This is a genomic window from Haematobacter massiliensis, assembly GCF_000740795.1.
Classification (GTDB): Bacteria; Pseudomonadota; Alphaproteobacteria; order Rhodobacterales; family Rhodobacteraceae; genus Haematobacter; species Haematobacter massiliensis.
This window is the reverse complement of sequence record NZ_JGYG01000003.1, coordinates 1-54750: the sequence shown is the minus strand read 5'-3', so window position 1 is coordinate 54750 and position 54750 is coordinate 1. Positions and strand designations below refer to the sequence as shown.

The 54750-nt window shown below is 64.8% G+C and carries 58 protein-coding genes and 2 tRNA genes (1 of these 60 only partly in view); 30 read left to right on the top strand and 30 right to left on the bottom strand.

Going from position 1 to position 54750, the window contains the following annotated elements; genetic code table 11:
- The 4 genes in view from CN97_RS05955 to CN97_RS05940 are tightly spaced (at most 30 nt apart) and all read right to left on the bottom strand, a layout consistent with a single transcriptional unit that may run on beyond the window.
- Nucleotides 1–521 carry the 5' portion of a hypothetical protein gene (locus CN97_RS05955; RefSeq protein ID WP_051911004.1) on the bottom strand. The gene continues 82 nt to the left of window position 1, outside the view, so the window shows 521 of its 603 coding nt (coding positions 1–521); the start codon lies at nt 519–521; its stop codon lies off the left edge, out of view.
- Between the two features lie 28 nt (nt 522–549).
- A complete protein-coding gene (gatA, locus tag CN97_RS05950; protein WP_035708631.1) occupies nt 550–2037 on the bottom strand; it encodes an Asp-tRNA(Asn)/Glu-tRNA(Gln) amidotransferase subunit GatA in 1488 nt (495 codons plus the stop codon).
- A complete protein-coding gene (gene gatC, locus CN97_RS05945) occupies nt 2034–2321 on the bottom strand; it encodes an Asp-tRNA(Asn)/Glu-tRNA(Gln) amidotransferase subunit GatC (protein ID WP_035708629.1) in 288 nt (95 codons plus the stop codon). Before gatC ends, gatA begins: the two co-directional genes overlap by 4 nt.
- Before the next feature lie 30 nt (nt 2322–2351).
- Entirely contained in the window at nt 2352–3014 is a 663-nt protein-coding gene (locus CN97_RS05940) for a ceramidase domain-containing protein (RefSeq protein WP_035708628.1), read from the bottom strand.
- Nucleotides 3015–3073: 59 nt separating this feature from the next.
- Between CN97_RS05940 and CN97_RS05935 the strand changes: the two genes are divergently transcribed.
- Together CN97_RS05935 and modA are read left to right on the top strand one after the other, a co-directional pair.
- Entirely contained in the window at nt 3074–3766 is a 693-nt protein-coding gene (locus CN97_RS05935; RefSeq protein ID WP_035708627.1) for a metal-dependent hydrolase, read from the top strand.
- Nucleotides 3767–3814: 48 nt separating this feature from the next.
- Nucleotides 3815–4579, top strand: coding sequence for a molybdate ABC transporter substrate-binding protein (gene modA / locus CN97_RS05930; RefSeq protein WP_051911003.1), 765 nt, complete (start codon nt 3815–3817; stop codon nt 4577–4579).
- 261 nt (nt 4580–4840) lie between these two features.
- Here modA and CN97_RS05925 read toward each other — a convergent pair whose 3' ends face one another.
- From CN97_RS05925 to tyrS, 3 genes are all read right to left on the bottom strand, one after another.
- The gene (locus CN97_RS05925; protein WP_051911002.1) at nt 4841–5092 is read right to left on the bottom strand and encodes a hypothetical protein; all 252 of its coding nucleotides are present in this window, start codon (nt 5090–5092) and stop codon (nt 4841–4843) included.
- Nucleotides 5089–5517 (bottom strand): TIGR01244 family sulfur transferase, encoded by a 429-nt coding sequence (locus CN97_RS05920; RefSeq protein ID WP_035709456.1) that lies wholly within the window; start codon nt 5515–5517, stop codon nt 5089–5091. The genes CN97_RS05925 and CN97_RS05920 overlap by 4 nt, the downstream gene beginning before the upstream one ends.
- Nucleotides 5518–5589: 72 nt before the next feature.
- Entirely contained in the window at nt 5590–6840 is a 1251-nt protein-coding gene (gene tyrS / locus CN97_RS05915) for a tyrosine--tRNA ligase (RefSeq protein WP_035708625.1), read from the bottom strand.
- 105 nt (nt 6841–6945) lie between these two features.
- Here tyrS and CN97_RS05910 point away from each other — a divergent pair, with 105 nt between their 5' ends.
- A complete protein-coding gene (locus CN97_RS05910) occupies nt 6946–8076 on the top strand; it encodes an anhydro-N-acetylmuramic acid kinase (protein ID WP_242685176.1) in 1131 nt (376 codons plus the stop codon).
- A gap of 294 nt (nt 8077–8370) precedes the next feature.
- Here CN97_RS05910 and CN97_RS05905 read toward each other — a convergent pair whose 3' ends face one another.
- From CN97_RS05905 to CN97_RS05885, 5 genes are all read right to left on the bottom strand, one after another.
- Nucleotides 8371–8799 (bottom strand): cupin domain-containing protein, encoded by a 429-nt coding sequence (locus tag CN97_RS05905; RefSeq protein WP_035708623.1) that lies wholly within the window; start codon nt 8797–8799, stop codon nt 8371–8373.
- Between the two features lie 11 nt (nt 8800–8810).
- A complete protein-coding gene (gene eno / locus CN97_RS05900; protein WP_035708622.1) occupies nt 8811–10085 on the bottom strand; it encodes a phosphopyruvate hydratase in 1275 nt (424 codons plus the stop codon).
- Nucleotides 10082–10507 carry a Fur family transcriptional regulator gene (locus CN97_RS05895; protein ID WP_035708621.1) on the bottom strand — a complete coding sequence of 142 codons (426 nt, stop codon included), beginning with the start codon at nt 10505–10507 and terminating at the stop codon, nt 10082–10084. The genes eno and CN97_RS05895 overlap by 4 nt, the downstream gene beginning before the upstream one ends.
- 108 nt (nt 10508–10615) lie before the next feature.
- Entirely contained in the window at nt 10616–12040 is a 1425-nt protein-coding gene (locus CN97_RS05890; RefSeq protein WP_035708618.1) for a protein adenylyltransferase SelO, read from the bottom strand.
- 51 nt (nt 12041–12091) lie between these two features.
- On the bottom strand, nt 12092–12742 hold the full coding sequence (locus CN97_RS05885) for a GntR family transcriptional regulator (RefSeq protein ID WP_035708616.1): 651 nt from the start codon (nt 12740–12742) through the stop codon (nt 12092–12094).
- A gap of 137 nt (nt 12743–12879) precedes the next feature.
- Here CN97_RS05885 and CN97_RS05880 point away from each other — a divergent pair, with 137 nt between their 5' ends.
- From CN97_RS05880 to CN97_RS20555, 3 genes are all read left to right on the top strand, one after another.
- Complete coding sequence (locus tag CN97_RS05880) at nt 12880–13557, top strand: pyrimidine 5'-nucleotidase (RefSeq protein WP_035708613.1); 678 nt, start codon at nt 12880–12882, stop codon at nt 13555–13557.
- Between the two features lies 1 nt (nt 13558).
- Nucleotides 13559–14770 (top strand): UbiH/UbiF family hydroxylase, encoded by a 1212-nt coding sequence (locus tag CN97_RS05875; protein WP_035708610.1) that lies wholly within the window; start codon nt 13559–13561, stop codon nt 14768–14770.
- Between the two features lie 611 nt (nt 14771–15381).
- Complete coding sequence (locus CN97_RS20555) at nt 15382–15552, top strand: hypothetical protein (RefSeq protein WP_156969575.1); 171 nt, start codon at nt 15382–15384, stop codon at nt 15550–15552.
- Nucleotides 15553–15648: 96 nt separating this feature from the next.
- Here the strand turns inward: CN97_RS20555 and ndk are convergent, their stop codons facing one another.
- Complete coding sequence (gene ndk, locus CN97_RS05870) at nt 15649–16071, bottom strand: nucleoside-diphosphate kinase (protein WP_035708607.1); 423 nt, start codon at nt 16069–16071, stop codon at nt 15649–15651.
- A 186-nt stretch (nt 16072–16257) separates the two neighbouring features.
- On the opposite strand from ndk, the gene CN97_RS05865 reads away from it, so the two are divergent.
- The 3 genes from CN97_RS05865 to CN97_RS05855 all read left to right on the top strand — a co-directional run bounded on the left by CN97_RS05865 (nt 16258) and on the right by CN97_RS05855 (nt 19423).
- Complete coding sequence (locus CN97_RS05865) at nt 16258–18096, top strand: ABC-F family ATP-binding cassette domain-containing protein (protein ID WP_035708605.1); 1839 nt, start codon at nt 16258–16260, stop codon at nt 18094–18096.
- Between the two features lie 58 nt (nt 18097–18154).
- Nucleotides 18155–18778 carry a MarC family protein gene (locus CN97_RS05860; protein WP_035708604.1) on the top strand — a complete coding sequence of 208 codons (624 nt, stop codon included), beginning with the start codon at nt 18155–18157 and terminating at the stop codon, nt 18776–18778.
- A 63-nt stretch (nt 18779–18841) separates the two neighbouring features.
- A complete protein-coding gene (locus CN97_RS05855) occupies nt 18842–19423 on the top strand; it encodes a retropepsin-like aspartic protease family protein (protein WP_035708601.1) in 582 nt (193 codons plus the stop codon).
- On the opposite strand, the gene CN97_RS05850 is transcribed toward CN97_RS05855, so the two are convergent.
- A complete protein-coding gene (locus tag CN97_RS05850) occupies nt 19413–21314 on the bottom strand; it encodes a glycosyltransferase family 2 protein (RefSeq protein WP_035708598.1) in 1902 nt (633 codons plus the stop codon). The genes CN97_RS05855 and CN97_RS05850 overlap by 11 nt on opposite strands.
- A gap of 66 nt (nt 21315–21380) precedes the next feature.
- Nucleotides 21381–22544: a glutamine-hydrolyzing carbamoyl-phosphate synthase small subunit gene (carA, locus tag CN97_RS05845; RefSeq protein WP_035708595.1), complete on the bottom strand. Its 1164-nt coding sequence runs from the start codon at nt 22542–22544 to the stop codon at nt 21381–21383.
- 132 nt (nt 22545–22676) lie between these two features.
- On the opposite strand from carA, the gene CN97_RS05840 reads away from it, so the two are divergent.
- Both CN97_RS05840 and CN97_RS05835 read left to right on the top strand, forming a co-directional pair.
- Nucleotides 22677–23135, top strand: coding sequence for a GatB/YqeY domain-containing protein (locus CN97_RS05840; protein WP_035708592.1), 459 nt, complete (start codon nt 22677–22679; stop codon nt 23133–23135).
- Between the two features lie 99 nt (nt 23136–23234).
- A complete protein-coding gene (locus CN97_RS05835; protein ID WP_035708589.1) occupies nt 23235–23417 on the top strand; it encodes a DUF3008 family protein in 183 nt (60 codons plus the stop codon).
- Between the two features lie 19 nt (nt 23418–23436).
- Here CN97_RS05835 and CN97_RS05830 read toward each other — a convergent pair whose 3' ends face one another.
- From CN97_RS05830 to lipB, 4 genes are all read right to left on the bottom strand, one after another.
- Nucleotides 23437–23967 (bottom strand): DUF2244 domain-containing protein, encoded by a 531-nt coding sequence (locus CN97_RS05830; RefSeq protein ID WP_035708586.1) that lies wholly within the window; start codon nt 23965–23967, stop codon nt 23437–23439.
- Between the two features lie 12 nt (nt 23968–23979).
- Nucleotides 23980–25650 (bottom strand): cytochrome c oxidase subunit I, encoded by a 1671-nt coding sequence (gene ctaD / locus CN97_RS05825; protein ID WP_035708584.1) that lies wholly within the window; start codon nt 25648–25650, stop codon nt 23980–23982.
- A gap of 148 nt (nt 25651–25798) precedes the next feature.
- Nucleotides 25799–26233: a c-type cytochrome gene (locus tag CN97_RS05820; protein WP_035708582.1), complete on the bottom strand. Its 435-nt coding sequence runs from the start codon at nt 26231–26233 to the stop codon at nt 25799–25801.
- Nucleotides 26234–26275: 42 nt separating this feature from the next.
- Nucleotides 26276–26953 carry a lipoyl(octanoyl) transferase LipB gene (gene lipB, locus CN97_RS05815; RefSeq protein ID WP_035708580.1) on the bottom strand — a complete coding sequence of 226 codons (678 nt, stop codon included), beginning with the start codon at nt 26951–26953 and terminating at the stop codon, nt 26276–26278.
- Nucleotides 26954–27211: 258 nt separating this feature from the next.
- Between lipB and CN97_RS05810 the strand changes: the two genes are divergently transcribed.
- Nucleotides 27212–27298 (top strand) — tRNA-Leu (locus tag CN97_RS05810).
- Between the two features lie 37 nt (nt 27299–27335).
- Nucleotides 27336–27410, top strand: a tRNA-Val gene (locus CN97_RS05805).
- Nucleotides 27411–28565: 1155 nt separating this feature from the next.
- Here the strand turns inward: CN97_RS05805 and CN97_RS21440 are convergent.
- Both CN97_RS21440 and CN97_RS21435 read right to left on the bottom strand, forming a co-directional pair.
- Nucleotides 28566–28985, bottom strand: a complete 420-nt coding sequence (locus tag CN97_RS21440; protein WP_084684041.1) for a MerR family DNA-binding protein — start codon at nt 28983–28985, stop codon at nt 28566–28568.
- 30 nt (nt 28986–29015) lie between these two features.
- A complete protein-coding gene (locus CN97_RS21435) occupies nt 29016–29117 on the bottom strand; it encodes a hypothetical protein (protein ID WP_368073681.1) in 102 nt (33 codons plus the stop codon).
- A 443-nt stretch (nt 29118–29560) separates the two neighbouring features.
- Here CN97_RS21435 and CN97_RS21090 point away from each other — a divergent pair, with 443 nt between their 5' ends.
- Nucleotides 29561–29767 carry a hypothetical protein gene (locus CN97_RS21090; protein WP_207391647.1) on the top strand — a complete coding sequence of 69 codons (207 nt, stop codon included), beginning with the start codon at nt 29561–29563 and terminating at the stop codon, nt 29765–29767.
- Nucleotides 29768–30204: 437 nt separating this feature from the next.
- On the opposite strand, the gene CN97_RS05790 is transcribed toward CN97_RS21090, so the two are convergent.
- Nucleotides 30205–30417 carry a DUF1127 domain-containing protein gene (locus CN97_RS05790; RefSeq protein ID WP_035708573.1) on the bottom strand — a complete coding sequence of 71 codons (213 nt, stop codon included), beginning with the start codon at nt 30415–30417 and terminating at the stop codon, nt 30205–30207.
- A gap of 295 nt (nt 30418–30712) precedes the next feature.
- Between CN97_RS05790 and CN97_RS05785 the strand changes: the two genes are divergently transcribed.
- The 9 genes from CN97_RS05785 to CN97_RS05745 all read left to right on the top strand — a co-directional run bounded on the left by CN97_RS05785 (nt 30713) and on the right by CN97_RS05745 (nt 40544).
- Nucleotides 30713–31771: an Mrp/NBP35 family ATP-binding protein gene (locus CN97_RS05785; RefSeq protein ID WP_035708571.1), complete on the top strand. Its 1059-nt coding sequence runs from the start codon at nt 30713–30715 to the stop codon at nt 31769–31771.
- A 610-nt stretch (nt 31772–32381) separates the two neighbouring features.
- Nucleotides 32382–32891: a division/cell wall cluster transcriptional repressor MraZ gene (locus tag CN97_RS05780; RefSeq protein WP_306424954.1), complete on the top strand. Its 510-nt coding sequence runs from the start codon at nt 32382–32384 to the stop codon at nt 32889–32891.
- The gene (rsmH, locus tag CN97_RS05775) at nt 32892–33851 is read left to right on the top strand and encodes a 16S rRNA (cytosine(1402)-N(4))-methyltransferase RsmH (RefSeq protein ID WP_035708567.1); all 960 of its coding nucleotides are present in this window, start codon (nt 32892–32894) and stop codon (nt 33849–33851) included.
- 1 nt (nt 33852) lies between these two features.
- Entirely contained in the window at nt 33853–34191 is a 339-nt protein-coding gene (gene ftsL / locus CN97_RS05770) for a cell division protein FtsL (RefSeq protein ID WP_035708564.1), read from the top strand.
- Nucleotides 34188–35972: a peptidoglycan D,D-transpeptidase FtsI family protein gene (locus tag CN97_RS05765; RefSeq protein ID WP_035708562.1), complete on the top strand. Its 1785-nt coding sequence runs from the start codon at nt 34188–34190 to the stop codon at nt 35970–35972. The genes ftsL and CN97_RS05765 overlap by 4 nt, the downstream gene beginning before the upstream one ends.
- A 14-nt stretch (nt 35973–35986) precedes the next feature.
- Nucleotides 35987–37468, top strand: a complete 1482-nt coding sequence (locus tag CN97_RS05760; RefSeq protein WP_035708560.1) for a UDP-N-acetylmuramoyl-L-alanyl-D-glutamate--2,6-diaminopimelate ligase — start codon at nt 35987–35989, stop codon at nt 37466–37468.
- Nucleotides 37465–38904, top strand: a complete 1440-nt coding sequence (locus tag CN97_RS05755; RefSeq protein ID WP_035708557.1) for a UDP-N-acetylmuramoyl-tripeptide--D-alanyl-D-alanine ligase — start codon at nt 37465–37467, stop codon at nt 38902–38904. Before CN97_RS05760 ends, CN97_RS05755 begins: the two co-directional genes overlap by 4 nt.
- Nucleotides 38904–39989, top strand: coding sequence for a phospho-N-acetylmuramoyl-pentapeptide-transferase (gene mraY, locus CN97_RS05750; RefSeq protein ID WP_035708555.1), 1086 nt, complete (start codon nt 38904–38906; stop codon nt 39987–39989). The genes CN97_RS05755 and mraY overlap by 1 nt, the downstream gene beginning before the upstream one ends.
- 72 nt (nt 39990–40061) lie before the next feature.
- Nucleotides 40062–40544 (top strand): glyoxalase superfamily protein, encoded by a 483-nt coding sequence (locus CN97_RS05745; RefSeq protein WP_088217323.1) that lies wholly within the window; start codon nt 40062–40064, stop codon nt 40542–40544.
- Nucleotides 40545–40594: 50 nt separating this feature from the next.
- On the opposite strand, the gene CN97_RS05740 is transcribed toward CN97_RS05745, so the two are convergent.
- Nucleotides 40595–41947: an MFS transporter gene (locus CN97_RS05740; protein WP_035708551.1), complete on the bottom strand. Its 1353-nt coding sequence runs from the start codon at nt 41945–41947 to the stop codon at nt 40595–40597.
- Nucleotides 41948–42143: 196 nt separating this feature from the next.
- On the bottom strand, nt 42144–43742 hold the full coding sequence (locus CN97_RS05735) for a phosphoenolpyruvate carboxykinase (RefSeq protein WP_035708548.1): 1599 nt from the start codon (nt 43740–43742) through the stop codon (nt 42144–42146).
- A gap of 260 nt (nt 43743–44002) precedes the next feature.
- Between CN97_RS05735 and CN97_RS05730 the strand changes: the two genes are divergently transcribed.
- The 5 genes from CN97_RS05730 (at nt 44003) to CN97_RS05710 (ending at nt 46832) form a co-directional block, all read left to right on the top strand.
- Nucleotides 44003–44677, top strand: a complete 675-nt coding sequence (locus tag CN97_RS05730; RefSeq protein WP_035708546.1) for a response regulator transcription factor — start codon at nt 44003–44005, stop codon at nt 44675–44677.
- Between the two features lie 133 nt (nt 44678–44810).
- A complete protein-coding gene (locus CN97_RS05725; protein WP_035708544.1) occupies nt 44811–45218 on the top strand; it encodes an HPr kinase/phosphorylase in 408 nt (135 codons plus the stop codon).
- A complete protein-coding gene (gene rapZ, locus CN97_RS05720) occupies nt 45215–46159 on the top strand; it encodes an RNase adapter RapZ (protein ID WP_051911000.1) in 945 nt (314 codons plus the stop codon). The genes CN97_RS05725 and rapZ overlap by 4 nt, the downstream gene beginning before the upstream one ends.
- The gene (locus CN97_RS05715) at nt 46156–46560 is read left to right on the top strand and encodes a PTS sugar transporter subunit IIA (protein WP_035708542.1); all 405 of its coding nucleotides are present in this window, start codon (nt 46156–46158) and stop codon (nt 46558–46560) included. The genes rapZ and CN97_RS05715 overlap by 4 nt, the downstream gene beginning before the upstream one ends.
- Complete coding sequence (locus CN97_RS05710; protein WP_035709446.1) at nt 46557–46832, top strand: HPr family phosphocarrier protein; 276 nt, start codon at nt 46557–46559, stop codon at nt 46830–46832. Before CN97_RS05715 ends, CN97_RS05710 begins: the two co-directional genes overlap by 4 nt.
- On the opposite strand, the gene CN97_RS05705 is transcribed toward CN97_RS05710, so the two are convergent.
- The 6 genes from CN97_RS05705 to CN97_RS05680 form a co-directional block, all read right to left on the bottom strand.
- Nucleotides 46833–47708, bottom strand: a complete 876-nt coding sequence (locus CN97_RS05705) for a 3-hydroxybutyryl-CoA dehydrogenase (protein ID WP_035708540.1) — start codon at nt 47706–47708, stop codon at nt 46833–46835.
- 119 nt (nt 47709–47827) lie between these two features.
- Nucleotides 47828–48754, bottom strand: coding sequence for an electron transfer flavoprotein subunit alpha/FixB family protein (locus tag CN97_RS05700; RefSeq protein ID WP_035708537.1), 927 nt, complete (start codon nt 48752–48754; stop codon nt 47828–47830).
- Entirely contained in the window at nt 48754–49515 is a 762-nt protein-coding gene (locus CN97_RS05695) for an electron transfer flavoprotein subunit beta/FixA family protein (RefSeq protein ID WP_035708534.1), read from the bottom strand. Before CN97_RS05695 ends, CN97_RS05700 begins: the two co-directional genes overlap by 1 nt.
- Before the next feature lie 117 nt (nt 49516–49632).
- Nucleotides 49633–50205 (bottom strand): cob(I)yrinic acid a,c-diamide adenosyltransferase, encoded by a 573-nt coding sequence (locus tag CN97_RS05690; protein ID WP_035708531.1) that lies wholly within the window; start codon nt 50203–50205, stop codon nt 49633–49635.
- Nucleotides 50205–50405 carry a twin transmembrane helix small protein gene (locus CN97_RS05685; protein ID WP_035708529.1) on the bottom strand — a complete coding sequence of 67 codons (201 nt, stop codon included), beginning with the start codon at nt 50403–50405 and terminating at the stop codon, nt 50205–50207. Before CN97_RS05685 ends, CN97_RS05690 begins: the two co-directional genes overlap by 1 nt.
- Before the next feature lie 137 nt (nt 50406–50542).
- Nucleotides 50543–51370, bottom strand: a complete 828-nt coding sequence (locus CN97_RS05680) for an SDR family NAD(P)-dependent oxidoreductase (RefSeq protein WP_035708527.1) — start codon at nt 51368–51370, stop codon at nt 50543–50545.
- Between the two features lie 162 nt (nt 51371–51532).
- Here CN97_RS05680 and CN97_RS05675 point away from each other — a divergent pair, with 162 nt between their 5' ends.
- Both CN97_RS05675 and CN97_RS05670 read left to right on the top strand, forming a co-directional pair.
- Nucleotides 51533–53842 carry a DNA topoisomerase IV subunit A gene (locus CN97_RS05675; RefSeq protein WP_035709444.1) on the top strand — a complete coding sequence of 770 codons (2310 nt, stop codon included), beginning with the start codon at nt 51533–51535 and terminating at the stop codon, nt 53840–53842.
- A 95-nt stretch (nt 53843–53937) separates the two neighbouring features.
- Nucleotides 53938–54588 (top strand): hypothetical protein, encoded by a 651-nt coding sequence (locus CN97_RS05670; RefSeq protein WP_176408613.1) that lies wholly within the window; start codon nt 53938–53940, stop codon nt 54586–54588.
- The last annotated feature ends 162 nt before the right edge of the window (nt 54589–54750 follow it).

Here is a 54750-nt window from a genome sequence, read left to right as displayed (position 1 = left end):
TTTTCCGGGCCACCCGCCTCAAGGAACGCCTGCTGGGCGAGATCCGGCGAGGCATAGCGCGCGCAGGCGCTGGCGTTCATATTGCCCCGGAACGGGTTCACCCGGCTGTAACGCTGCTCTCCCACGTTGTTGGTGGTCTGGAGCGCATAGGCCACGATATTCGGCCCGGTGTTGGTGCGCTGGGGCAGGGGAACGGCCGCGACCTGCTGGTAGCTGCGGGCGTTGGCCTCGATCCGGGCCTTGTCGCTCTCGATCGTTTCGCGCGAACGGACGGCGGCGAAGCTCTGCTCGTCGGAAATGCCGGTGAACACGGCCGCGCGCTCCTGCGCGGGTTCCGTGGCGCCATAAGTAGCGGCCGGCGCGCCCAGCGAGGAGGACGAGACCGACGGCCCTGCGATCGCACTGCCGGGAGCAGCGCCGGCCGCGCCTCCCTCTCGCATGTGCATGTATTCCTGATAACTCCCTTCGGAGGAGCAGGCAGCAAGGGCCGAGAGAGCAAGGACAGCAAAGGTAAGGCGCATCGGGCAACCCATTTGATTTTCTAGCGCTTTACCACCATTTCGCGGGCTTGGAAACGAATCCTGCAGCGGTCTCCAGTGCGAAGGCCGCATTCAGAAGTTCACCCTCTTCCCACGGTCTGCCGATGAGCTGTAGGCCCAGCGGCAGACCCTGCCGGTCCAGCCCCGCGGGCACCGAAATTCCGGGAAGCCCTGCGAGGTTGACCGTAACGGTAAAGACGTCGTTGAGATACATCTTTACCGGATCCGCATCGGCCATTTCACCCAGACCGAATGCCGCAGATGGCGTGGCCGGTGTCAGGATCGCGTCGATCCCGTCGCCGAAGACCACGTCGAAGTCATGCTTTATCATCGCACGGACCTTGCGGGCGCGGTTGTAATAGGCGTCGTAGAAGCCGGCGGAGAGCACATAGGTGCCGACCATCACGCGCCGCTGGACTTCCTTGCCGAAACCTTCGGCACGGGTCTTTTCGTACATCTGCACGATGCCTTCGCCCGGCCCGAGCTTTGCCCGGTGGCCATAGCGCACGCCGTCATATCGCGCGAGGTTGGAGGAGGCCTCCGCCGGCGCGATCACGTAATAGGCGGGCAGCGCGTATTTCGTATGGGGGAGCGAGATGTCCACGATCTCCGCTCCCGCGTCGCGGAGCATTTCGGTGCCCTGCTTCCAGAGCGCCTCGATCTCATCCGGCATGCCGTCCATGCGGTATTCGCGCGGAATGCCGATGCGCTTGCCCCGGATATCGCCGGTGAGCGCGGCCTCGAAATTCGGCACGGCGAGGTCTGCGGAGGTCGAGTCCTTCGCATCCGGCCCCGACATGGCCTCCAGCATGATCGCCGCGTCGCGCACGGTCTTGGTCATCGGCCCGGCCTGATCGAGCGAGGAGGCGAAGGCGATGGTGCCCCAGCGGGAGCAGCGCCCGTAGGTCGGCTTGATCCCCACGATACCGGTAAAGGCGGCAGGCTGGCGGATGGAGCCGCCGGTATCCGTCCCCGTGGCGCCGAGGCAGAGGTCAGCCGCCACAGCCGCCGCGGAACCGCCGGAGGAGCCGCCCGGCGTCAGGGCGCGGTCGTCCGCCTTCCAGGGGTTCACCACATCGCCGTAGACGGAGGTTTCATTGGAGCTGCCCATGGCGAACTCGTCCATGTTCAGCTTGCCGAGCATCACCGCGCCCGCGTCGCGCAGCTGCTGCGTGACGGTCGATTCGTAGCCCGGGCGGAAGCCCTCCAGAATGCGCGAGGCGGCCTGCGAGGCGACGCCCTCGGTGCAGAACAGATCCTTCACGCCGATCGGGATCCCGCACATGTCGGGCGCATCGCCGCCAGCCAGCCGTTTATCGGCCTCCGTCGCGCGGTGGAGCGCGATCTCCGGCGTGGTGTGGACAAAGGCGTTCAGCGGCCCGGCTGCGGCAATGGCCTCAAGACAGGATTCCGTGAGTTCGACGGAGGTGATGTCGCCCTTGCGGAGCGCGTCGCGCGCATCGGCGATGGTCAGACGGTTCGGCAGGACTTCGGTCATTCCACCACCTTCGGCACGGCAAAGAATCCTTCACGGGCATCGGGGGCATTGGCGAGGATCTTGTCCTGCATCTCCCCTTCCGTCACCACGTCCTGGCGGCGCTTGAGCCGCATGGGCGTGACCGAGGTCATCGGCTCCACGCCCTCCACATCCACTTCATTGAGCTGTTCCATGAAGGTGAGGATGTTCGACAGTTCCTGCGCCAGCCCGGGCAGGTCGGTCTCCTCCACCCGGATACGGGCGAGATGCGCCACGCGGCGCGCGGTATCGGTGTCGATGGACATGGGATGTCTCCGCGTCAGGACCGGGATCGTTTAGCGAGGCAGGCCCCGTTCCGCAAGCATGTGACGCCGATAGACCTCTATCATCCAGCCGAGCATCAGCGCGTTGAGCATATGCCAGATCATGTGTGTGCCCATCGGCAGCCGGGTGCAGACCAGCCCGTCGGCGGAGCGGGCGGTGAGGGACAGCAGAAGGAGGCCCGCCCCGAGAGCCAGCCCTGCGGCCGTCTGCGGTGCGCGGGACCACAGCAGGAGCGCGTGGAGCAGGATCAGGAGCGGCACTGGCAGGTAGGCGGCGGATCGCCCCAGCAGCGGCACCTGCGCCAGAACCGGCGTGACCAGAGTGGCGAAGGGGATGAACACTGCCATCCCGATCAGGGCAAACAACCAGCGGACCCGCAGGAAATGCAGATTTGCCGCAAACAGGTAGACGAGGATGAAGGCGAGGATCGGCAGCGTATCGGCCAGCGCCGCCCAGCGGGTCGCGAAAGTGTGAAACAGGAACGATCCAATGCCGATCATTGCCAGGAGCGCGCAGAGGAGACCTGCCAGCGGCAGCCGCTCCCCCCGAACTCTCTGCCACGACACAAGGGCCGTGATGAGGAAGGCAAGGTTGGTGACGGCGTTCAGCGGCTCGGACCAGAAGGAGGCGTCCGTCCGCTCGCAATAGGCGTCTATCGTCTGGCTCCAGTCCATGCGTTTCCATTCCTGCGCGGCGCGGCTACCTTTCGGGCGGAACAGTAAAGGAGAAATCCATGCAGATCATCTGGCTTGGCCATGGCGGCTGGCGCATCGAGGTCGAGGGCGCGGTTCTGCTGGTCGACCCGTGGCTGACCGGTAACCCGATGTTCCCGGAGGGACGGCGCGCCGACGCCATCCGGGGCGCCACCCACATCGTGCTGACCCATGGCCACAACGACCATACCGGCGACATGCTCGCCATCGCGAAGGAACTGGACATTCCGCTCGTCGGTATCCCGGAGCTGATGGGTTACTTCGCGGAACGCCACGGCTGCGAAACCATCGACTTCAACAAGGGTGGCACGATCGACCTGAACGGCGCAAAGGTGACGATGGTCAATGCCACGCATTCCTCCTCCATGAGCGTCGACGGCCAGACGATCTATGCCGGCACGGAATCGGGCTATGTCATCGCGGGGGAAGGGCGGACGATCTATTTCTCGGGCGATACCGATGTGACGGCCGACATGAAGATCATCGCGGATCTGCATGCGCCCGACATCGGCATTCTCTGTGCGGGCGGGCACTACACGATGGACATGACGCGCGCCGCCTATGCCGCGAAGACATTCTTCGATTTCTCGGTGGTGCTGCCCAGCCATTACCGGACTTTTCCGCTGCTCGCGCAGGATGCCTCGGTTCTGCGGGACGGTCTGCCGGGCGTGACGGTGCATGAGCCGGAAGTGCTGACGCCCGTGCCGCTCTGACACGCGCCGCTCTCGCCGCGCTTTTCGTTCCGATCCAAGGAGGAACCCATGTTCGACCTGACACGCCGCATATTTCTCGCCGCCGGGCTGAGCTTCGCCAGCCTGCCCGTTCACGCGGCGGAGCCGGTGGTGGTCTTCGCGCCCACCAGCCTCAAGCCCTCGCTCGACCTCGCCGCCGCGGAATGGGCGCAGGTGAGCGGAGAGCGTGCTCTCATCACCTATGGGGCCAGTTCGGAACTGGCGCGGCAGGTTGCGGAGGGCGCGGATGTGGATGTGTTCCTGTCCTCCGATGCGGAGTCGATGGACCTGCTGGATGCGGGCGGGTTCATCAAGGAGGGCAAGCGGTTCGACCTGCTCGGCAATACGCTCGTGCTGATCGGCGGGCCGGGGCATGCTGACCCTGCCCCGCTCGAAAATGCCGATGTCGGCAAGCTACTGGCCGAGGGCAAGGTCGCGCTGGCGGCGGAGGGTTTGCCGCTTGGCACCTACGGGCGGGAATCGCTCCGCCATCTGGGCGTGTGGGAGACCGTGGAGCCGCATCTGCTGATCGTCGAGACGGAACCGGGTGTGGTCGCCGCCGTTGCCGAGGGGCAGGCGGCTTACGGTATTGCCTATGGCACGGATGCTGTCGCGCAGAAGGCGGTGACCCTCGTCGCCACCTTCCCCCCGGAAAGCCACGCGCCGATCTTCTATCCGATCGCCGTGATGAAGGCTCCGCCCCATCCGGCAGAGGCAGACGGCTTTGTCACCTTCCTGTCCTCGGAACCGATCCGTGCGCTGTTCGAAGCGCATGGTTTCGTGTCGATGCACTGACCGGAGCGGGCACTGACGGAGCGGGTCGCAGGCTTCCCGGCCCATGCGACCCGTGCTGATCTTGAGACCGCCGGCAGCAGCCGGTGTGCGCTTTGGGCGTGCATGGCTGAAGGGCCTACTGCCGCAAACAGGTTTCAGGTTGCAGCCTGCCTGGCCCGACGCCCGACGCTGATCGGAAACCGCTCCCGGCCGCTGGTGCAGGCTCCGGCAGAGCAGGGCTGAAAGCGCGCGCGCCGGGATGACTCCGCTTCGCCAAAGGCGTCACCCGCCGAGCCGGGCCGTGACCGTCCAGTCATCGCCTGCGGGGGACAACCGCCAGTTCCTGGCGGTGATCGCAGTGCCCCGCGCTGTCCGGTAAGCCGCGATCCGAATGTCCCACCCTGCGCCCCGCCTCTCTGCCATGGCGGGGGCGGTGCTGCCGTCGGAAAACTCCGCCAGCGTGTCGCCCCCGGCCTCTGCCAGCGTCACTCGACAGCCCGGATAGGCGTGGCTGTCGGCGAAGCGCAGGATCACTTCCGCGCGGCCAGCGCGTCGATCAGCCCGCGGACGGGTTCGAGATTGTAACCATAGCGCGAAGGTGTGGCGATGATGTCATCAGTGGCTAGATTGCCCGCCTCGGTCAGCGCCCACATGATGGAAGAACGGTTGCCGGAGGCGCAATAGGCCAGCACCGGCCCTGTCGCCGCATCCCGCGCGGCGGCCTGCGCCGTGACGTTGTCCTCGGTCAGCGCGCCGCCGATCACCGGGTTTTCCACGAAGATCAGGCCGGCTGCCTCCACCGCGCGGCGCATCTCGTCGTTGCGCAGCTCCGGCGGGTTCTCCCCATCCGGGCGGTTGGAGATGACGGTGGTATAGCCCGCCTCCTTGATCGCCGGAATGTCGGACGGGTCGATCTGGGGCGAGACGGCGTAATCGTCAGTCAGGGCGCGGATATCCATGGTGTTCTCCTTGATCCTTGCCCGCAGCATACGGATGGAGGCCGCAGGCGCAACGCCCGCAGCCTCCGCCCGTCAGTTCAGCACGACCAGCGCGTGACGCTTCCGCCCCGCGGTGAGTTTCACCGGCTCCGCGAGATCGGCAGGTGCGAACATGCGCCCCGCATCGGATTCCGCCGCGTCGTTGACGCGCAGGCCGCCCTCGGCGATCAGGCGTTTCGCATCCTTGCCGGATTTCGCCAGCCCCGACCGCACGACGAGCTGGGCCAGCGTGATGCCCTCGCCCACCTCGCCTGTTTCGAGCGCGAGTGTCGGCAGGTCGTCCCCGATCCCGCCCTTCTCGAACACCTCGCGCGCCGTGGCCTCCGCCGCCGCCGCCGCCTCCGCACCGTGCAGGAGCGTGGTGACCTCATTGGCGAGGATGATCTTCGCGCCGTTGATCTCGGACCCCGCCAGCGCGCCCAGCCGCTCACATTCCGCGACCGGCAGCTCGGTGTAGAGCTTCAGGAACCGGGCAACGTCTGCATCCGTGGTATTCCGCCAGAACTGCCAGAACTCGTAGGGGGAAAGCATCTGCGCGTTCAGCCACACGGCACCGCCCGCCGACTTGCCCATCTTCCGCCCGTCCGATGTCGTCAGCAGCGGGGAGGTCAGGCCATAGATTTCCTTGTCGATCACCCGGCGTGTCAGGTCGATGCCATTGATGATGTTCCCCCACTGGTCCGAGCCGCCCATCTGCAGCAGACACCCATACCGGCGGTTCAGCTCCAGAAAGTCATAGGCCTGAAGGATCATGTAGTTGAATTCGAGGAAGCTCAGCGACTGTTCCCTATCCAGCCGCGACTTGACCGATTCAAAGGACAGCATCCGGTTGACGGAGAAATGCCGCCCGATATCCCGCAGGAACTCGAGGTAGTTGAGGTTGTCCAGCCACTCGGCATTGTTCAGCATGAGCGCGCCGTTCCCCGCCTCCCCATAGGAGAGGTAGCGGGAGAATACCTGCTTCATCCCGGCGATGTTCTCGTCGATCCGCTCGGGGGTCAGCAGCGGGCGTTCCTCGCTGCGGAAGGACGGATCGCCCACCTTGGTGGTGCCGCCGCCCATGAGCGTGATCGGTTTGTGCCCGGTCTTCTGCAGCCAGCGGAGCATCATGATGTTGAGCAGGTGTCCCACGTGCAGTGACGCCGCCGTCGCGTCATAGCCGATATAGGCGGGCACGATCCCCTTCACCAAAGCCGCGTCGAGCGCCTCATAATCAGTGCAGTCGGCGACATAGCCACGCTCGATCATGACGCTCAGAAAATCGGATTTCGGTTGGAAGGCCATTGCCCTTTCATCCTCTCTTGTCTGACATGGAGCCCAAGGCTCACCCCGTGGTGCCTGTCCATGTGCCGTCGCCTATACCGCCGGGCGGCTGCAAGGGAAAGCGTCATGGCGGGACGGAACGGTTTCGGAGGGGTCATGGACCGGATGATGACAGCGCTCGGCGCGATGTCGGGAACCTCGCTCGACGGGGTGGATGCGGCGACGGTCGTGACGGATGGTGAACGCATCGAGGCATTCGGCCCCTCCGCCTACCGCCCCTATGCGGAGGGGGAGCGGGACGTTCTGCGTGCCGCGCTCGGCCGCTGGCCCGGCGAGCCGGGGGTGGTGGAGGCCGCGCGGGTGGTGGAGACTGCCCATGCGGTTCTGATGTCCCCCATGGCGGGGGAGGTTGCAGGCTTCCACGGTCAGACACTGGCCCATGATCCCGGCGGGCGCGGCACTCATCAGGCAGGCTCGGGCGCGGCGCTGGCGGCGGCGCTGGCACGCCCGGTGGTCTGGGATTTCCGGTCCGCCGATGTCGCGGCAGGCGGGCAGGGGGCGCCGCTTGCACCCTTCTTCCATTTCGCCTGTGCCCGCTGGGCGGGGGAGAGGGAGCCTGTGGCCTTCCTGAACCTGGGCGGGGTCGGCAATTTCACCTGGGTCGATCCGCGCCGCCCCGCGCCGGAGTCCGAAGGTGCCCTGCTTGCCTTTGACACCGGGCCGGCGAATGCTCCGATCGACGACTTCCTTCGCCAGCGTCGGGGTGTGGCGCGGGACGAAAGGGGGGCGCTCGCCGCCTCCGGCAGAGTGGATGAGGCTGCGGTGGCAGCGCTGCTGGCTCATCCCTATTTCGCACAGAGGCCGCCGAAATCGCTGGACCGGAACGGCTTTCCCGGGCTTCTGCCCTCGGTCGAAGGGCTTTCCGATGCGGATGGAGCGGCGACGCTCTCCGCCGTGGTGGCGGCAACCGTCGCGGCAGGCGCCCGGCACTTCCCGACGCCCGTATCGCGTGTGCTGGTGACCGGGGGCGGGCGGCACAATGCGACGCTGATGCGGATGCTGGCTGAGCGGCTTGGCACGCGCGTTGCACCGGTGGAGGAGGCGGGCCTCGACGGCGACATGCTGGAGGCGCAGGCCTTCGCTTTCCTCGCCGTTCGTGTGCTGCGGGGGCTGCCGCTCTCGGCGCCGATGACAACGGGTGTGCCGCGGCCGGTGACGGGCGGGAGGATCAGCCGCCCGGACGCGCGGGCGGCCTGACCGGGTGGGAAGGGTTCCGAGGTGCCCCCGCTCTGGAAAGCGGCAGAGGTGCGTCGATCTCGGAATAGCTGAAGCTGTCCCGAACCGGTCCCTCAGAAGGGCGCCGCAAGAAGCGCTGAACAGACTTTCCCTGCCGGTTCGACCAAAATAGACCGATGCTGCCGTTTCTGGCTCCCCCGCCGAGTTTTGACTCGGGATCGGTCCTGGAATGACCCGACTTGACCCGACTATTGGGGAGTCCCGGCTGGATTTCCGCGGATTGCCAACGGTTTTCGGTGACCTTTCAGCAGCCTGCTAACCGCCGATATCGAAGCCGGGGGGTGCAAGTTCGAACCCCGCGAAGGTGAAGCCCGGGCTGACGGTGCAGCCGACCAATGTCCACGCCCCGACGGAGCGGGCCGCCTGCCAGTGGCCGGCGGGAACGATGCCTTGTGGGCTGTCCCCCAGCAGCACATCGGGGCCAAGGCGCAGGTGCCGCGCCGGACCTTCCGCATGTTCGGAGAGGGAGAGGATGAGCGGCGCTCCGGCATGGAAATGCCAGATCTCCGCCGCATCCACCCGGTGCCAATGGCTCCGCTCGCCCGCCTTCAGAAGAAAAAGGATCGCGGTGCCGGACGGGCGTTCCCCCGCCGCGGACTCCGCGATCCATGTCTGGCGGAACCAGCCGCCTTCGGGGTGCGGGGCAAGGCCGAGCGCTGCGATGATCCGCTCCGCCTCGTCCATGCCCCCGCGCCTTATTTCAGGATGGAGCGGCCGGCATATTCCGCCGTCTCGCCCAGCATCTCGTCGATACGGATGAGCTGGTTGTACTTGGCCAGCCGGTCGGACCGGGCGAGCGACCCCGTCTTGATCTGGCCGCAGTTCGTCGCGACGGCGAGATCGGCGATCGTCGCATCCTCTGTCTCGCCCGAGCGGTGCGACATGACGGAGTTGAACCGCGCGCGGGTCGCCATATCGACGGCAGCAAGCGTTTCGGTAAGCGTGCCGATCTGATTGACCTTCACCAGCAGCGCATTGCCGCAGCCCTTGGCGATCCCCTCGGCCAGACGCACCGGGTTGGTCACGAAGAGGTCGTCACCCACGAGCTGCACCTTGTCGCCCAGACGGTCGGTGAGCAGTTTCCAGCCCTCCCAGTCATCCTCGGCGCAGCCATCCTCGATGGAGATGATCGGATAGTCGGCGCAGAGGGCGGCTAGATAATCCACGTTTTCGGCGGCGGAGAGCGACTTGCCCTCACCCTCCAGCTCATACTTTCCGCCCTTGAAATATTCAGTCGAGGCGCAATCGAGTGCAAGGAAGATGTCCTCACCGACCCGATACCCCGCCTTCTCGACCGACTTCAGGATGAAGTCGAGCGCGTCGCGCGCGGAGGACAGGGCCGGGGCGAAACCACCCTCGTCGCCGATGCCCGTGGACAGGCCCGCCGCCGACAGTTCCTTCTTCAGCGTGTGGAAGACCTCAGACCCCATGCGGATCGCCTCGCGGATGTTCTCCGCGCCGACGGGCATGATCATGAATTCCTGGAAGTCGATCGGGTTGTCGGCATGTGCGCCGCCGTTGATGATGTTCATCATCGGCACGGGGAGCACGCGGGCGGAAGTGCCGCCCACATAGCGGTAGAGCGGCTGCGAGGTGAAATCCGCCGCGGCCTTCGCCACTGCCAGCGAGACGCCGAGGATGGCATTCGCGCCGAGCCGCGCCTTGTTGGGCGTGCCGTCGAGTTCGATCATGAGCCGGTCGATGGCCACCTGCTCGGTCGCGTCCTCGCCCACCAGCGCTTCGGCCAGTTCGCCATTGACCGCGGCCACGGCCTCCAGCACGCCCTTGCCGAGATAGCGACCCTTGTCGCCGTCGCGCTTCTCCACCGCCTCATGAGCGCCCGTGGAGGCGCCGGAAGGCACGGCGGCGCGGCCCAGCGTGCCGTCCTCCAGGATCACATCGACCTCGACGGTCGGGTTGCCGCGGCTGTCGATGATCTCGCGACCGATGATGTCGATGATCGTGCTCATGCCCTGTCCTTGTCCTTCCTGTGCTGTGGAACGCCATAGAGTTCCAGCCGGTGGCCCTTCAGCCGGTATCCGAGCCGCTGCGCGATCTTCTCCTGCAGCGCCTCGATTTCCTCGTCGACGAATTCGATGACTTCGCCGGTGGTGATGTCGATCAGGTGGTCGTGGTGGTCGCGCTCCGCATCCTCGTAGCGCGCACGGCCGTCGCCGAACTCATGCCGCTCCAGAAGGCCCGCTTCCTCAAACAGCTTCACCGTGCGATAGACGGTGGCGATGGAGATCCTGGGGTCGATCCCGCTCGCACGAGCGTAGAGTTCCTCGACATCGGGATGGTCGTCGGCCGTTTCCAGCACGCGGGCGATCACGCGGCGCTGTTCGGTCAGCCGCAGGCCGCGCGCCTCACAACGGGCGATGATGCTTTCCATCCCGCAATCCTTCGGTGTTTGGGGCGGTTTAAGCGATCTCCACCGGCCTCGCCAGCCGGATTTTCCCCGTTAGCGCGACCGTCGGCGCTAACGGGTGCGTCTTGCGGCTCAGGTGCCGCAGAAGGTCAGGTGCACGGCCTCTTCCTTCAGCGGCGCGCGGGTGAGATCGGCGTCGTCACTCCTTGCGGTGAAGGGATCGGCAAGCGCATCCGTCAGGCGCTCGAAAGGGGCATAGTCCTCCGCCACGGCGGCGGCGATGGCCTCCTCCACCCGGTGATTGCGGGGAATGATCCACGGGTTCGCGCCGCGCATCAGCTCCGCCGGATCGCCGGTTTCGCGCGAAAGCCGCGCCTGCCAGAGCTCGGCCCAGCGGTCGAAGGCCTCGCGGTCGGTGAACTCGTCGCGCGCGGTGCCATCCGTCAGCCCCCGGAAGGTGCGGGTGAAATCGGCCTCTCCTTCGGCCATCAGCGTGAGCAGCGACTGGATGAGGTCGAGATCCCCGTCCTCCGCCGCCCGCAGGCCCAGTTTCGCACGGAACAGGCGCAGGTATTCCGCCTGATAGATCGGCGCAAAGCCACCCAAGGCATCCTCGGCCGCTTCTACCGCCGCATCCTCCGTCCCGTCCATGATCGCCAGAAGTGAGGTGCCAAGCTGCGCGAGGTTCCACAGCGCGATCTGCGGCTGGTTGGCATAGGCATAGCGCCCCTGCCGGTCGATGGAGGAGAAAACCTTGCGCGGGTGATAGGTGTCGAGAAACGCACAAGGGCCATAGTCGATCGTTTCGCCGGACACCGCCATGTTGTCGGTGTTCATCACCCCATGGATGAAGCCGACCGACATCCATCGCGCGATGAGCCGGGCCTGACGTTCGATCACGCCCTTCAGAAGGCCGAGCGGCCCCGCCGCGCCCGGATAGTGCCGCGCGATCACGTGCTCGGTCAGCAGGCGCAGCGCCTCCTCATCCCGCCGGGCGGCGAAGAACTGGAAGGTCCCGACCCGGATATGCGATGCCGCGATACGGGTGAGCACGGCGCCGGGCAAGGCCCCCTCGCGGTAGACAGGCTCTCCCGTGGCCACCGCGGCGAGGGCGCGGGTCGTCGGCACGCCGAGCGCGGCCATCGCTTCCGAGACGATGTATTCGCGCAGGACCGGCCCCAGCCACGCACGCCCGTCCCCCATGCGGCTGAAGGGCGTGCGGCCAGCGCCCTTGAGCTGGATGTCGAACCGGGCGCCATCGGGGGCGACGACCTCTCCCAGCAGGACCGCCCGCCCGTCGCCAAGTTGCGGCACGAAGCCGCCGAACTGGTGACCGGCATAGGCCATGGCGAGCGGCTCCGCCCCCTCCGGTACGGTGTTGCCCGCAAGCGCCGCCACCCCCTCCGGACCGGAGAGCCAGTCGGCGTTCAGCCCAAGTCGCTCCGCCAGCGGGCGGTTCAGCCTGATGAGCCGGGGCGCACTCACCGGCGTGGCGGGCTGAAGGGCAAAGAACCGGTCTGGCAGGCGGGCATAGCTGTTGTCGAACGGCAGGGTCATGGGCGCCTCCTTTGCCCGTCTATATGGGGGCGGCGAGTGCGGACGACACCCTCAGAACTGTTCGGACTTCTGCGCGTCCAGCTTCAGACGCATCTCATAGGCCCGCGAGATATGGGTTTTCACCGCCTCCGCCGCAGTATCCCCATCCCGCTGGGCGATGGCCGTAATGATCGCCTGATGCTCCAGAAGGGCCGCGTCGGCCCGCCCTTCCGCCGCAAGGGACGTGGAGGCCAGGAGCGCCATGGAGCGGTGCACGAGGTCGAGCTGCTGGATCAGATAGCGGTTGTGCGACGCCAGATGGATCTGATGGTGAAAGCGCCGGTTGGCGCGGGCCAGCGCGGTCGGGTCATTGGCAAGACGGCGATCCTCCTCCGCCATGGCGCGGAGCACGCGCACCTCCTCATCCGTGGCATGGCGGGCCGCGAGACGGGCGGCCAGACCCTCCAGCTCGGCCCGAACGGCATACAGTTCCGCGAGCTGGTGATGATCGAGCGAGGCCACCACCATGCTCCTCCCGTCCCGGACGAGCATGGATTGTGTCTCAAGCCGTTGCAGAGCTTCCCGGATGGGTGTGCGCGACACGCCGAAACGGTCGGCAAGCTCCGACTCGACCAGCCTGTGCCCCGGCCGATAGATACCGGCGTCTATCGCGTCGAGAATGAGGGAATAGGCGTCTTTCGGCGGATCTTTGATGGCAGTCATGCGGATGTCTCGGAATGTTGGGGCCGAAGCTAGTGGGCGCGATGGGCCGGGGCAAGGCCAAGCGTCGTGGATAGGCATAGGGACGGAGACGCGGGGGGGGCGTTGCGGCGGGGCGTCGCTGGGCCTAGACAGGTGCGATGACACGCCAAGCCACGCCTCCGTCGAACGACTTCGCCCATGTCCGCCAGTGGGTGTTCGATCTCGACAACACGCTCTATCCCCCGGCCATGCGGCTTTTCGACCAGATCGAAAGGCGCATGACGGAATATGTCATGGAGACGCTCGGCGTCGCGCAACAGGAGGCTGACCGGCTGCGCCATCATTACTGGTCGCTCTATGGCACCACGCTTGCCGGGCTGATGAGCGAACATGGGGTGGAGCCTGGATCCTATCTGACCCGCGTGCACGACATCTCCTTTGACGTGCTGTCCCCCGATCCCGCGCTCAGGTCGGAGATCGCGGCGCTGCCGGGCCGGCGGTTCGTCTATACCAATGGTTCGGCGCCCTATGCGGAGCGGGTGCTGGAGGCGCGGGGACTGTCGGACCTGTTCGACGGGATCTATGGGGTGGAGCATGCAGGCTACGTTCCCAAACCGCAGCGCGCAGCCTTCGACACCGTGTTCGGGCTTGCGGGCGTCATCGGAGCGGAAGCCGCGATGTTCGAGGACGATCCCCGGAACCTTCTCGCGCCTCATGAGATGGGAATGCAGACGGTGCTGGTCGCGCCAGAACGGCTGGACGCGCCGCATGTGCGCCATCACACGGACGATCTGGCCGGGTTCCTTGCCCGGCTCGCCAGCGGTCAGGGGGGCTGAGATGCAGCGCGAAGGCTTTGACGTGATGATCTCCGGCGGTGGCGTGGCCGGATTGACGGCGGCGGCGGTGTTCGGCAACCTCGGCCTCCGCACGCTCTGCGTCGATCCCGCTCCGCCGTCGGTGGAGGAGGCCGACCCGGCGGCCGACCTGCGCACCACCGCCTTCCTGCAGCCGGCCGTTGATCTGCTTACCCGCGCGGGGCTGTGGGAGCGGCTCGCGCCCTTTGCCGCACCGCTCTCCATCATGCGCATCGTTGATGCGGGAGGGGCGCAGACGATCCCCCGGCTCACGCGCGATTTCGACTCCGCCGATATCTCGGATCAGCCCTTCGGCTGGAACCTTCCGAACTGGCTGCTGCGCCGGGAGATGGTCGCCCGGCTGGCCGAGATGCCGAATGTCGCGTTCCGCACGGGTGTGGCGACGGCAGGTGTTCTGACCCGGACGGAGGCGGCCCTGGTCACACTCTCCGACGGGGGACAGGTCTCTGCGAGGCTTCTCGTCGCGGCAGACGGGCGCAATTCTCCGGTCAGGGAAGCGTTGTCGATTCCCGTCCGGCGGGTGTCCTATGGCCAGAAGGCTTTGGCTTTCGCCGTAAGCCACCCTGTGCCGCATGGCGGTATCTCGACCGAAGTTCACCGTTCCGGCGGGCCGTTCACGCTTGTCCCGTTGCCGGATCGGGATGGCCGCCCGGCATCCGCGGTGGTCTGGATGGAAAGCGGACCGGAGGCGCTGCGCCTTTCCCGTCTGTCGGTGGAAGACTTCGAGGCCGAAGCGACCGAGCGTTCGGCGGAAGTGATGGGTCCGCTCCGCCTCATCACGCGCCGGAGCCTTTGGCCCATCATCGCCCAGCGGGCGGAGCGGATGACGGCGGAGCGTGTGGCGCTGGTGGCGGAAGCTGCGCATGTCGTCCCGCCCATCGGAGCGCAGGGTCTGAACATGAGCCTCGCCGACATCGCGGCGCTTGCCGATCTTGCGGTATCCGATCCCGCGGGCCTCGGCGGGGCCGGGATGCTGCGGCAGTTCGCGTTGCAGCGGGAGCGAGACGTTCATCTGCGGCAAGCGGGCATCGACCTGCTCAACCGCGCCTCCATGGTGTCGGCCCGCCCCCTCCGGGACCTGCGTGCTGCGGCATTGGGTGCGTTCTATTCCGCGGCTCCGGTGCGAAAGACCCTGATGCGGGCGGGACTTGGGGCCGGAAACCCTCGCGACTAGGCGTGGTGCGCGGAGGTTTGTGCTACATGCTGACTTACTTCTGCGGAAAGCAGGGGGAAGGGATCGCGTGACAGGGTCTGAACGACGCGGGATGGCGTCTGGTCGAGCTGTTGCATCCTCATCGAGAGACAGTTCTTGGAACTCAAGCGACTGAGGCTGGTTTCCACGAATACCCGATCGACCTGCGCGCCGCAGTCGCCTCCGCTTTGACCATGACCATTTGCGATCACTTGATGCCGCACTCTGGCGCTCACGTGGAAACAATACTGTTTGCTTCGGTTCGCCGTCGCCTTCGGATCGCTGTGGCATTTTGGCCGGTGATGTATCGCTCACGGAGTGTTTCTGGAGTAACATTAATCCATCCTTGCGCGTGCTTCCTACGGGTTGCGTGAGCGGCAATGATATAAAAGTAGGTAGAAAAATCGTTTATTTACATTGCTTTGCAAAAGGTCACTTGGTTCCCTCACGCGCCTGTCATGCTGCGGAAACCTGCCAGACACCGGTTGTTTTCTCTCGGTGTGATCACATGATCGCGTGGGCCGGAAGATCGCCCCTTGCTTCCTTCTGCGGAGGGAGTAAGTAGCCATCGCCACAAACCAAGGAGCAGTGGAATGGCATCCGCGAAGCCGCCCGTCCAGCAACCTGTTCAACAGGCCGGGGACAGCAACAATCACGCGCCGCAGATGGGCGCAGACGACATCGACGCGGCGCAGAGCCAGGCCGCACAGCCTGCGTTCCAGACACGCCGGAAAACGACGTTCACCGACTGGGCTGCAATCTGACCCCAACGGGTTCGGACGCTACAGCCCGTTGCGCCGAAGCGCCAAAGGAAAGGCCGCCCCAATCGGGACGGCCCTTTTTCATTCCTGGTGACGGCCTCAGCCGACGATTTCGAGGCCGGAGAAGTAGAAGGCGATCTCTTCGGCAGCCGTTTCCGGCGCGTCGGAGCCGTGAACCGAGTTCTCGCCGACCGACAGGGCGAAGTCCTTGCGGATCGTGCCATCGGCAGCATTGGCCGGGTTGGTCGCGCCCATCACTTCGCGGTTCTTGGCGATCGCGCCTTCACCTTCCAGCACCTGCACGACCACCGGGCCGGAGGCCATGAAGCTTACCAGCTCGCCGTAGAAGGGACGGTCCTTGTGGACCTCGTAGAATTTGCCGGCCTGGGCTTCGGAGAGCCAGAGGCGCTTCTGCGCGACGATCCGCAGGCCCGCTTCTTCGAAGCGCGCGTTGATCTTGCCGGTCAGGTTCCGGGCGGTGGCGTCGGGCTTGATGATCGAAAGGGTCCGTTCGATGGCCATGTCACATATCCTTTTGCCGGCGGCACCGACAGGGCGCCCCGGATTGCCGCGCCCTGCTAGCACGGGACGCCTGCGATGGGAAGCCGCGCGTCTTTCGCCTGCTGTTGAATCGCTCTCTTGCTGCCGACGCGCCGTATTTGACGGCGCCGGATTGACAACCCCCCGCGCAGAGGACATGCCCAGCCCATGCTCAGGATCACCGATATCAGCTACAGCGTGGAGGGCAGACCGCTCTTCGATCATGCCTCGGCCACGATTCCGACTGGCCACAAGGTGGGCCTCGTCGGACGCAACGGCGCGGGCAAGACGACCCTTTTCCGGCTGATCCGGGGAGAGTTGTCGCTGGAGGGCGGAGAGATCGCTCTTCCCTCCCGCGCGCGCATCGGCGGCGTGGCGCAGGAAGTGCCGTCCTCCAACGTCTCCCTGATTGATACGGTGCTCGCTGCCGATACCGAACGCGCTGACCTGATGGCGGAAGCGGAGACCGCTACAGACGCGGCGCGGATCGCAGAAATTCACACCCGGCTCATCGATATCGACGCCTGGTCGGCGGAGGGGCGCGCCTCCTCCATCCTGAAAGGTCTCGGTTTCGACGCGGAAGCGCAGCTTCGACCCTGCTCGGATTTCTCCGGCGGCTGGCGGATGCGCGTGGCGCTGGCGGGCGTGCTGTTCTCGCAGCCGGACCTGCTGCTGCTCGACGAGCCGACGAACTATCTCGACCTTGAAGGGGCATTGTGGCTGGAGGATTACCTGCGCCGCTATCCCCATACGGTCATCATCATCTCCCACGACCGGGAGTTGCTGAACCGGTCCGTGCAGGGCATCCTGCATCTGGACAACCGCAAGCTCACCTACTGGCAGGGCAACTACGATCAGTTCGCGCGGCAACGGGCGGAGCAGCGGGCGCTACAGGCGGCGGAGGCGAAGAAGCAGGACCTCCGGCGGGCCCATCTGCAGGGCTTCGTGGACAGGTTTCGCGCCAAGGCCAGCAAGGCCCGACAGGCGCAGAGCCGCCTGAAACAGCTTGCCCGGATGGAGCCGATAACGGCACCGGAGGAGGCAAAGGCCCATGTCTTCACCTTCCCCGTGCCGGAGGAGCTCTCTCCGCCCATCGTCGCGATGGACAAGGTTTCGGTGGGTTACGACGGACGGGCGGTGCTGAAACGGCTGGACCTGCGCATCGACCAGGATGACCGGATCGCGTTGCTTGGCCGCAACGGCGAGGGGAAATCGACGCTCTCCAAGCTGCTGGCCGGAAAGCTCGCGCCGCTGGAAGGGCGGATGACGGTGTCGAACAGGCTCCGGGTCGGCTATTTCGCCCAGCATCAGGTGGATGAGCTGTATCTGGACGAGACGCCCCTTCAGCATGTCCAGCGGCTCCGTCCCGCAGAAGGACAGCCCCGGCTTCGGGCGCGGCTCGCGGGGTTCGGCCTTGGGGCGGATCAGGCGGATACCGCCGTTGCCCGTCTGTCCGGGGGACAGAAGGCGCGGCTCAGCCTGCTGCTCGCCACGATTGACGCGCCGCATCTGCTGATCCTCGACGAGCCGACGAACCACCTGGATATCGAAAGCAGGGAAGCGCTTGTCGTCGCCTTGACGGAGTATTCAGGTGCTGTGGTGCTGGTCAGCCACGACATGCACCTGCTCAGCCTCGTGGCCGACCGGCTGTGGCTGGTCAAGGATGGGGATGTGACCCCGTTCGACGAGGATCTCGAGGATTACCGCCGGATGCTGCTCTCTGATGACACGCGGGAGGAGCGGGCGGAGAAAAAGGCGCGTCCCAAGCGTGACGAGGTCCAGACGCTCCGCCAGGAGGTCCGCAAATCCGAGGAACGCATCGAGAAGCTTACGGAAATGCGCAAGAAACTCGATGCGATTCTGGCCGATCCCGCGCTATATGCTCCGGAACGTGCTGCCGATGCCCGCAAGTGGCAGGCCAAGAGCCTTGAGGTCACTGAGGGTCTGCAACGGGCGGAGGCGCTCTGGCTGCAGGCTCTGGAGCGGCTGGAGGCGGCGGAAGGCTGAGGTTTTGAAGAACGAGCGCCTCTGACGTCGGGGGCTTCAACGGCGGGGGAGCCAGCGGATGACCCTCACAGCGATCGTTTCGGCCTTCGTCACCCTGTTCGTCATCATCGACCCCATCGGGCTTGTCGCGCCGTTCATTACCCTCACCGCGGGGATGAGTGCCGAGGAGCGTCAGCAGGTCGCTCTGCGCGCCAGCATCACGGCCATCATCATCCTCGCAGCCTTCGGCCTGCTGGGGGAGCCGCTGCTTGCGGCCATCGGCATCTCGATGCCTGCGTTCCGTATCTCGGGGGGGCTGCTGCTGTTCCTCACCGCGCTCGACATGTTGTTCGAGCGGCGGACGGAACGGCGCGTGCGCAATGCCGATGAGCCGACGCCCGACCCTTCGGTATTCCCGCTTGCCATCCCGCTGATCGCCGGGCCGGGGGCGCTGACGACGATGATCCTGCTTATGGGCGAGTCGGGCACGGGCATACTGGACATGGCCATCATCCTTCTGCTGATGGTGGCGGTGGTGGCCATCGTTTATCTGCTGTGCCTTGCCTCTGGCTGGATCGCGCTGCGGCTCGGCCCTACAGGGATCATGGTCACGACGCGGCTGTTCGGGATGCTGCTTGCGGCGCTTTCCGTGCAATTCGTGATCGACGGCATTCGCCAGATGGGGCTGCTGACGGGGCCATAGGTCGCAGGGGCTGGCGGTCGGCCGGCAGCGGCTTATGTCCATAACCGGCAACGGAGAAGCAGGTTGAGCGGAAACGACGTCGGACAGTTCATCTATCTCATGCTGCTCCTCGCCGCCGTCGGCGGGAGCTTTCTGCTGGGCCGCCGCGGGGGAGGGATGACGCTTCTGCGCCACGCGGCGCTCTGGGGGCTGATCTTCTTCGGCGTGCTGGCGGTCATTGGGTTATGGGGGGATATCCGCTCCACCGTCATGCCGCGCCAGCAGGTGATGGAGGACGGCGCCCGCATAGAGGTGCCGCGCGGGCGGGATGGGCATTTCCATCTGACATTGGAGGTCGATGGCACGCCGGTCTCCTTCATCGTGGATACCGGTGCCTCCAACGTCGTCCTGTCGCGGGAGGATGCCCGCGCCATCGGGTTGGACCCGGATGAACTCCCCTATTTCGGGCAGGCGATGACGGCAAACGGCCTTGTGCGGACCGCGCGCGTCCGGCTGGAGGAGTTGCGCCTCGGTCCCCATGCGGAGCGGAACGTTACCGCCTGGGTGAGCGAGGGCGAGATGCCGGGATCGCTGCTCGGGATGGACTACCTTCGTCGGTTCGAACGGCTGGAGATCGCCGGTGATCGTATGATCCTCACGCGTTGACAGCCGGTGAGGCGGGGGCGGGCGCATCGAAGATGCCATGCGCGGTCTTGTCCCAGTAGAACGGGCGTGAGGCGAGTTCGTAGACTGCCTTTGCCGCCGCCAGCGTCGCAAGCGGGTGGTAGACATGCAGCGTCGGCACGAACGGCATCAGGAAGCGCCGTCCCGGCACCGCAACGGCCAGCATCCCGCAGACCATGTTCAGCACCTCGGCTCCGAAGAACAGCGTGAGCAGCGCCGTGGTGCCTGCGGGCGACAGCATCCCCGACAGGGGATGACCAAGGCCCAGTGCAAGCGCCCAGAAGCTCCAGAGCACGGGCGCCAGAAGGGGTTGGGCGACCGCGCCCGCAAAGATCAGCTGCATCCCCCAGAACCCTCGCCAGCCCAGATCGCGGCGAAGCTTGCCGGGATTGCGCATGTGAACTGCCCATGTGATCGCGTGGCCCTTGATCCAGCGGGAGCGCTGCCGGATCCATGGGAGCGCGCGGCAGTTGGCCTCCTCCTCCGTTACAGTCGGAAACACCTCCGTCCGATAGCCGTGGCGGGTCAGGCGGACCCCCAGATCGGCATCCTCGGTCACGTTGTGGGCATCCCAGCGGCCAAGCGTCTCCAGCGCCTCGCGCCGCATGAACAGCGTGGTGCCACCCAACGGAAGCGGCAGGCCAAGGCGCTGCAATCCCGGCAGGATCACCCGAAACCAGCTCGCGTATTCCACGGTAAAGCACCGCGAGAGCCAGTTTGTCCGCGCGTTGTAGTAGTCGAGGACGCCCTGCAGACAGGCGACGTCTGGCGGGGCCTCATAAAACCGCCGCACGATCTGATTGATCTGATCCGGATGAGGCGCATCCTCCGCGTCATAGACACCGACAATCGATCCGCGGGCGAAATCCAGTGCGAAGTTCATTGCGCGCGGCTTGGTTCGCAGCGGCCCGTCGGGAACCGTGACGATCCGCATCCAGGGCGGAAGATCGGCCCGGGCGAGCGCGGTGTGTGTCTGCCTGTCCCGCTCCTCCAGCACGAGGATGACATCCAGCAGCTCCCGCGGATAGTCGATCCGGCCGAGCCGTGCGATCAGACGGGCTGCGATGTCTTCCTCCCGGAACATCGGCACGAGCAGGGAGACGACGGGAAGCCGCATGAGCGGAACCGGACTGCCTGATGTGGCGACAGGCCGGCGCTCGGCAAGGAGGGAGGGGAGCCGTGCCACCAAAGCGGCCGCGCGAAGGATTGTGCTCGCGGCCAGCACCAGCAGCGCGGCGGCGCTCAGCATGCCGAGCACCAGCCGGGGGGAGGTTGCGAGCAGCAGCATCACGACCATCGCGAGACCCAGGCCGATCCGGGCCAGACGCTGCGGCCGCCAGTTTCGGCAACTCTCCTCCTCTCCCACCGTGGATTCGGCCTGATCGCGCAGCTCCTTCCGCGCGGACCGCACCACGGCTTCCTCGATCGCCGGGGCTGAGGCGAGGGCGAGGGCGACGGGGCCGTAGAGCGTCACCAGCTCTTCCCGCCGCCTGTGAAAGCCATCGGGGCGGGCGGACAGCACGATGGTCACGCCGCCGGCCCGCCGCCAGGGCAGCAGGCCTTCACGAAGACAGCGCGCGGCTCCGAAGATGTCGATCAGCCGGGCGTCGGGGTGCTCTGCCAGCGGATCGATGATCCTTGCATTGGTTTGGTCGGCAAAGGCCGCAAGAAGGGTGGCCTCCGACACGAGACCCCGAGCCAGGAGGATATCGGGGATGTCCACTTCCTGACGCGCGAGCGCCCCCTGTGCCCGAAAGAGGTCGGCGGGAAGGAGAGCACCCTTGCCGACCAGCAAGGCGCCGATATCGGGCCGAGCACGATCCGGCGCGGGTTGACGATGTGCGCGAATGACCCGAAGCGGCGTGACGGACATGCTGACCCCCTGGAACAGGGGTCAACTTCCCTCGATCAACCTTAACGCGAAGTTAAGAAAGACAAATCAGCTCAATTTTTTACGCTCGATCGCTTCCGCGAAACGCTCGAAGAGATAGTAGCTGTCCTGCGGGCCGGGGCTGGCTTCCGGGTGATACTGGACGGAGAACACCGGGCGATCCTTCATGCGGATGCCGCAATTCGACCCGTCGAACAGGCTTACATGCGTCTCGATCACGCCCGCGGGCAGGGTCTGGCTGTCCACGGTGAAGCCATGGTTCATGGAGGTGATCTCCACCTTGCCCGTCTCCAGATCCTTCACCGGATGGTTCGCGCCGTGGTGACCGTGGTTCATCTTGACCGTCCGCGCGCCAAGCGCGAGGGCCAGCATCTGATGCCCGAGGCAGATGCCGAAAATCGGCAGGTCACGCTCAAGCACACCCCGAATCATCGGGACGGCATAGACGCCGGTCGCTGCGGGATCGCCCGGACCGTTGGACAGAAACACCCCATCAGGGTTCAGCGCCAGCACATCTTCCGCCGTTGCGGTCGCGGGCAGAACCGTGACATCGCAGCCCGCAGACGCCAGGCAGCGCAGGATGTTCCGCTTCGCGCCGTAGTCGATGGCGACGACCTTGGCGCCCGGCCCCTCGCGCCGGCTATAACCTTCGGGCCAAGCCCAGAGCTTTTCGTCCCAGCGATAGCTTTGGGCGCAGGTCACATCCTTGGCCAGATCGAGCCCCACAAGACCCTTCCAGCCCCGCGCCTTGGCGACCAGCGCCGCGACATCGAAATTGCCATCGGGATCATGGGCAAGCGCGACATGCGGCGCTCCCTGCTGGCGGATGGCACGGGTCAGGCGGCGGGTATCGATCCCGCCGATGCCGATCCGCCCCTTGCGGCGGAGCCAGTCCGTCAGCTCACCCGTCGCACGCCAGGAGGAAGGTTCGGTAGGATCCCATTTCACCACCATGCCGGCGGCGACGGGTTCGGCGGTTTCGTCATCATCGGCATTGACCCCGACATTGCCGATATGCGGAAAGGTGAAGGTCACGACCTGACCGGCATAGGAGGGATCGGTCATGATCTCCTGATAGCCGGTCATCGCGGTGTTGAAGACAAGCTCGGCCACCGTCTCGCCGGTCGCGCCGAAGCCTCGCCCGTAAAACACCGTGCCATCGGACAGGGCAAGGCATGCGGTCGGGCGGCTCTGGGGGGACAGACCGGTCATGAGACGACTCCTTCGGAAAATCTGCGGGAAACTAGGCAAACCTCTCGGCAGGGTCAAGGCGATCACGCCCGTTGTTTCCGCGCGGGTGCGAGTATATCTGAAACCTTTCGCGAACAGCCACGGGTAACAGCCATGCAGCTCCGAGACCTGATCTCCCAGCACCTCAAGGATGCGATGAAGAACCGCGATGCCGCCAGGCTCTCTGCGCTCCGGCTCATCAGCGCCGCGATCAAGGACCGGGATATCGCGCTCCGCGGAGAAGGGAACGAGCAGGGTGCGACGGATTCCGATATCCTCGCCATCCTGGGCCGCATGGTGAAGCAGCGTCAGGAAAGCGCGCGCGCCTATGAGGAGGGCGGTCGGCTGGAACTGGCGGAGAAGGAGCGGGCGGAGATCAAGGTGATCGAGGAATTCCTGCCTCGGCAGCTCGACCCGCAGGAAGTCGAAAAGGCGATTGCCGAGACGATCTCGGAACTTGGTGCGGGTTCGGTGCGCGACATGGGCCGTGTGATGGCGGCACTGAAGGCGAAATATACCGGTCAGATGGACTTCACGACCGTCGGCCCGAAAGTGAAGGAACGACTCGGCTAGGAACGGCTGATCTGAGGACTCCCCCGGCGGACTCCCCCGGCCGGGAACAACCACCAGGAGCCGGTGTTTCTCCTCCGCATTCCAACGGCGGAGACGGTTATGCCAGCCAAGTCGAAAGCGCAGCAGAAGGCGGCCGGCGCGGCCCTTGCCGCCAAGCGGGGGGAAGAGCCGGTGTCCAGTCTCAAGGGCGCCGCGCGCGAGATGTATGACGACATGAGCGAGGCGCAGCTCGAAGAATTCGCGGCCACCAAGCGCAAGGAACTGCCAGACCGCAAGGGCTGAACGTCAGGTACTGCGAAAGTCAGGCACTGCGAAACAGATGGGCCAGCTCCGGCCAGAGGGCGAGGCGCTCCTCTTCCGAGAGAAAGGCACCGATCTCGATCTCCCGCCCCGCCCCGGAGAGTGTCAGATAGTTCGGCACCGGCCCCTCCCGACGATGCAGGTCCACCCTGACCCAGTGCGGGTTGGCGTGCCATTCGGAATGCGCCTGCCGCGGCCCGTCACGCAGCACATCGACCCTGTCGGGCCAGAGGGTCAGCCTTTCCAGGATTTCGCCGTCCCGATAGCTCCGGCTCAGCGCGAACCAGAGGCCCCAGAGCGCTGCCAGCACGAAGGGAAGAAGGCCCCACAGGACGGGGGAGCCCAAAACCTCGATGAGAGGCAAGGACAGAAGCAGCGCCATACCTCCCATGACCCATACAAATCCCCGGCGCGGGAGGGAGCGATAGGGCCACAGATGTAGTTCTGCCAACGGCTCCGCGCCGCCCGAAGGTAAAGGAGCCCCGGATTTCTCCGAGGCTCCTTCCAGTCGTTTGACCCATTCATACGGCATCAGTCAGCGCGCTCAGTGAGCGTGGGATTTGTCCCAGTCGGACTGTTTCGGCAGCGTTTCGAACGTGTGCTCCGGCGGCGGGGAGGGTAGGGTCCATTCCAGCGTATCGGCATATTCGTTCCAGTAGTTGTTCTCGGTCACGCGCTGGCCACGGGTGAGCGTATAGAACACCACCCCGATGAAGAACACGAAGGAGAAGAACGACAGGAAGGCGCCGAGAGAGGAAACCAGGTTCCACGTCGCGAAGGCTTCGGGATAGTCGATGTAACGGCGCGGCATCCCCTGACGGCCCAGGAAGTGCTGCGGGAAGAAGGTCAGGTTCGCGCCGACGAACATCATCCAGAAGTGCAGCTTGCCTGCCCATTCCGGATATTGCCGGCCCGACATCTTACCGATCCAGTAATAGACCCCCGCAAAGATGGCGAACACCGCACCCAGCGACATCACATAGTGGAAGTGCGCCACCACATAGTAGGTATCGTGATAGGAGCGGTCGAGCGGTGCCTGGCTCAGCACGAGGCCGGTCACGCCGCCCACGGTGAACAGGAACAGGAAGCCGAACGCCCAGAGCATCGGCGTCTTGAACTCGATGGAGCCGCCCCACATCGTGGCGATCCAGGAGAACACCTTCACCCCCGTCGGCACCGCGATGACCATGGTGGCGAGCATGAAGTAGGACTGCTGCGCAAGGCTCATTCCCACCGTGTACATGTGGTGCGCCCAGACGACGAAGCCCAGCACGCCGATGGCCACCATCGCATAGACCATCGGCAGGTAGCCGAAGATCGGCTTGCGCGAGAAGGTTGCGATGACATGGGAGATGATGCCGAAGCCCGGCAGGATGATGATGTACACTTCCGGGTGGCCGAAGAACCACAGGATATGCTGGTAGAGGATCGGATCGCCACCGCCCGACGGGTCGAAGAAGGTGGTGCCGAAGTTCCGGTCCGTCAGCAGCATGGTGATCGCACCGGCCAGAACCGGCAGTGCGAGCAGAATCAGCCAGGCCGTCACGAACACCGACCAGGCAAAGAGCGGCACCTTGTGCAGGGTCATGCCCGGCGCGCGCATGTTCAGGAACGTGGTGATGATGTTGATCGCGCCCAGAATCGATGAGGCGCCCGACACGTGCACCGCAAAGATCGCGAGGTCGGTGGAATAACCCGTCTCATGCGTGGAAAGCGGCGGATAGAGCACCCATCCGATGCCCGATCCCAACTGGTCGTTGCCGCCGGGTGCGAAGAGCGAGGCCACGCCGAGGGCTGTCCCCGCCACGAACAGCCAGTAGCTGAGGTTGTTCAGGCGCGGGAACGCCATGTCAGGCGCACCGATATGCAGCGGCATGAAGTAGTTGCCGAAGCCGCCGAACAGCGCGGGAATCACGACGAAGAACATCATGAGCACGCCGTGATAGGTGATCATCACGTTCCACAGGTGCCCGTTCGGTGTGCAGGCTTCCGCAGAGGGGATGAGCCGTGCGCCTTCGAGACACATGTATTGCACGCCCGGATGCATCAGCTCCAGCCGCATATAGACAGTGAACAGGACGGAAATCAGCCCGACGGCACCTGCCGTGAACAGGTAGAGAATCCCGATGTCCTTGTGGTTCGTCGACATGAACCAGCGGGTAAAGAACCCGCGCTTGTCATGCCCTTCGTGGCCATGGATGGCTGCGTCGGCCATGCTGCCGCCTCCCGTATCTTGATGGGGCGGCGCCCGGGTGCATTCCTCCCGCGCCGCTCTCTGCATGCGGTTGTAGAGCGCGCGGACGAAGGGGGCAATCGTCCTGATCACAACCCGGTGTGGAAATGTTGCCCCGCTGCGTCGGACTTTAGTCTGGCTGCGGTTCGGCGACGGCGGAAAGGTAGGCGATGATGTCCTCCGTCCCGCGTGTCAGGCGAAAGGCCATCTTGGAACGTGCGCCGCTGTCACCGGTGTATGTCTTGAGAAAGCCAGTCGGATCCGCCAGGAATTGCGTCAGGCTCTCCGCGTCCCAGACAAGCCCCGTGTCGTGCGCCTTGCGCAGGGCGGGGGAGTAGTTGAATTCCACCCCGGCGCCCCGTCCCACGACACCGTAAAGGTCGGGCCCGGTCTTGCCGCCCCGCACGATGGCGGTTCCGTCAGCCGCGGTGATGGAGTGACAGGCACGACATTTCGCGAAATCCTTCGCGCCCGCCTCTGCATCCCCTTCCGCATGTGTGGGGGCGGCGAGCGAGACGAGGGCTGCGAAGGCAAGTCCACTGGCGGTGCGGGGAAAACGACGCATGGCTGGCTCCTTGTCGGTCGTGTCGGGATGGGTCGTGTCGAGTTACGGATTGCAGGTGGTGCCGATCGGATGGTCGCCGAAGACCCGCTCCCATGTGCGGACCAGCGCGGCATCGACATCGCCCATCGTCACCGGCAGGCCCAGATCGACCAGGCTGGTCACTCCGTGTTCGCGAATGCCGCAGGGCACGATGCCGGAAAAGTGCTCCAGCGTCGGCTCCACGTTGATGGAAATGCCATGAAACGTCACCCAGCGGCGCACACGCACACCGATTGCCGCGATCTTGTCCTCCCGCGGGGAGCCGTCGAGGTTCGGTGCCTTCTCCGGCCGCACCACCCAGACGCCGACGCGCCCCTCGCGCCGTTCGCCCTTCACGCCGAACTCCGCCAGTGTCGCGATGACCCAGTCTTCCAGCCGGCAGACGAACTTGCGTACGTCACGCCCGCGCCGATTGAGGTCCAGCATGACATAGGCCACACGCTGCCCCGGCCCGTGGTAGGTGTACTGCCCCCCACGCCGCGCCTCATAGACCGGAAAGCGGTCGGGATCTGTAAGATCTTCCAGCCGGGCCGAGGTGCCTGCAGTATAGAGAGGCGGATGCTCCAAGAGCCAGACGGCCTCGTCTGCCGTGCCCGCGCTGATGGCGGCGACGCGTTGCTCCATCATCTCCAGCGCGTCGGGATAGGCGATCAGGCTGTCTGATATGATCCACTCGGTCATCTTGCTGAACTCCGCGAGGTGTTGGCGTCCGGCGACAGGTTATCGGGGATGCCCGGGGGAGCGCGTTGTCGCTCCGCGTCGCTGGATAGACCTGAACCGCGCCCGGATTGCAACCGCCGTTGCCGCTGCCAGAGCTCACGTATCAAGGCGCTGCTGGCAGGCAATGAAGTTTGGAAAGGCGTTAGGAAAAAGTTGCAGATTCCCCCTTTTCTTTCCCAAAGCCTTTCGCTATCACCCGCCGCACCAAGCCAAGGCAGTGCGGTCGTGGCGGAATTGGTAGACGCGCAGCGTTGAGGTCGCTGTGGGGTAACTCCCGTGGAAGTTCGAGTCTTCTCGACCGCACCAAATTAACCCAGGACGCATAGGCGTCAGGGACCAGGCTGGCCCGGTAGCTCAGTGGTAGAGCGTTCCGTTCACATCGGAAATGTCAGGAGTTCAAATCTCTTCCGGGCCACCATTCCCTTCGGGGTTGGTGATCTTCTAGATATGCTGATTTTCGGAGCGGGCACCAGGCGGCGCGGCGACCTGAACTCGTGAAACGGACACTTGGTAATACTGTCGCCACACCACCTGATGCACGTATAGGTGTAAGAGATTTTCCGTTCTCGCGCGACCTGTCTTTTTGGACAGGTCCGTCCCCCAACTCGGTGAGATCACGGAATTTTTTCTCAACTAGTTCGGGTTTCTCACCAATTTCCTCTTTATCTTCACAAAATTCGCGCTAAGCCGTTTCGGCTGGTTTGGCGCGGCTCTTGGCTCTTGGCTCTTGCTATTTTGTCAGGAGTTCGGCATGCAGCCACTCATGGCCCCGTAGCTCAGCTGGATAGAGCAACCGCCTTCAATTGGAGTGCGCGTCGGGAAACCGGCGCTGCAGAACCTGTCAAATTCGGGGAAACCTCTGCCGAGCGGCGTGGCAATCCCGAGCCAAGCCCCCTTGCGGGGAAGGTGTAGAGACTGGACGGCAGGCACCCGCCCCGCCTCCCGCGGAAGGGTGAAGGGACAGTCCAGACCACGAAGGGCCTCCGGCCTGCGGCGAAAGCCGAAGTGGTAGGCTAAGCGGTTGGTCGCAGGTTCGAATCCTGCCGGGGTCGCCACATCCTGTATCTGGAAGTGGGTGATTGTTTTTACTCGGAAATGACCGAGGTCCGTAAATCACGCCCCACATATGATGGCTGGTGGCCATGTGCTGCTGATACCGTCAACAGGCAGCCAATCCTTGCCGATAGCACGCCCATTCCAGCTCCGACTTGTCTGCTGATGTGGACGCCGGGCCTTCAACTTAGACGGGTAAGTTATCGTCGCTGATTGGAGATGATCGGCGCCTTCCAGCTTCTACTTCGTCAGCCGCTCTGGAAACCCGTTTAACCTGCATCGGGGTCACGCCTGCGCCCTGCCGTTTCAATCACAGCCTCATCCGACCCACCGGCTATCCGGGCCAACGTCCGGCCTGACGACCGGCAAGGATCCACGATGGATCGGCCCTCTCTGCAAAGGCTCCAGCATCTCGCCGGATGGGCTTGTTGCGTTTATGGGTGGCGTCCCTCAGGCCACCCAGCCTCTGACCACGTGACTTGACCTCCGGGCCGCTTGGGAGGGAAGCCGCCATTATGCCTCATCCTGCTGCCCCTTCGTGAAGGGCTGTTGAGCCCACCACCGGGGGCGGGAATGCGCTGTTCGCATTCGGCATCCATGCCCCAGCACTCCGGCTGCCAGCCGTTTCGAGGGGGTCATGGGATGTTGCACGCCATGGCCAGGGCAGGCAACACTCTGAACCCACATGTTGGACGTTCAGTTTCGATCCCGTATCTTGATGATGCGGCAGTTGAAGATCGTCGTACTGTCGCGGCATTACGACGATCTGGCTTAGCTCGACCGCAAGAGCGTCAAGGTCAGAAATCCATGCCTCGACCTCCGCCAGATGGGCGCGTGCCAGCAGTTCCCTCTCGTGACAAGGCCGCTGACTGTCAGATGACAGGTCGGCAAGCTCGGCAATCCCCGCCGGCCGGAAGCCAAGGTCATGGCAGCGCCGAATGAAGCGGAGGTGGTCCGGCCGCGCTCTTCCCTAGAAACGATAGTTCTTCGCGCTTCGTCTCGGCATGGGCATAAGTCCGGTGCTTTCATGGCAGCGTAGTGTCACGACCCTTGTCTCGGTGAGACGGACCAGATCTCCGATGCTGCAGTCCGGCTTGACCCTTTAGTCCTGTAAACCGGAACAGTGGGGGCAACTGGCCGTGAAGCGAGTCGATCCTGCCCCGCTGCTCTGCCGATAGCTGCGCTTCATCTATCGGAAACCGCCGCCGCGTATGAATTGCCGTCGCGATCAACGGCGGGATGTTTGCGGTGGACATCCCGGCCGCCCTGCTTGCCAGGCTCCGCCGCCCTGCAGGCCGATGCGTTGGACTTCTTTGCCGCCGCCAGCAATTACGCCATCAGCCTGCTCTTGCCCGGGCAAGAGCCTGAAATGGTATCAGAGAGGCGCGTCGATGGGATTTTTCGGGCTGGGCACGGTTGTCCGGCACATCGCCCACGGGTCCCCATGGCTTCACGTTATGCGTGTCATCGGTATCTCGGCCCTGCTGGCGAACCCAATCTGCGTGATTCTGCCGGATGGCATCCCGCGATGGCGACGCGAACATGCGCTCGGTCCGGGTCTGCTTACGCAATGACGTGATAGCCAATCTGGAGATTCTGCTCGCAGCGCTTGGTGTCTTCGGCGCCGGGACCGGCTGGCCAGATTTCGGAGTGACGTCGCTGATGGCTTTGCTGGCTCGGCAAAGAGAGGCCCTGATCTTGCGGGAGGCTGCGCGCGACTGAAATAGCGCGTCGGTGCCTGTCCTCAGATGGAGGGCGCGGCAGCCTCCGGGGAGGAGGAGGGGAGGCTGCCGCTGTATGACGATCGAACCAGGGAGGAGGAGAGGCCGATCGCATTCCGTCCGGTCTGTCCTGACCGGGAAGGGGGGATGCGGCGGCTCCTGGGGAGGAGGAAGGAGCCGCCGCTCTCGCCTGCGATACGACCCAGGGAGGAGGAGGGGCCGCACCGCATCTGTTCCGACATCCTCTGCCGGAGGGAGATGACAACGGTCCGGGGAGGAGGAGAACCGCTGCCTATTCACGACAATCCAGGGAGGAGGAGGGATTGTCGCAAAGTCTGGAACCTGTAGGTCCCGTATTCCGGCGACGGCACTGGGAGGAGGAGTGTGCCGTCACCTTTCCGATCGCCCAGGGAGGAGGAGAGGCGATCGAAACCCGTATTACTTGCCGTAGACCGCTTCGCGGGCTACAGAATAGATCGAGGAGCGGCTGAGCTGCAGATCGGCCAGCTCACGGTCGCTTAGTTCCCGCAGCTCGGCAACGGTTTGCCGGTACAGGCGGCGGCGCGCCCAGGCTTCGGTAACGCGGGCAAAGAAATCGCTCAGGCCCGAAGCGTTTTGGGCCGCACCATGGGTATGGTTCAGGTAGGCCATTTTAAGTCCAATCTCTTGTGGTCGGGCGCAGCAGGCTTTGTCTCTCGTCCTGCGCCGTCTGGAGTGAACATACGCTTATGCTGCGAGTGCACAATGGGGGGGAGGGGCAATCCGGCCATGCATAAGATGCATAACCCATGCTGACCTATTTTCTACGCCGAATTTCCCAGTAAAACTGGCCTTCTGGCGTCGGATGGTGTTCAGTCTGCCACGATCTGCCCCGAATGGGTGGCGAAAATGTCGCAGTTGAGGGGGTTGCGGTGCCGGAACCCCCTGCGCTGCAGGAAGGGTAAAGATGTCTCTGACGCGTGACTCGGTTCTTGCCGCTCTGTCCGGCGTTCCTGTGCCGGGGGGCGGCACTCTGGTAAGCCGCGATCTCCTACGCGCCCTGACGCTGGAGGCGGGGATTGTCCGCTTCGTGATCGAGGCGGCGGATGCCGAAATGGCGCGGGGGCTGGAACCCGCGCGTGAAGCGGCCGAGGCGGCGGTGCGCGGGTTGGAGGGAGTGGAAAAGGTCTCCGCTGTGCTCACCGCGCCTGCGTCCGCACCGCCGATGCCCAAGATCGGCCGGCATCCCACGCCCCAGGCCGGACCGCAGCCGGTGAGCGGCGTCGATCGGATTCTTGCCATCGCCTCCGGTAAGGGGGGGGTGGGCAAGTCCACCGTGTCCTCCAATCTCGCGGTTGCCTTGGCGCGGCAGGGTCGGCGCGTCGGTCTGCTGGACGCGGATATCTATGGCCCGTCACAGCCGCGGATGATGGGGGTCAATCGGCGGCCCGCCTCGCCCGATGGGCAGACGATCATCCCGCTCACCGCTCATGGTGTCACCATCATGTCGATCGGTTTCATGCTGAAGGAAGATGAGGCGGTGGTCTGGCGCGGGCCGATGCTGATGGGCGCTCTGCAGCAGATGCTGGGGCAGGTGGCCTGGGGCGCGCTTGACGTGCTCATCGTGGACCTGCCGCCCGGAACGGGGGATGTTCAGCTCACGCTCTGCCAAAAGGCCAACATCACGGGGGCACTGGTCGTTTCCACCCCGCAGGACGTGGCGCTTCTGGATGCGCGCAAGGCCATCGACATGTTCCGCAAGTTGAATACGCCGGTTCTCGGTCTTATCGAGAACATGTCGAGCTTCTTCTGCCCCAACTGTGGCCACGAATCCCATATCTTCGGTCATGGCGGGGTGCGGGCCGAGGCGGAGCGGCTGGCGCTGCCGTTCCTGGGTGAGCTCCCTCTCAGCCTTGATGTGCGTGTCGCAGGAGATTCGGGCACACCGATCGCCGCAGGCGACTCGCCCGAAGCGCAGGCCTATGCGCATCTGGCAGAGCGGCTCGTCGCGGGCGGAATGGCCTGAAATTACCGTAAAAAGCCTGGAACGATTCGCGGCTAGCGCAGTTTCGCGATGAGCCAAGTGCTGTCTTAAAATCAGTCAGGACATGGCGAGGAGGCGATGCTTTGCGGCATCACTCCTCACCCGCCGCGCACGGATCCGCGAGGATCGGCGCCATCCCCCCAAACTCCTCCACATGCTAGTTCTGGCGTAATCCTGCCGGAGCGGCACAATATATTCTGTCCGAGGCGAATTTTTTGGCGAAAGCTGGGCGTTTCGCGCCGCTTTCTCCCATGTCTGTACCTAAGTTTCCCATTGCTTCCCGTGAATTCCCATGGCATTCCTTATCCATCCGATGAGGGATGGGCTAAAGGGGCGGAAGACCCCACGGCAAAAGGCAGTTTCATACAGGCACCCCCCTTCATCAGATGAAAGAGATCCGGCGCGGCAGAGCAGCATCCCCCAGGATGTGCCGCAGAAAATACCGGACGCACCCAGTGATGGGACGAGGGCGGCGGATCGGGCAGTGGCAGCGGCCCGGTCCGCCGTAGTCCATCCGGGGGGTCGCCTTGGCGGTCCTCCGGGCCGACCAGGGTCCGATCAACGGACCGGAAGGGACGAGTGCGGGGCAGTGGTGGACACGTTCAGGGGCGAGAGCCTCAACAAGGTGGACGGCAAGGGACGGGTCTCGATCCCCGCGTTGTTCCGCCGCGTGCTCGACGCCTGCGACCCCGACCGAAAGCCAGGCGACGGCTCCGGCATCGTGCTGGTCTATGGCGATCACCGCCGCAAGTTCATCGAATGCTATACCGTCCGCGAGGCGCACCGGATCGACCGGCTGATCGCCCGGATGAAGACAGGTTCCCCCCAGCGCCGCGCCTTGGAGCGCCTGATGCAGGGACAATCCTTTCCCACACAGGTGGATGACGACGGGCGTCTGGTCCTGCCGCCGGTGGTGCGGGAGCGGCTGAACCTCGCCCCGGGCGGCGGAGAGGTCTATTTCGTGGCGTCCGGCGCCACGTTCCAGATCTGGCACCCCGACGCCTGGGCGGAGGAAGAGGCGAAACTCCGCGACTGGCTGGATGAACAGCCCGAGGATTTCGACCCGCTTTCCCTCCTGCCGGATGAAGACGAGGTAGAGTGAATGGCGCAGGCGCCGCATATTCCGGTCCTGCTCGCGCCGCTGCTTGCGGCGGTTGCCCCTGTGCAGGGCGTCTGGCTTGACGGGACGTTCGGCGCGGGTGGCTATGCGCGCGGGCTGCTGGACGCCGGCGCTGACAAGGTCATCGGGGTGGACCGTGACCCGCTGGCGTTTCGGTTGGCAGCGGACTGGGCGGGGAGCTATGGCGACCGTCTGGAGCTCGTGCAGGGCACCTTCGGGCGGATGGACGAATATGCGACCGGGCTGGACGGCGTGGTGCTGGACCTTGGCGTTTCGTCCATGCAGCTCGATGAGGCTGACCGGGGGTTCTCCTTTGCGAAGGACGGACCGCTCGACATGCGGATGTCGCAATCCGGGCCGAGCGCCGCGGATCTCGTGAACACCGCGCGTGAGGAAGTGCTCGCCGACATTCTCTATAACTACGGGGAGGAGCGCGCCTCCCGCCGCATCGCCCGCGCCATCGTCGCCGCTCGACCCATTACTCGGACGCTGGAGCTGGCGAAGATCGTCGAATCCTGTCTCCCGCGCCCGAAGCCCGGCCAGACCCACCCTGCGACACGAAGCTTTCAGGCCCTGCGGATCGCGGTGAACGACGAATTCGGCGAGCTCATCGCCGGGCTGGAGGCGGCCGAGCGGGCCTTGGCGCCCGGCGGGCGGCTCGCGGTGGTGACCTTTCATTCGCTGGAAGACCGGGTGGTGAAACGGTTCTTTCAGGATCGCGCGGGGGCTGCCGCACGTGCAAACCGCTATGCCCCTGACCTGCCTGAAGAAACCGCCACCTTTCGGCTCGTCACGCGCCGCGCCGTGGGGCCGGATGAGGTCGAGGTCGCGGCCAACCCGCGCGCACGTTCCGCGAAACTCCGCGTGGGGGAGCGGACATCCGCAGCCGCCCGCCGGTCGGATCGCGCGGCGCTCGGGTTGCCGTCGGTGAAAGGACTTTGAGATGCGGAGCCTGTTCTACGTCCTCTCCGCCCTCGCCGTGATGGGTCTCGCCTACTGGGCCTATCAGGAGAATTACCATACGCAGGAAGCGTCCCGAGAGGCCGCTCGCCTCCGGCGGGAGATCGGCTCTCTGCATGAGGCGATGGGCGTTCTGAAGGCGGAATGGGCCTATCTGAACCGGCCCGACCGGCTTGCTGAACTCACCATCATCAACTTTGATCGTCTGAAGCTCCTGCCGCTGGAGCCGTCGCAATTTGGCAGCGTCTCATCGGTAACCTTTCCGCTGCCCGCTGTGCCCGATCCGCTTGCCGCCCCGACCGATCAGGAGACGCTCCCGTGACCCGGACCCCCCTCCGCCCGCTTGCCCGCATTCTCTCCGCCCGCGAGAAGGGGGAGAATCCCGACGCCATCGAGCGCGAGAACATCCGCCTTCGGGCGGAATCGGCGCGGGACAAGGCCCGGTTGCGCGCAGAGGGGCGGCTGCTGGTCCTGTCGCTGTTCTTCTTCGCGGCCTTCTCCGCCATCGGTGCGCGCATGGGGTTGCTGGCTTCGGTGGAGCCAGAGGAACCAGCGATTGCCGGTGTCGGCTCTCCGATCATCGCGCAGCGGGCGGATATCGTGGATCGGAACGGGCGCGTGCTCGCGACCAATCTCGTCACGCATTCGCTCTATGCCCAGCCGCAGCAGATGATCGAACCTGCCCGGGTCGCGCGTGAGCTGGCGAGTATTTTCCCTGATCTCAAGGAAGATCAGCTGGTCAAGGATTTCACCGGTAGCCGCAAGTTTCTCTGGATCCGGCGCAAGCTCTCTCCCGAGCAGATGCAGGCGGTCCATGACATCGGCGATCCCGGCCTGCTCTTCGGCCCGCGGGAAATGCGGCTTTATCCGAATGGCAAGCTCGCCTCACACATTCTGGGCGGCGCGGGCTTCGGCCGGGAGGGGGTCTCCTCCGCCGAAGTCATCGGCACGGCGGGGGTGGAGAAGATCTACGACGACTATCTCCGGGATCCGGCCAACGGCGGCGAGCCGCTGGAATTGTCCATAGACCTTTCGGTGCAGGCGGCGGCGGAGCAGATCCTCGCCGGTGGCGTCAAGCTCATGAACGCCAAGGGCGCGACCTCCATCCTGATGGATGTTCATACGGGGGAGGTCATTTCCATGGTGTCCTACCCGGATTTCGACCCGAACGACCGCCCGTTGCCGCCGGTGAAAGGCGATCCGTCCGACAGCCCGCTTTTCAACCGCGCGGTACAGGGGCTTTACGAACTCGGCTCCACCTTCAAGATTTTCGCGGCGTCCCAGGCAATCGATCTGGGCCTCGTGACGCCGAGCACGATAATCGACACGCGCCCGTTCAACTGGGGCAGGTTCCGCATCAAGGACATGCACAACTATGGCGCGCAGCTCAGCGTGCTCCGCATCATCGAGAAAAGCTCCAACGTCGGCTCCGCGCGGCTGGCGCAGATGATCGGAGGGCCGCGTCAGCAGGACTTCCTGAAGCGGTTGGGCTTCCTGTCGCCGACAACCGTCGAGCTGACGGAGGCACCCGGCGCGCGGCCGCTGCTCCCGAAAGTCTGGTCCGAGATTTCCTCGATGACCATTGCCTATGGGCATGGCATGTCTGCAAGCCCCCTGCACCTCGCCTCCGCCTATGCGACGATCGTGAATGGCGGCACGCGGGTCAATCCGACGCTCATCCGGCAGGATAAACCTGTGGTGGGGGAGCGTGTCATTTCCGCACGAACCTCCGACATGACGCGGGAGATGCTCCGCGGCGTGGTGGAGGAGGGTTCGGGGTCCACTTACGGCAAGGTGGAAGGCTACGATGTCGGCGGCAAGACCGGCACCGCGGAGAAGCCGCTCCGCAACGGCCGCGGATATGCTCACGACAAGGTGATCGCGACATTCGCCTCCGCCTTCCCGATGTCGGATCCGAAATACGTGCTGATCGTGAGCCTTGACGAAGCCGTTGAAACCTCTGGCCCCATACCGCGGCGGACAGCCGGCTTCACCGCCGTTCCCGTGGCAGCGGAGATGATCCGGCGGATCGCGCCGCTTCTTGGCCTCCGCCCCGAGGTTGAAGCCCCGCATCCCGCTGCGCTAACGCTCGTGCGGAACTGACGGGAGAGCCTCCGATGCCCGAGACGACCAAGAGCCTTTCCGACCTTGGCCTGCGCGCCCGCGATGGGCGGGAGACGCGGATCACCGGCCTGTCGGTGGACAGCCGCACGGTGAAGCCCGGTCATCTGTTCGCAGCCCTCGCAGGGGCGAAGATGCACGGTGCGGAATTCATTCCCTATGCGCTCCGCATGAAGGCGGGCGCGGTGCTGACCGACCCGGCGGGGGCCGAGATGGCGCGGGAGGTGCTGACGGGAACGGATATTCCCGTGATCGTGGTGGAGGACGCCCGCGCCGCGCTGGCAGGGGCGGCGGCGCTATGGTTCGGGGCGCAACCGCAGGTGATGGTCGCCGTGACCGGCACCAATGGCAAGACGTCGGTCGCCACCTTTACCCGCCAGATCTGGACGCGGCTCGGTCATCTCGCCGCCAATATCGGCACGACGGGGGTGGAAGGCGCCTTTGTCGCGCCCGCGACCCATACGACGCCCGAGCCTCTGACGCTCCACCGTCTGCTGGCGGAGATGGCGGCCGAAGGCATCACCCATGCGGCGATGGAGGCGTCCTCACACGGGTTGGAGCAGCGGCGGCTGGACGGTGTTCGGCTCCGCGCTGCGGGGTTCACCAACTTCACGCAGGATCACCTCGACTACCACCATGATTTCGATGCCTATTTCGCGGCGAAGGCAGGGCTTTTCACCCGCGTTCTCCCCGATGATGGCTCCGCCGTGGTGAATATGGACGATCCGAAGGGCGTCGAAATCGCGCGGCTCTGTCATGACAGGGGCCTGCCTGTCCTCGGTGTGGGGCGCGGGTCTGTCGATCTTCGCATTACCGCCCAGAGGTTCGATGCGACCGGGCAGGAGTTGCGGTTCGACTGGCAGGGAAAGCCACGTCAGGTGCGATTGAACCTCATTGGCGGATTTCAGGCGGACAACGTCCTGCTGGCGGCAGGGCTTGCCATTGCCTCCGGCAGCAAGGCCGAACGGGTGTTCGAGGCGCTCCCGGCGCTTTCCACCGTTCGGGGGCGGATGCAGCTTGTCGCCACCCGGGCCAATGGTGCCTCGGTCTTTGTGGATTACGCCCATACGCCGGATGCCGTCGCCACGGCGTTGAGGGCACTGCGTCCGCATGTGCTGGGCCGCATCATCGTCGTTCTTGGTGCGGGCGGTGACAGGGATAAGGCCAAGCGCCCGCTTATGGGCGAAGCTGCCCATCGTTATGCGGATGTGGTCTATGTCACCGATGACAACCCCCGCTCCGAGGATCCCGCCGTGATCCGCGCGGCTGTCAAGGGCGGGGCGCCGGAGGCCAACGAGGTGGGCGACCGGGCGGAGGCCATCCTGCGCGCGGTGGACGCTCTCCAGCCCGGCGATGCCCTGCTCATCGCGGGCAAGGGACATGAAACGGGCCAGACGATCGGCGATCAGAGCTATCCATTCGACGATGCCGAACAGGCTTCGATCGCCGTCGCCGCCCTGGACGGCAAACGCATATGACCCCGCTCTGGACATCCGAGGAGGCGGCCCGCGCTACGGGTGGCACGGTCACGCAGAACTGGGCGGCCACCGGGGTCGCCATCGATACGCGCGAGCTTCTTCCCGGCGACCTGTTCGTCGCGCTGCGTGACATGCGCGACGGCCATGATTTCGTGGCGGAAGCGCTCCGAAAAGGGGCGGCGGCGGCGCTCGTCTCCCGTGTGCCGGAGGGGGTCGCGCAGGACGCGCCCTTGCTCATTGTCCCGGATGTGCTCCGGGGTCTGGAAGACCTCGGGCGTGCGGCGCGCGACCGCAGCACGGCACGCGTTATCGGCGTCACCGGCTCTGTCGGCAAAACCTCAACCAAGGAGATGCTGCGAGCGATTCTTTCCGGTCAGGGACGGGTCCATGCGGCGGTGCGGAGCTTCAACAACCACTGGGGCGTACCGCTCACCCTTGCCCGGATGCCTGCGGACAGCGACTTCGCCGTCATCGAAATCGGCATGAACCATCCGGGTGAGATCGCGCCCCTTGCCCGTCTTGCCCGTCCTGATGTCGCGTTGATCACGACCGTGGCGCCTGCGCATCTGGAGGCATTCGACTCGCTGGAGGCCATCGCGGTCGAAAAAGCCTCGATCCTCGACGGTCTGGAACCGGGGGGACATGTGCTGTTGCCGGGGGATCTGGCCGTCACACCGATCCTCAAACAACGGGCTCAGGGTTTGGCGACAACCTTGTTTGGCGCGACGCCCTCCTGTGACTGGCAGCTTCTCGAAACGAGAATCACCGATAGCGCGACCTCTTCTCGCGCGCTGGCGAAAGGGCGGACGATCCTGTTTCGCGTGCGCTCGGCAGGGCGGCATTTCGCGATGAACGGGCTTGCGGCGCTTGCCGCCGCCGACGCGCTCGGTCTGGACCTGACGATGGCGATTCTCGATCTGGGTCGCTGGGTGCCGCCGGAAGGGCGCGGTCTGCGCGAGCGCATCCTGCTGGATGTCGTCGATGACCGCATGGCCTTCGATCTGATAGACGACGCCTTCAACTCCAACCCCGCCTCGCTGGGTGCGGCGCTGGACCTGCTGGCCGCGACAGAGCCGAAGGACGGGCCTGGCCGCTTTGTGAAGGGCCGCCGGGTGGCTATCCTCGGCGACATGCTCGAACTCGGCCCGCAGGAGCTGGAGATGCATCGGCAGATTGCCGCGCATCCGGCCATGACGACCCTCAACATCGTGCATTGCGTCGGCCCTCGGATGCGGGCACTTCATGCCGCGCTGCCGCGAGAGAAACGCGGTGAATGGCATGAAACGGCGGAGAGCCTTCTTCCCCGCCTTCGCCATCTGATCGACGCAGGAGATGTTGTGCTGGTGAAAGGTTCCAAGGGGATCAAGCTCCCCCCCGTGGTGGAGGCGCTGCGCCGTCTCGGCACGCCCGAAGCTCAGGCGGCGGGAGGGGAATAGTGTTCTATTGGCTGGCGGAGTTCGCCCAAGGGGGCGGCTTCCTGAATCTGTTTCGCTACATCACCTTCCGGGCGGGCGGGGCGTTCTTCACCGCGCTGGTCATCGGCTTCGTGTTCGGGCGACCGTTCATCGAATTCCTGAAGTCGAAGCAGCGGCATGGCCAACCCATCCGCGACGATGGGCCGGCGAGCCACCTGGTGACGAAGGCCGGCACACCGACGATGGGCGGCGCGCTGATTCTGTCGGCGCTGACGATCTCCACCCTGCTCTGGGCGCGGCTCGATAATCCCTATGTCTGGATCGTCCTGTTCGTGACCTTGGGCTTCGGCGCCATCGGCTTTGCCGATGACTGGCGGAAGGTCACGCGGAACAATACCAAGGGCGTTTCCGGTCGTGTCCGGATCGGTATCGGGCTGGCCATCGCGCTCATTGCCTCCATCGCCTGTGCGTGGGTGCAACCTTCGGAGCTGCGGTTTCAGCTCGCGCTGCCGATTTTCAAGGACGCGCTGTTCAACCTGCACCTGTTCTTCATTCCCTTCGCGATGCTGGTGATCGTGGGCGCGGCCAATGCCGTCAACCTCACCGATGGGCTGGACGGTCTGGCGATCATGCCGGTGATGATCGCTGCCGCCTCCTTTGGCGTGATCGCCTATTTCGTCGGACGGGTGGACTTCACCAACTATCTCGGCCTGCATTACGTGCCGGGAACCGGTGAACTGGTGATCTTCGTCGCGGCGCTGATAGGGGCGGGCCTGGGGTTTCTGTGGTTCAACGCGCCACCCGCGGCGGTTTTCATGGGCGATACCGGGTCGCTTGCGCTCGGCGGGGCGTTGGGTGCAATCGCGGTGGCCACCAAGCATGAGATCGTGCTGGCGATCGTAGGTGGCCTGTTCGTGGTGGAGGCGTTGTCCGTCATCATCCAGGTGCTCTACTTCAAGCGGACGGGGCGACGCGTGTTCCTGATGGCGCCGATCCACCACCACTTCGAGAAGAAGGGCTGGGCGGAACCGCAGATCGTCATCCGCTTCTGGATCGTCTCCATCATCCTGGCGCTCGTGGGGCTGGCGACACTGAAATTGCGTTGAGCCGAGCGTAAGAAATGCCACAATGCGGGCGGTGGAGCAGATAGCCTGTCTCTGCGAAGAGGGGGGCGGGCAATGGCGACCGAGCAGGAGATGGCCGATACCCTTCGGATGGCGCTGCTGGAAGACGGGATCGATCTCTCCCACTCGCGCATAGCCGAGATCGTCGCGCGACAGATGGGGGAGGGTGCGACAGGCATACGCTTTCCCCGCTGCTGCCCGGTCTTCCGCATGTTCGATGACGCCAAGGCGCGGGAGTTCTACTGCGACTTTCTTGGGTTTCGCCTCCTGTTCGAGCATCGTTTCGCCCCTGCGGCGCCCCTATACATGGGCGTTGAGTGCGGGGGCTTCGCATTGCATCTGTCCGAACACCATGGCGACGCGACGCCCGGCTCGACTGCTTTCGTGGAGACGAAAGATATCCGCGCCTTTCACAGCGACCTGCTCGGCAAGCGATATCGCTTTAACCGTCCCGGGCTGGAGGAACTCTCCTGGGGGCTTCAGATGGAAGTGGTCGATCCTTTCGGTAATCGGATCAGGTTCTGCGAGCGGACGTGAAAAAGGGGCGCATCGGCGACGCGCCCCCCCAATACCATGATCGCTGCGGATCAGTGGTTGATGTCGACATCCTTGGTTTCCTTGCCGGCCAGCAGGGCGATGAGCGTCAGCACCCCCATGATCGACAGGTAGACGCCGACCCAGAACGGGCTGCCGCCGCCATAGCTCCAGAGCGCCACGGCGATGAACGGGGCCACCGCCGCGCCGAGGATGGAGGAGACGTTGTAGGAAATGCCGGAGCCGGTGTAGCGGACGTTTGCCGGGAACAGTTCCGGCAGCAGCGCGCCCATCGGACCGAAGGTCATCCCCATCAGCGAGAAGCCGAGGATGAGCCATGCCATGACGCCAAAGGTGCCCGCAGACAGCATCGGCACCCAGATGAGACCAAAGGCGATGATCGCCAGCGTCACCCAGATCAGCGTCTTGCGACGACCGAGTTTGTCGGCCAGCGGCCCGGACACCATCGTGAAGATCCCGAAGAACACCACGCCCAGAATCATCATCAGCACGAAGGTGCGATAATCGTAGCCCAGACCCGGCAGTGCCGCCGATGACGCCGCCCGCCCGTAGGAAAGCGAGAAGGTGGTCATCAGATAGAACAGAACATAGGTCGCCAGCATGTAGAAAGTGCCGAGGATGAGTTCGCGCGAATGCAGCTTGAACGCGGCGGCGAGCGGAACTTTCTGAACATTGCCCTTCTGCACCGTTTTGGTGAACGCCTCCGATTCCACCAGATGCAGCCGAACGTAAAGGCCGACGATCACCATGATGGCGGAGAACAGGAACGGGATGCGCCAACCCCAGCTCAGGAAGGCTTCGGAGGGGCGCGAAGGATCGTCAGACGGCATCAAAGCCGCAATGATGAGGAACAGGCCGTTCGCGATGATGAAGCCAAGCGGTGCGCCAAGCTGCGGGAAGGTGCCGAACAGGGCACGTTTGCCCTCCGGTGCATTTTCCGTCGCGACGAGCGCCGCACCGGACCATTCGCCGCCAATGGCGAAACCCTGCGCCAGCCGCAGGATGACAAGGAGCAGCGGCGCCACCCAGCCCACCATGTGGTAGGTCGGCAGCAGGCCGATCAGGAAGGTCGCGATCCCCATGGTCAACAGCGCGCCGACCAGCGTGAGCTTGCGCCCCTTCTTGTCGCCAAGGTGACCGAAATAGATCGCGCCCAGCGGGCGGGCGATCATCGCGGCCCCGAAGATGGCAAAAGAGGCAAGGAGCGCGGTCGTATCGTTGCCGGCAGGGAAGAACAGGTGCGGGAAGACCAGCACCGCCGCCGTGGCGTAGACATAGAAGTCGTAGAATTCGACGGTCGTTCCGACCAGGCTGGCCAGAATGACATTCGTCTTGGAATTGACAGGTGCGGCGGGCTCCGCGACCGCCTGGGAGGAGGTGGACATGATATTGCTTTCTGTGGCTGGCTCCGCGACGCAAGGGGGCGCTTTGCTGCCCGGCCGGGGAATTTTCCGTCGCGTGGGTTAGCAGCCCTCTGGCCTGCCGACAAGATGTGCTCTGCGCAGGCTCTGTCTGTCGGCCACGAAAAAGCCCCGACGTTACCGCCGGGGCCTTTTTGGCTTGGGTGAGTGAGGGAGCGGCTCAGCCGATCGCCGCGGCCTTCACCTCGTCATCGATATAGGGGACGTACTGCGCAAAGTTCGCCGCAAACATCTCCACGAGCTTCTTCGCCTGTGCGTCATAGGCCGCCGCATCGGCCCAGGTTGAGCGCGGATCCAGCAGTTTTGCGTCCACATGCGGCACCGAAACCGGAACGTCGAAGCCGAAGTTCGGATCCTTGCGGAAGCTGCCATCGTTCAGCGATCCGTCCAGCGCTGCGGCGAGCAGGGCCCGCGTCGCCTTGATCGGCATCCGCTTGCCCGTTCCGTAGGCGCCACCCGTCCAGCCGGTGTTGACGAGCCAGCAGGTCGCGCCCTGGCTGTTGATCTTCTCCTGCAGCAGCTTGCCATAGACTTCAGGCCGACGGGGCATGAAGGGCGCACCAAAGCAGGTGGAGAAGGTAGGCTGCGGCTCGGTGACCCCCTGCTCGGTGCCAGCGACCTTGGACGTGAAGCCGGACAGAAAGTGATACATGGCCTGCGCGGGGGTAAGACGCGCGATGGGGGGCAGCACGCCGAACGCATCGCAGGTCAGCATGATGACGTTCTTCGGATGCCCGCCCAGGCCGGATTCCGACGCATTGGAGATGTAGTCCAGCGGATAGGCCGACCGCATGTTCGCGGTCAGGCTGTCGTCCTCGAAATCGAGTGCCTTGGTGTAGGGATCGAACACCATGTTCTCGATCACGGTCGCGAATTTGGAGGTCGTCGCGTAGATCTCCGGCTCCGCCTCGGGGGAGAGGCTGATCGTCTTGGCGTAGCAGCCGCCTTCGAAGTTGAAGGTGCCGCTCTCCGACCAGCCATGCTCGTCATCACCGATGAGAACGCGCGACGGATCGGCGGAAAGCGTTGTCTTGCCGGTGCCGGACAGGCCAAAGAAGACTGCCGTATCCGCGATGTTGCCGGGCGCGTGGTTGGCCGAGCAGTGCATCGGCATCACACCCTTCTCCGGCAGGAGATAGTTCAGCAGCGTGAAGACGGATTTCTTGTTCTCACCCGCGTAGGCGGTGTTGCCGATCAGGATCAGCTTCCGGTCGAAGTTGAGCGCGATCACCGTCTCGGACCGGCAGCCGTGTTTCTTGGGATCAGCCTTGAAGCTTGGGCAGTTGATGATCGTCCATTCCGGTTGGAAGGAGTTCAGTTCCTGCCGCTCCGGCCGACGCAGGAGGTGCCGGATGAACAGACCATGCCATGCCAGCTCCGTCACAAGCCGCACATCCAGCCGGTGGGCCGGATCGGCGCCGCCGAACAGATCCTGCACGAAGTAATCACGCCCCTTCATGTGCGCGATCATGTCCTCATACAGCTGGTCGAAGGCTTCCGGCGCCATCGGCGCGTTGTTCTCCCACCAGATCTTGTCCTCGACCGAGGCGGTGCGGACCACGTGCTTGTCCTTCGGCGAGCGGCCAGTGTGGCTGCCGGTGTTGACCAGAAGCGACCCGCCCTTGCCAAGTGTTCCTTCGTTCCGCTTCAGCGCCTCTTCGACCAAGGCGGGCTCAAGGAGGTTGTAATAGACGTTCCCCAGTCCGGCCAGACCCTGATCCTCAAGGCGGCAGGCGGGGTTCACGTGTCCAATTGTCATAGTCAAGCTCCGATGCCCCCAGATTAGGCGATGAAAATAACTCTCCGTCGCGGGACGTGCGATGGCGGCGGAAGTGGGTGACACACCGATCTTACAGAACGGATTTCGGAATGAATAGGATGCTTTCAATGGGTTAGCGCTAGCACGGAAAGGTTAGCGCCACCATCGGTGATAATTTGCCGCGTGCGCAGGATGTTAGGGGTTTGTTCCCTTTTTGCCCCTCCTCTGCACGAAATGAAGGCGATTCGGGAGACGGGGCGATGGCGGCGGAAGGTGAGCGGATCGCCCTCGTGGACGATGATCGTCACACGCTCATTTCGCTTGGCAGATTGCTGGAGCGGGATGGGTTCGTCGTGGAGCGATATGCAGACGGGAGGATGGCGCTCGCGGCCTTCGGTCGACAGCCGCCCGATCTCGCGGTGATGGACATCTGGATGCCGCGGATAGACGGTCTGTGCCTGATGCGGCGGGTGCGCCGTCGCAGCCGCTTGCCGGTCATCTTCCTCACCGGGTGCGACGGTGAGGCGGCGGAGGCGGACGCGCTTCGCCTTGGCGCCGACGATTTCCTCCGCAAGCCCGTGTCCGTACCGCTCTTGTCTCTGCGCATACGGGCGGTCCTCCGCCGCCATGTGCCGGAGGGCGACATGCTGGTGAGAGGCAGCCTTGACCTTGACCGTGCGAGGCGTCTCGCACGTTGGAAAGGCGCGCCGGTTCCTCTCACGGCCCGTGAGTTTGCGATTCTCGACCGCCTCGCCAGCCATCCGGGCCATGTTCGAACGCGCGAGGATCTGCTCGACAGCTCGGGGGCCGGTGGGGTGGAGCGTGCCATAGACAGTCATATCAAGCGGATGCGCCGGAAATTCTGTGCCGTGGACCCGGCCTTTGCCGCGATACGCACGCTCTATGGAGGAGGATACCGGTTCAACTCTGGCTGACAAGGCGGTCAAAAGGTCAGGTTACCCATCGGCGCCCGCTGGTGCTAGACTGGGGTACGAGGGCCGTGACTGCGAGAGGTGCGCGTTGAGGGCAGAGGGACGACAACCGGCACTTGCAGTCGGGGAGGGCGCATTGATCCACGGTAGCACGGTGTCCGTCACCGGACGCGGGCTGTTGATCCTTGGCCGGTCGGGGAGCGGAAAGTCGGGACTTGTGCTTCAGCTGATGGCGTTCGGCGCCGAGCTTGTGGCCGATGATCAGACGAGGCTCGTGCGGCAAGGGAATATCGTCGTAGCGGCGGCGCCCGAGACGATCCGTGGCTGCGTGGAGGCTCGAGGTGTTGGCCTCCTCGCTGCGACGGCAGGGAAGGCTGTCCCGCTGGCACTGGTGGTTGATCTCGACCGGCTGGAGGAGGCGAGATTGCCCGAATGGCGCAGCCATGACGTCCTTGGTGTCGCAGTCCCCTTGCTATTCCGGGTCGACGCTCCCCATTTTCCCGCAGCGCTGCTGCAATGGCTGAAGGCGGGACGAATCGCATGACAGGCGATGGAACGCGACAGGATGATGCTTCCGGGGAGAGCCGGATCGTCTTGGTGACCGGGGCTTCCGGCGCCGGACGGTCCAGCTCGCTCGCTGCGCTCGAGGATCTGGGGTACGAGACGATCGACAACCTGCCGCTGCGCATGGTGCCGAAGCTGCTGGAAGGCGATGCGCTCGTCCACCCGCTCGCGCTTGGCATAGATGTGCGGAACCGGGATTTCTCCACGGATGCGACGCTCGAGCTCATCGATGTCATGACCGCCGTGCCGGAGATAGACGTCGATCTGCTCTATCTGGATTGCGCCGTGGACGTTCTGGTACGGCGGTATTCGGAGACCCGCCGCCGCCACCCGCTTGCGCCTTCGGAGCAGCCCGCCTTGGGTATTCAGCGGGAACTGGAACTTCTCGCCCCGATTCGGGAGCGCGCGGACGTGCTTATCGACACGTCGGAAATGACGCCGCATGATCTGCGGGAGGAAATCTCGCGCTGGTTCGCGCTTGAACGCGGGGGGGCGCTGGCGGTCTCCGTACACTCCTTCTCTTACAAGCGGGGCCTGCCGCGGGGGGTGGACATGGTGTTCGACTGCCGCTTCCTGCGAAACCCCCACTGGAATCTCCTGTTGCGTCAAAAGGATGGCCGCGATCCGGCCGTTGCCGATTTCGTGGAGGCGGACCCGCGGTTCGATCCCTTTTTCGTGAAGGCGAAAGATCTCCTGATAAGCCTGCTCCCCGCTTATGTGGAGGAGGGCAAAACGCATCTCGCGGTAGCCTTCGGTTGCACAGGAGGTCAGCACCGTTCGGTTGCAACTGCAGAAAAAATGGCCAAGACGCTTGCGGAAGCAGGCTGGCCGGTGTCAAAAAGACACAGGGAACTTGAGCGCAGAGGGTTCGTTGCCCCTGCAGCATTCGAGACACTAGGGCGTGAGGTAACTGGGGCGTGATCGGTATCGTGATCGTCGCGCATGGAGGCCTTGCCCGGGAGTACCTGGCAGCCGTCGAGCATGTGGTCGGCAAGCAGGACGGAATCCGGGCTATCTCCATCGAGGAAGACCATAATCGCGCGGCGAAGCAGGAGGAAATCTTCGGCGCCGCTGACGCGGTGGACACCGGAGATGGCGTCGTCGTGGTGACCGACATGTTCGGAGGCTCGCCTTCGAACCTGTCGCTCCGCGCCTGTACGCAGGGGGGGCGTCGCATCCTTTATGGTGCGAATCTCCCCATGCTCATCAAACTGGCGAAATCGCGCAATCTCACGGTTCAGGAGGCGGTAGAGGTCGCGATGGACGCCGGACGGAAGTATATCAACAGTATCGACCTTTGCGCACCGCGGGCCGCTTCGTGACGGGTGTCGCACGGGAATTGCGGATCGTGAACGAGAAGGGTCTTCATGCCCGCGCCTCCGCCAAATTCGTCGAGGTTGTTGAGGGGCATGACGCGGAGGCGGCCGTATCGAAGGATGGCATGACCGTTTCCGGCGATTCGATCATGGGCCTGCTCATGCTCGCAGCGTCGCGGGGCACCACGATCCAGGTCGAAACGAAGGGCGCCGAGGCGGAGAAGCTCGCCGATGCGCTGGAAACCCTTGTCTCCGGGCGCTTCGGCGAGGAGTTCTGATCAGCGCGTCGGAACGGGCTTATCACCGCGGTAGTCGTAGAACCCGCGCTTCGCCTTCCGCCCGAGCCAGCCCGCTTCGACGTATTTGGTCAAGAGCGGGCAGGGCCGGTATTTCGTGTCGCCGAAACCTTCGTGCAGCACGTTCATGATCGCAAGACATGTGTCCAGGCCGATGAAATCCGCAAGCTCGAGCGGACCCATGGGATGATTCGCCCCCAGTTTCATGGACTCGTCGATGGAAGTCACCGAGCCGACCCCTTCATAGAGCGTATAGACCGCCTCGTTGATCATCGGCACCAGGATGCGATTCACGATGAAGGCCGGGAAGTCCTGGGCCACCGCCGCCGTCTTGCCGAGCGATTCCACGATCGCCAGCATCGTTTCAAACGTCTCGTCGTCCGTGGCGATCCCACGGATCAGCTCGACAAGCTGCATGACCGGAACGGGGTTCATGAAGTGCAGCCCCATGAACTTTTCCGGCCGGTCGGTCCGGGAGGCAAGGCGGGTGATGGAGATCGATGACGTATTCGTCGTCAGGATCGTATGCGGCTTGAGATGCGGCACCAGATCCTCAAAGATCTTCTGCTTGATCGCCTCGCGCTCCGTTGCCGCTTCGATCACCAGATCGGTCGGGCCGAGATCGGGGAGCGCCGTCGTGGTGCTGATCCGGCCAAAGGCGGTCTCACGTTCTTCGGCCGTGATCTTTTCGCGCTGAAGCTGCCGGTCGAGGTTTTTGGCGATCACGCCCTTCGCGCGCTCCAGTGCCTCTGCCGAAATGTCGTTCAGCACCACATCGTAGCCCGACAGCGCAAATACATGCGCGATGCCGTTGCCCATCTGCCCGGCGCCGATCACGCCCACCGTCCTGACTTGCATGTCATCCTCCGTCTTTTGCGCAGACCTTAGGGCGCGCGCCGCTCCGCGGCAACAGAGGGGCGGCCCAAAAGAAAGCGGGGCCCGAAGGCCCCGCGATGTCGTTGAGTCCGCCGGAGGGCTCAGAGCTTTTCGGTCAGCTCGGGCAGCAGCGTGAATAGATCCCCGACGAGCCCGTAATCCGCCACCTGGAAGATCGGGGCTTCTTCGTCCTTGTTGATCGCCACGATGACGCGGCTGTCCTTCATCCCGGCGAGGTGCTGGATCGCCCCGGAGATGCCGACGGCGATATAGAGGTCCGGCGCGACGACCTTGCCGGTCTGACCCACCTGCCAGTCGTTCGGAGCAAAGCCCGAATCAACGGCTGCACGGGAGGCGCCAACCGCTGCGCCGAGCTTGTCAGCCAGCTTCTCGACGACGGCGAAGTTCTCCTGGCTGCCGATGCCGCGCCCGCCCGAGACCACGATCTTGGCGGAGGTCAGTTCGGGGCGATCGGAGGCCGCGACCTTGTCCTCAACCCAGGAGGACAGGGCCGGATCGGCTGCTGCCGTTGCCGGTTCGACGGATGCCGAACCGCCTTCGACCGCCGCCTGGAAGTTGGCGGTGCGGACGGTCAGCACCTTCTTCGGATCGGAGGACTGCACCGTCTGGATCGCGTTGCCGGCATAGACCGGACGCTCGAAGGTGGAGCCGTCCACGACGCCGGAGACGTCGGAGATCACCATCACGTCGAGCAGCGCGGCCACGCGCGGCATCACGTTCTTGGCCGATGCGGTCGACGGAGCCACGATCTGCTCGTATTCCCCCGCAAGGCTGACCACCAGATCAGCGAGAGGTTCCGCCAACCCGTGCCCATAGAGCGGGGCGTCGGCGACGAGCACCTTGGCCACGCCATCCAGCTTTGCAGCCGCTTCCCCCGCGCCGGAGACGCCCTCGCCCGCGACGAGGACCGTCACCGGGCCAAGCGACTTCACCGCCGACAGAGCCTTCGCCGTCGCATCCACAGCGAGATCGGCACCCGTCACTTCTGCAACAAGAAGCACAGCCATCAGAGAACCCCCGCTTCGTTTTTCAGTTTGGAGATCAGCTCATCGACCGAGCCGACCTTCACCCCGGCCTTGCGGCCCGCAGGTTCAACCGTCTTGACGACCTTCAGCCGCGGCGTGACATCGACGCCGTAGTCGGCGGCGGTCTTTTCCTCGAGCGGTTTCTTCTTCGCCTTCATGATGTTGGGCAGCGAGGCATAGCGCGGCTCGTTCAGCCGCAGGTCCGCCGTCACGACGGCAGGCAGCTTCACCTTCACCGTCTGCAGGCCGCCATCCACCTCGCGGGTCACGACGGCGGAGTCGCCCTCGATCACCACTTCGGAAGCGAAGGTCGCCTGCGCCCAGCCGAGAAGCGCCGCCAGCATCTGGCCGGTCGCATTCATGTCGTTGTCGATCGCCTGCTTGCCGGTGATGACAAGGCCCGGTTGCTCTGCGTCGATGACGGCCTTGAGGATCTTCGCGACAGCGAGCGGCTCGATGTCGGTGGTCACATCGGGCGCAGCTTCGACGAGGATCGCCCGGTCAGCCCCCATGGCGAGCGCGGTGCGCAGCGTTTCCTGCGCCTGCTTCACGCCGATGGAAACCACGACCACTTCTTCGGCCGCACCTTTTTCCTTCAGGCGAATCGCTTCTTCGACCGCGATTTCGTCGAACGGGTTCATCGACATCTTGACGTTCGCAAGATCAACGCCCGAGCCGTCCGCTTTCACGCGAACCTTGACGTTGTAGTCGATCACCCGCTTCACAGGCACCAATATCTTCATGGGCAACTCCCCTCCGTGCGCCCGTTCAGAGGCGCGGTTCATGCTCTCCAACGGCTTGTTAGCGAGTTGGATCGGCACAGGACAGGGAAAATTCGCACTTTGTGCTGCTTCGCAGCGTCAACGGTTCGCGCCGGGAACCCAGAGCACATCCCCGGCACCGTTTTCGTTGGCGACGCGAGACGCCACAAAGAACCAGTCGGACAGGCGGTTGAGATAGCGCACCGCCGGCTCCGTCACGTCGCCTTCGGCGGCAAGTGCGACGGCCAGACGTTCCGCGCGCCGACAGACGGTGCGACAAAGATGCAGATGCGCGGCGAGGGCTTTCCCCCCCGGCAGCACGAAGGACCGGAGCGGCGACAGCGCGGCGTTCATCGCGTCGATCTCCGTCTCCAGCCGGTCCACTTGGGCCGGCACCATGCGGAGAGGGGTGTATTTCGCCTCATGATCCCGATCCACTCCGGGACGCGACAGGTCCGCGCCCAGATCGAACAGGTCGTTCTGGATGAGGCCGAGGCGCGCGTGCATCTCCCCCTCTGCGTGCAGACGGGCGAGGCCGACGGTCGCGTTGGTTTCGTCCACCGTGCCATAGGCCTCCACCCGAAGGCTGTCCTTGCGGACGCGCTGGCCGTTAGAAAGCGCGGTTTCCCCGCCATCGCCGGTGCGGGTGTAGATGCGGTTCAGCACGACCATCACATTCTCCGGAAATAGACGAACACAAGGATCAGGATCACGGCCACAGCCTGTGCGATGATGCGGTAGCGCATGATCCGGTTGGCGTGGCGGCGGTTGAACTCCCCTCCGCGGGCAAAGCCACCCACGCCGATCATCAGGATGATGAGCACGCCGAAACAGGCGATCGCCACGATGAGAAACAAGGGGTCTTGGAGCATGCTGTCTCCGATGCGGGCTTGAGGTCTGCCGCGATTCTCGATCGGGCGATCCGGTCTGGCGGGTGGAAAAGGGCGTGTGTTTCCGACCCTCTGTCCTTGTCCTCCGTCTTACGCCCACCGGCTGCGCAAGGCCACCCTTACTGCCGCTTGAGCAGCGCATCCATCGCCCGGTCCGGCAGCAGCCGCTTGAGCGTCACTCCCAGCAGGGCAGGCGTGGTGACCGTGTAGCGGAGGCGGGGGCGGCGGCTCTCCAGCGCGTGCAGGATGACGCGGGTCACGGCCGAGGGGGGCAGTTCCCACCGATCCTTCTTGGGCGTGCCGTAGAGCCGCTCCAGGAGGCTCGTGCGATATTGCTCACGGCGCGCGGACGCTTCCCAGTCGATCCACCGCTCGAAATGGCGCTTGGCGTTGACGCGAAACTGCGTGGCGATGGGGCCGGGCTCAACAAGGCTCACCCGGATCGGGGTATCGGAAAGTTCGAGCCGCAACGTATCGGTCAGCCCCTCCAGCGCGAACTTGCTGGCGACATAGGCCCCCCGCCAGGGAGCGGGCACCACGCCGAGGATGGAGGAGATGGTGACGATTCGGCCGTACCCCTGCCGCCGCATTGCCGGGATCACCTGTCGGGTGAGGTCATGCGTGCCGATGAGGTTGACCTCCATCACCTCGCGGAGCGCGCCGCGCGGCAGATCCTCGACCGCACCCGGACAGGCGAAGGCACCGTTGTTCACGAGGGCGTCCAGCCCGCCGCCGGTGCGCGCCAGCACCTCCGAGACCGCCCCGGTGACACTCTCCTCGTTCGCCAGGTCGAGCGGCAGACTCTCCAGCCCCTCTGCCTCAAGACGCGCGCAATCCTCCGCCTTGCGACAGCTGGCGAATACCCGCCAGCCCAGGGTGTGGAGCCGGCGCGCGGCATCAAGCCCGATGCCGGAGGAGCAGCCGGTGATGAGGATGGAGCGGGTCATGCGTGTCCTTGTCCGGTTGGGCGCGGCGGCGAACTTGCACATCCATGGGCCGAACGTCCAGTTCCCGAGGTGTCGCGCGGGCGCCCCGTGCCGCATTGGGGATGGCCTTTGCCGCGACACTTCCCGCTGGACCGTGCCCGCCTGCTCAAGCTAGATCGGGCCATGACCGACGCCTCCGACAATATCGAACACGGGTCGCCCACCAGTTCGGAACCGCTCCGCCGCGCCATTGGCGAGCGTTATCTGACCTATGCGCTGTCCACGATCATGAATCGCGCCCTTCCCGACGCGCGGGACGGGCTGAAGCCGGTACACCGGCGGATCCTCTATGCCATGCGGGAATTGCGGCTGTCCTCCTCCGGAGGGTTCCGCAAATCGGCAAAGATCTCCGGCGACGTGATGGGCAACTATCATCCGCATGGCGATACGGCGATCTATGACGCGATGGCGCGGCTCGCGCAGGATTTCGCGGTGCGCTATCCGCTGGTGGACGGGCAGGGGAACTTCGGCAATATCGACGGGGACAATCCCGCGGCGTCCCGCTACACCGAGGCCAGATTGACCCCCGCCGCCGAGGCGCTGATGGAGGGTCTGGCGGAGAACGCCGTCGATTTCCGCCCGAACTATGACGGCACGCTGGAAGAGCCGGTCGTGTTCCCGGCGGCCTTCCCGAACCTGCTGGCCAACGGCGCCTCCGGCATCGCCGTAGGGATGGCGACCAATGTGCCGCCCCACAACCTCGGCGAACTGGTCGCCGCCTGCCGCGCGCTCATCGCGACGCCCACGATCACCGACGAATCGCTGGTGGCGCTGGTACCCGGACCCGACTTCCCGACCGGCGGTGTGATCGTGGAGCCGCGCGAGTCCGTCATCGAGGCCTACCGGACGGGGCGCGGCTCCTTCCGGCTGCGCGCGCGATGGGAGACGGAGGATCTGGGCCGCGGCATGTGGCAGATCGTCGTCACCGAGATCCCCTATCAGGTGCAGAAATCCCGGCTGATCGAGCGGCTGGCCGAGCTGATCCAGCTCAAGAAGGTGCCGATCCTTGCCGATGTGCGGGACGAGAGCGCCGAGGATGTGCGGATCGTGCTGGAGCCGCGGTCCAAGAATGTCGATGCCGAAGTGCTGATGGCCCAGCTCTACCGCCATTCCGATCTCGAAATCCGGTTCTCGCTCAACATGAACGTGCTGATCGACGGGCGCACGCCCAAGGTCTGCTCGCTGAAGGAGGTGCTGCGCGCCTTCCTCGACCACCGCCGGGATGTGCTCAATCGCCGCTCCCAGCACCGGATGGAGAAGATAGATCATCGGTTGGAGGTACTGGCCGGGCTGCTGATCGCCTATCTGAACCTCGACCGGGTAATCGACATCATCCGCTATGACGATGATCCGAAACGCGCGCTGATGGCAGAGGACTGGACGCACCCGCATGTCCGAGCCACTTCGGAGAAGGACTACCGCCCCCCCGTGCCGGGTCGGGGAGAGCTGACGGACGTGCAGGTCGAGGCGATCCTGAACATGCGCCTGCGCTCCCTTCGCCGGCTGGAGGAGATGGACCTCCGGCGTGAGCATGATGCCCTGACTGCGGAGCGTGACGCGCTGGAGGCGCTGCTCGGCTCCGAGACACGGCAGTGGAAGCAGATCGGCAAGGAGCTGACCGAAGTCGATCGTCAGTTCGGAAAGTCGGCTCCCGGCGGGGCGCGCCGCTCGACCTTCGCCGAGGCCGGACAGATCGAGGACGTGGCCTACGAGGCGATGATCGAGCGTGAGCCGATCACGGTGGTCTGCTCGCGCATGGGCTGGATCCGCGCCCTGAAAGGTCATGCCGCGCCGGGAACGGAGATGAAGTTCAAGGACGGCGACGGGCCAAGCTATCTCTTCCATGCGGAGACGACGGACCGGATCCTGCTCCTCGGCTCCAACGGCCGGGTCTATACGCTCACCGGCGCCAACCTGCCCGGCGGGCGCGGCATGGGCGAACCCGTGCGCCTGATGGTGGACCTGCCGAACGAGGCGGAGATCGTCGCGCTGTTCGTGCATCGTCCGGGTGCGCGCTATATCGTCGCATCGGATGCCGGTGACGGCTTTGTCGTGGTGGGAGATGATGCGCTGGCCCAGACCCGCGCCGGCAAGGTGCTGCTGAACCTGTCGGGGCAGGCGAAGGCCAGGATCTGTGAACCCGTCTCCGGCGATCATGTCGCCGTGGTGGGAGACAACCGCAAGTTGCTGGTCTTTCCGCTTACCGAACTGCCGGAAATGAGCCGTGGCAAGGGTGTGCGGCTTCAGAAGTACAAGGACGGCGGCCTCTCCGACGTGCGGACCTTCACGCTGGCCGAGGGGTTGAGCTGGAAGGATCCGGCGGGTCGGACACGGACGGAAACGGACCTGACCGAATGGCTGGGCGCGCGTGCTTCCACCGGGCGGATGGCGCCGCGTGGCTTCCCGCGGGACAACCGCTTCACCCGCGACTGAGGACGTGCGGATTGCGCGGCGCGGGGTGCTCGGCTATGGCTGGGGCGACCCCCGCCGCCAAGCTGCGCTGCGCAAAATCCGATGCGGAGACCCTGATGATCCGAGCCTTCCATCGTCTCGCCCTTCCGGCGCTGCTTCTGCTGCTGGCCGCCTGCGGAGGGATCGGCGAGCGGCGCGTCGTGCAATCCGAACTGCCGCCGATGGGGGAGTTCCGGCTGGGCTACAACATCGTAGTGGCAAAGAATGCGCAGAAGGTGCCGATCTCTCGAGAGGTGACGACGGAGCAGCTTGAAACGGCGCTCCGGGACGCCGTGCAGGAGCGGTTCGGAAGCTACGAGGGCCGCAAACTCTATCACATTGCGATCAATGTGGATGCCTATGCGCTCGGCCCGCCGGGTGTTCCAGTCGTCGCCTCGCCGAAGTCGGTGCTGGTGATCAGCGCCAATGTCTGGGATGACATCCGGCGCAAGAAGATCAACACCGAACCCAGGCAACTCACCATCTGGGAGAACCTGACGGGGGCAACCTTCGTCGGCTCCGGTCTTACCCAGGATGCGGAAAGCCAGTTGCGCAACCTCGCCCGCAATGCCGCGAAGGAGGTGCAGGACTGGATGCTGGAGCATCCCGAGTGGTTCGAGCTCACCCCCGAGGATGAGGTGGCGATGGAGGAGGCCCGGGCTGCGGCCGCCGCGGAAGCCCGCCAGACGGGGGGAAATGCTCGCCCCGCTGCCCTCCCCAATCCGTGACCCGCGTGTCGCGCTGCCTTGGGTCGCAGGGTCATTCTGCAAGTGGTGCTTGATTTCCGGCCTTCGGCCTAATAGGTAGCCCCGCGTGTTTAATCGGGTCCATTCCGGACCCCCGGACATGGGGCGCCTCGATGGCAAAGGCAAAGTTTGAACGGACGAAAC

Coding starts and splice junctions, on each gene's coding strand:
- CN97_RS05760 (WP_035708560.1), top strand. CDS start 35,987: ATGCCCGAGACGACCAAGAGCCTTTCCGACCTTGGCCTGCGCGCCCGC.
- CN97_RS05890 (WP_035708618.1), bottom strand. CDS start 12,040: ATGACCCTGCCGTTCGACAACAGCTATGCCCGCCTGCCAGACCGGTTC.
- CN97_RS05670 (WP_176408613.1), top strand. CDS start 53,938: ATGATCCGAGCCTTCCATCGTCTCGCCCTTCCGGCGCTGCTTCTGCTG.
- CN97_RS05790 (WP_035708573.1), bottom strand. CDS start 30,417: ATGGCCTACCTGAACCATACCCATGGTGCGGCCCAAAACGCTTCGGGC.
- ndk (WP_035708607.1), bottom strand. CDS start 16,071: ATGGCCATCGAACGGACCCTTTCGATCATCAAGCCCGACGCCACCGCC.
- CN97_RS05690 (WP_035708531.1), bottom strand. CDS start 50,205: ATGGTCGTGCTGAACCGCATCTACACCCGCACCGGCGATGGCGGGGAA.
- CN97_RS05905 (WP_035708623.1), bottom strand. CDS start 8,799: ATGGACGAGGCGGAGCGGATCATCGCAGCGCTCGGCCTTGCCCCGCAC.
- rapZ (WP_051911000.1), top strand. CDS start 45,215: ATGACAGGCGATGGAACGCGACAGGATGATGCTTCCGGGGAGAGCCGG.
- CN97_RS21090 (WP_207391647.1), top strand. CDS start 29,561: ATGGCATCCCGCGATGGCGACGCGAACATGCGCTCGGTCCGGGTCTGC.
- CN97_RS05935 (WP_035708627.1), top strand. CDS start 3,074: ATGCAGATCATCTGGCTTGGCCATGGCGGCTGGCGCATCGAGGTCGAG.
- gatA (WP_035708631.1), bottom strand. CDS start 2,037: ATGACCGAAGTCCTGCCGAACCGTCTGACCATCGCCGATGCGCGCGAC.
- CN97_RS05700 (WP_035708537.1), bottom strand. CDS start 48,754: ATGGCTGTGCTTCTTGTTGCAGAAGTGACGGGTGCCGATCTCGCTGTG.
- CN97_RS05895 (WP_035708621.1), bottom strand. CDS start 10,507: ATGGAAAGCATCATCGCCCGTTGTGAGGCGCGCGGCCTGCGGCTGACC.
- CN97_RS05830 (WP_035708586.1), bottom strand. CDS start 23,967: ATGCCGTATGAATGGGTCAAACGACTGGAAGGAGCCTCGGAGAAATCC.
- CN97_RS05850 (WP_035708598.1), bottom strand. CDS start 21,314: ATGTCCGTCACGCCGCTTCGGGTCATTCGCGCACATCGTCAACCCGCG.
- CN97_RS05920 (WP_035709456.1), bottom strand. CDS start 5,517: ATGGATATCCGCGCCCTGACTGACGATTACGCCGTCTCGCCCCAGATC.
- CN97_RS05820 (WP_035708582.1), bottom strand. CDS start 26,233: ATGCGTCGTTTTCCCCGCACCGCCAGTGGACTTGCCTTCGCAGCCCTC.
- tyrS (WP_035708625.1), bottom strand. CDS start 6,840: ATGGCCTTCCAACCGAAATCCGATTTTCTGAGCGTCATGATCGAGCGT.
- CN97_RS05705 (WP_035708540.1), bottom strand. CDS start 47,708: ATGCAAGTCAGGACGGTGGGCGTGATCGGCGCCGGGCAGATGGGCAAC.
- CN97_RS05840 (WP_035708592.1), top strand. CDS start 22,677: ATGCAGCTCCGAGACCTGATCTCCCAGCACCTCAAGGATGCGATGAAG.
- lipB (WP_035708580.1), bottom strand. CDS start 26,953: ATGACCGAGTGGATCATATCAGACAGCCTGATCGCCTATCCCGACGCG.
- CN97_RS05730 (WP_035708546.1), top strand. CDS start 44,003: ATGGCGGCGGAAGGTGAGCGGATCGCCCTCGTGGACGATGATCGTCAC.
- gatC (WP_035708629.1), bottom strand. CDS start 2,321: ATGTCCATCGACACCGATACCGCGCGCCGCGTGGCGCATCTCGCCCGT.
- CN97_RS05695 (WP_035708534.1), bottom strand. CDS start 49,515: ATGAAGATATTGGTGCCTGTGAAGCGGGTGATCGACTACAACGTCAAG.
- CN97_RS05880 (WP_035708613.1), top strand. CDS start 12,880: ATGACACGCCAAGCCACGCCTCCGTCGAACGACTTCGCCCATGTCCGC.
- CN97_RS05885 (WP_035708616.1), bottom strand. CDS start 12,742: ATGACTGCCATCAAAGATCCGCCGAAAGACGCCTATTCCCTCATTCTC.
- CN97_RS05680 (WP_035708527.1), bottom strand. CDS start 51,370: ATGACCCGCTCCATCCTCATCACCGGCTGCTCCTCCGGCATCGGGCTT.
- CN97_RS05940 (WP_035708628.1), bottom strand. CDS start 3,014: ATGGACTGGAGCCAGACGATAGACGCCTATTGCGAGCGGACGGACGCC.
- CN97_RS05860 (WP_035708604.1), top strand. CDS start 18,155: ATGACCCTCACAGCGATCGTTTCGGCCTTCGTCACCCTGTTCGTCATC.
- CN97_RS05685 (WP_035708529.1), bottom strand. CDS start 50,405: ATGCTCCAAGACCCCTTGTTTCTCATCGTGGCGATCGCCTGTTTCGGC.
- CN97_RS05835 (WP_035708589.1), top strand. CDS start 23,235: ATGCCAGCCAAGTCGAAAGCGCAGCAGAAGGCGGCCGGCGCGGCCCTT.
- rsmH (WP_035708567.1), top strand. CDS start 32,892: ATGGCGCAGGCGCCGCATATTCCGGTCCTGCTCGCGCCGCTGCTTGCG.
- CN97_RS05740 (WP_035708551.1), bottom strand. CDS start 41,947: ATGTCCACCTCCTCCCAGGCGGTCGCGGAGCCCGCCGCACCTGTCAAT.
- ftsL (WP_035708564.1), top strand. CDS start 33,853: ATGCGGAGCCTGTTCTACGTCCTCTCCGCCCTCGCCGTGATGGGTCTC.
- eno (WP_035708622.1), bottom strand. CDS start 10,085: ATGAGCACGATCATCGACATCATCGGTCGCGAGATCATCGACAGCCGC.
- CN97_RS05745 (WP_088217323.1), top strand. CDS start 40,062: ATGGCGACCGAGCAGGAGATGGCCGATACCCTTCGGATGGCGCTGCTG.
- CN97_RS05755 (WP_035708557.1), top strand. CDS start 37,465: ATGACCCCGCTCTGGACATCCGAGGAGGCGGCCCGCGCTACGGGTGGC.
- ctaD (WP_035708584.1), bottom strand. CDS start 25,650: ATGGCCGACGCAGCCATCCATGGCCACGAAGGGCATGACAAGCGCGGG.
- CN97_RS05785 (WP_035708571.1), top strand. CDS start 30,713: ATGTCTCTGACGCGTGACTCGGTTCTTGCCGCTCTGTCCGGCGTTCCT.
- CN97_RS20555 (WP_156969575.1), top strand. CDS start 15,382: ATGGCATCCGCGAAGCCGCCCGTCCAGCAACCTGTTCAACAGGCCGGG.
- carA (WP_035708595.1), bottom strand. CDS start 22,544: ATGACCGGTCTGTCCCCCCAGAGCCGCCCGACCGCATGCCTTGCCCTG.
- CN97_RS05735 (WP_035708548.1), bottom strand. CDS start 43,742: ATGACAATTGGACACGTGAACCCCGCCTGCCGCCTTGAGGATCAGGGT.
- CN97_RS05910 (WP_242685176.1), top strand. CDS start 6,946: ATGGCGGGACGGAACGGTTTCGGAGGGGTCATGGACCGGATGATGACA.
- modA (WP_051911003.1), top strand. CDS start 3,815: ATGTTCGACCTGACACGCCGCATATTTCTCGCCGCCGGGCTGAGCTTC.
- CN97_RS05865 (WP_035708605.1), top strand. CDS start 16,258: ATGCTCAGGATCACCGATATCAGCTACAGCGTGGAGGGCAGACCGCTC.
- CN97_RS05675 (WP_035709444.1), top strand. CDS start 51,533: ATGACCGACGCCTCCGACAATATCGAACACGGGTCGCCCACCAGTTCG.
- CN97_RS05875 (WP_035708610.1), top strand. CDS start 13,559: ATGCAGCGCGAAGGCTTTGACGTGATGATCTCCGGCGGTGGCGTGGCC.